Annotated in this window: 50 protein-coding genes and 2 tRNA genes (2 of these 52 only partly in view); 17 read left to right on the forward strand and 35 right to left on the reverse strand. The window is 44.3% G+C overall.

From position 1 onward, the window contains the following. The 5 genes from BN6465_RS19165 to BN6465_RS19190 all read right to left on the reverse strand — a co-directional run. Positions 1–180 carry the 5' end (the start) of a LacI family DNA-binding transcriptional regulator gene (locus BN6465_RS19165; protein ID WP_066738212.1) on the reverse strand. Its footprint begins 825 nt before the window's first position, so 180 of the gene's 1005 nt are visible here — the first part of the coding sequence; its start codon is at positions 178–180; its stop codon lies off the left edge, out of view. Positions 181–358: 178 nt separating this feature from the next. Beyond that, the gene (locus BN6465_RS19170; protein ID WP_066738806.1) at positions 359–1318 is read right to left on the reverse strand and encodes a carbohydrate kinase family protein; all 960 of its coding nucleotides are present in this window, start codon (positions 1316–1318) and stop codon (positions 359–361) included. Positions 1319–1639: 321 nt separating this feature from the next. Continuing rightward, positions 1640–1924 carry a septation regulator SpoVG gene (gene spoVG, locus BN6465_RS19180; protein ID WP_066738807.1) on the reverse strand — a complete coding sequence of 95 codons (285 nt, stop codon included), beginning with the start codon at positions 1922–1924 and terminating at the stop codon, positions 1640–1642. 47 nt (positions 1925–1971) lie between these two features. Then, positions 1972–3090, reverse strand: coding sequence for a glucose-1-phosphate adenylyltransferase subunit GlgD (glgD, locus tag BN6465_RS19185; protein ID WP_066738217.1), 1119 nt, complete (start codon positions 3088–3090; stop codon positions 1972–1974). After that, positions 3090–4361 (reverse strand): glucose-1-phosphate adenylyltransferase, encoded by a 1272-nt coding sequence (locus BN6465_RS19190; protein WP_066738219.1) that lies wholly within the window; start codon positions 4359–4361, stop codon positions 3090–3092. Before BN6465_RS19190 ends, glgD begins: the two co-directional genes overlap by 1 nt. 230 nt (positions 4362–4591) lie before the next feature. Here BN6465_RS19190 and murC point away from each other — a divergent pair, with 230 nt between their 5' ends. The 4 genes from murC (at position 4592) to BN6465_RS19210 (ending at position 9385) form a co-directional block, all read left to right on the forward strand. Then, positions 4592–5968 carry a UDP-N-acetylmuramate--L-alanine ligase gene (gene murC / locus BN6465_RS19195; RefSeq protein WP_066738221.1) on the forward strand — a complete coding sequence of 459 codons (1377 nt, stop codon included), beginning with the start codon at positions 4592–4594 and terminating at the stop codon, positions 5966–5968. A gap of 104 nt (positions 5969–6072) precedes the next feature. Continuing rightward, on the forward strand, positions 6073–7188 hold the full coding sequence (locus BN6465_RS19200) for a DnaD domain protein (RefSeq protein ID WP_066738223.1): 1116 nt from the start codon (positions 6073–6075) through the stop codon (positions 7186–7188). Positions 7189–7202: 14 nt separating this feature from the next. Continuing rightward, entirely contained in the window at positions 7203–8198 is a 996-nt protein-coding gene (locus BN6465_RS19205) for an ATP-binding protein (protein WP_066738227.1), read from the forward strand. Further along, positions 8198–9385 (forward strand): ribose-phosphate pyrophosphokinase, encoded by a 1188-nt coding sequence (locus BN6465_RS19210; RefSeq protein ID WP_066738229.1) that lies wholly within the window; start codon positions 8198–8200, stop codon positions 9383–9385. Before BN6465_RS19205 ends, BN6465_RS19210 begins: the two co-directional genes overlap by 1 nt. A gap of 41 nt (positions 9386–9426) precedes the next feature. Here the strand turns inward: BN6465_RS19210 and BN6465_RS19215 are convergent, their stop codons facing one another. From BN6465_RS19215 to asnS, 5 genes are all read right to left on the reverse strand, one after another. After that, the gene (locus BN6465_RS19215; protein ID WP_066738232.1) at positions 9427–10986 is read right to left on the reverse strand and encodes an ATP-binding protein; all 1560 of its coding nucleotides are present in this window, start codon (positions 10984–10986) and stop codon (positions 9427–9429) included. A gap of 3 nt (positions 10987–10989) precedes the next feature. After that, on the reverse strand, positions 10990–12045 hold the full coding sequence (locus BN6465_RS19220) for a metallophosphoesterase family protein (RefSeq protein ID WP_066738235.1): 1056 nt from the start codon (positions 12043–12045) through the stop codon (positions 10990–10992). Continuing rightward, positions 11963–13180: a sensor histidine kinase gene (locus BN6465_RS19225; RefSeq protein WP_066738245.1), complete on the reverse strand. Its 1218-nt coding sequence runs from the start codon at positions 13178–13180 to the stop codon at positions 11963–11965. Before BN6465_RS19225 ends, BN6465_RS19220 begins: the two co-directional genes overlap by 83 nt. Further along, a complete protein-coding gene (gene vanR / locus BN6465_RS19230; RefSeq protein ID WP_066738248.1) occupies positions 13170–13862 on the reverse strand; it encodes a VanR-ABDEGLN family response regulator transcription factor in 693 nt (230 codons plus the stop codon). Before vanR ends, BN6465_RS19225 begins: the two co-directional genes overlap by 11 nt. A 101-nt stretch (positions 13863–13963) precedes the next feature. Further along, positions 13964–15355 carry an asparagine--tRNA ligase gene (gene asnS, locus BN6465_RS19235; RefSeq protein WP_066738251.1) on the reverse strand — a complete coding sequence of 464 codons (1392 nt, stop codon included), beginning with the start codon at positions 15353–15355 and terminating at the stop codon, positions 13964–13966. Positions 15356–15653: 298 nt separating this feature from the next. Here asnS and BN6465_RS19240 point away from each other — a divergent pair, with 298 nt between their 5' ends. Both BN6465_RS19240 and BN6465_RS19245 read left to right on the forward strand, forming a co-directional pair. Further along, positions 15654–18416: a M64 family metallopeptidase gene (locus BN6465_RS19240; protein WP_066738254.1), complete on the forward strand. Its 2763-nt coding sequence runs from the start codon at positions 15654–15656 to the stop codon at positions 18414–18416. A gap of 406 nt (positions 18417–18822) precedes the next feature. Next, positions 18823–19323, forward strand: a complete 501-nt coding sequence (locus tag BN6465_RS19245; RefSeq protein ID WP_066738257.1) for a QueT transporter family protein — start codon at positions 18823–18825, stop codon at positions 19321–19323. 43 nt (positions 19324–19366) lie between these two features. On the opposite strand, the gene BN6465_RS19250 is transcribed toward BN6465_RS19245, so the two are convergent. From BN6465_RS19250 to BN6465_RS19265, 4 genes are all read right to left on the reverse strand, one after another. Beyond that, the gene (locus BN6465_RS19250; protein WP_066738258.1) at positions 19367–20254 is read right to left on the reverse strand and encodes a hypothetical protein; all 888 of its coding nucleotides are present in this window, start codon (positions 20252–20254) and stop codon (positions 19367–19369) included. A 150-nt stretch (positions 20255–20404) separates the two neighbouring features. After that, positions 20405–20475, reverse strand: a tRNA-Gly gene (locus BN6465_RS19255). A 108-nt stretch (positions 20476–20583) separates the two neighbouring features. Next, complete coding sequence (locus BN6465_RS19260; protein WP_066738263.1) at positions 20584–22119, reverse strand: sensor domain-containing diguanylate cyclase; 1536 nt, start codon at positions 22117–22119, stop codon at positions 20584–20586. A gap of 2 nt (positions 22120–22121) precedes the next feature. Further along, a complete protein-coding gene (locus tag BN6465_RS19265; protein ID WP_066738266.1) occupies positions 22122–23471 on the reverse strand; it encodes an MATE family efflux transporter in 1350 nt (449 codons plus the stop codon). 230 nt (positions 23472–23701) lie between these two features. Here BN6465_RS19265 and pepI point away from each other — a divergent pair, with 230 nt between their 5' ends. Both pepI and BN6465_RS19275 read left to right on the forward strand, forming a co-directional pair. Beyond that, a complete protein-coding gene (gene pepI, locus BN6465_RS19270; protein WP_066738268.1) occupies positions 23702–24583 on the forward strand; it encodes a proline iminopeptidase in 882 nt (293 codons plus the stop codon). Between the two features lie 135 nt (positions 24584–24718). Beyond that, positions 24719–25609: a DMT family transporter gene (locus tag BN6465_RS19275; RefSeq protein ID WP_066738271.1), complete on the forward strand. Its 891-nt coding sequence runs from the start codon at positions 24719–24721 to the stop codon at positions 25607–25609. Here BN6465_RS19275 and BN6465_RS19280 read toward each other — a convergent pair. The 14 genes from BN6465_RS19280 to BN6465_RS19345 all read right to left on the reverse strand — a co-directional run bounded on the left by BN6465_RS19280 (position 25566) and on the right by BN6465_RS19345 (position 41846). Beyond that, positions 25566–27665, reverse strand: coding sequence for a sodium-translocating pyrophosphatase (locus tag BN6465_RS19280; protein WP_066738274.1), 2100 nt, complete (start codon positions 27663–27665; stop codon positions 25566–25568). The genes BN6465_RS19275 and BN6465_RS19280 overlap by 44 nt on opposite strands. Before the next feature lie 71 nt (positions 27666–27736). After that, positions 27737–29104, reverse strand: a complete 1368-nt coding sequence (locus tag BN6465_RS19285) for an MATE family efflux transporter (protein ID WP_199882864.1) — start codon at positions 29102–29104, stop codon at positions 27737–27739. Between the two features lie 51 nt (positions 29105–29155). After that, positions 29156–29734, reverse strand: coding sequence for an ATP-binding cassette domain-containing protein (locus tag BN6465_RS19290; protein WP_066738276.1), 579 nt, complete (start codon positions 29732–29734; stop codon positions 29156–29158). A gap of 2 nt (positions 29735–29736) precedes the next feature. Then, complete coding sequence (locus tag BN6465_RS19295) at positions 29737–30540, reverse strand: ABC transporter permease (RefSeq protein WP_082891798.1); 804 nt, start codon at positions 30538–30540, stop codon at positions 29737–29739. Beyond that, positions 30515–31498, reverse strand: coding sequence for an ABC transporter substrate-binding protein (locus tag BN6465_RS19300; RefSeq protein WP_066738279.1), 984 nt, complete (start codon positions 31496–31498; stop codon positions 30515–30517). Before BN6465_RS19300 ends, BN6465_RS19295 begins: the two co-directional genes overlap by 26 nt. Positions 31499–31688: 190 nt before the next feature. Further along, positions 31689–33530 carry a DNA helicase RecQ gene (gene recQ, locus BN6465_RS19305; protein WP_066738282.1) on the reverse strand — a complete coding sequence of 614 codons (1842 nt, stop codon included), beginning with the start codon at positions 33528–33530 and terminating at the stop codon, positions 31689–31691. A gap of 105 nt (positions 33531–33635) precedes the next feature. Then, positions 33636–34556, reverse strand: a complete 921-nt coding sequence (locus BN6465_RS19310; RefSeq protein ID WP_082891799.1) for a C39 family peptidase — start codon at positions 34554–34556, stop codon at positions 33636–33638. A 146-nt stretch (positions 34557–34702) separates the two neighbouring features. Continuing rightward, a complete protein-coding gene (locus BN6465_RS19315) occupies positions 34703–35734 on the reverse strand; it encodes a DUF4179 domain-containing protein (RefSeq protein WP_066738284.1) in 1032 nt (343 codons plus the stop codon). After that, the gene (locus tag BN6465_RS19320) at positions 35731–36288 is read right to left on the reverse strand and encodes a sigma-70 family RNA polymerase sigma factor (RefSeq protein WP_066738286.1); all 558 of its coding nucleotides are present in this window, start codon (positions 36286–36288) and stop codon (positions 35731–35733) included. The genes BN6465_RS19315 and BN6465_RS19320 overlap by 4 nt, the downstream gene beginning before the upstream one ends. 210 nt (positions 36289–36498) lie before the next feature. Continuing rightward, a complete protein-coding gene (locus BN6465_RS19325) occupies positions 36499–38463 on the reverse strand; it encodes a carbohydrate-binding domain-containing protein (RefSeq protein WP_066738287.1) in 1965 nt (654 codons plus the stop codon). Positions 38464–38475: 12 nt separating this feature from the next. Further along, positions 38476–39150, reverse strand: coding sequence for a DUF4956 domain-containing protein (locus BN6465_RS19330; RefSeq protein WP_066738288.1), 675 nt, complete (start codon positions 39148–39150; stop codon positions 38476–38478). Beyond that, entirely contained in the window at positions 39123–39920 is a 798-nt protein-coding gene (locus BN6465_RS19335; protein WP_066738291.1) for a polyphosphate polymerase domain-containing protein, read from the reverse strand. The genes BN6465_RS19330 and BN6465_RS19335 overlap by 28 nt, the downstream gene beginning before the upstream one ends. Before the next feature lie 121 nt (positions 39921–40041). Then, positions 40042–40668: a 4'-phosphopantetheinyl transferase family protein gene (locus BN6465_RS19340; protein WP_066738294.1), complete on the reverse strand. Its 627-nt coding sequence runs from the start codon at positions 40666–40668 to the stop codon at positions 40042–40044. Then, positions 40665–41846: an iron-containing alcohol dehydrogenase gene (locus tag BN6465_RS19345; RefSeq protein WP_066738297.1), complete on the reverse strand. Its 1182-nt coding sequence runs from the start codon at positions 41844–41846 to the stop codon at positions 40665–40667. Before BN6465_RS19345 ends, BN6465_RS19340 begins: the two co-directional genes overlap by 4 nt. A gap of 204 nt (positions 41847–42050) precedes the next feature. On the opposite strand from BN6465_RS19345, the gene asnB reads away from it, so the two are divergent. Then, the gene (gene asnB / locus BN6465_RS19350) at positions 42051–43886 is read left to right on the forward strand and encodes an asparagine synthase (glutamine-hydrolyzing) (RefSeq protein ID WP_066738300.1); all 1836 of its coding nucleotides are present in this window, start codon (positions 42051–42053) and stop codon (positions 43884–43886) included. A gap of 49 nt (positions 43887–43935) precedes the next feature. Here the strand turns inward: asnB and BN6465_RS19355 are convergent, their stop codons facing one another. Next, complete coding sequence (locus tag BN6465_RS19355; protein WP_066738304.1) at positions 43936–44883, reverse strand: AEC family transporter; 948 nt, start codon at positions 44881–44883, stop codon at positions 43936–43938. Between the two features lie 125 nt (positions 44884–45008). Between BN6465_RS19355 and BN6465_RS19360 the strand changes: the two genes are divergently transcribed. Together BN6465_RS19360 and BN6465_RS19365 are read left to right on the forward strand one after the other, a co-directional pair. Next, positions 45009–45083, forward strand: a tRNA-Pro gene (locus BN6465_RS19360). 419 nt (positions 45084–45502) lie between these two features. Beyond that, positions 45503–46420, forward strand: a complete 918-nt coding sequence (locus BN6465_RS19365; RefSeq protein ID WP_066738314.1) for an RpnC/YadD family protein — start codon at positions 45503–45505, stop codon at positions 46418–46420. Between the two features lie 1553 nt (positions 46421–47973). Here the strand turns inward: BN6465_RS19365 and BN6465_RS19370 are convergent. The 3 genes from BN6465_RS19370 to BN6465_RS19380 all read right to left on the reverse strand — a co-directional run bounded on the left by BN6465_RS19370 (position 47974) and on the right by BN6465_RS19380 (position 50504). After that, entirely contained in the window at positions 47974–49164 is a 1191-nt protein-coding gene (locus BN6465_RS19370) for a site-specific integrase (protein ID WP_066738317.1), read from the reverse strand. Positions 49165–49242: 78 nt separating this feature from the next. Continuing rightward, entirely contained in the window at positions 49243–49446 is a 204-nt protein-coding gene (locus tag BN6465_RS19375; protein WP_066738320.1) for an excisionase, read from the reverse strand. After that, complete coding sequence (locus tag BN6465_RS19380) at positions 49443–50504, reverse strand: replication initiation factor domain-containing protein (protein ID WP_082891800.1); 1062 nt, start codon at positions 50502–50504, stop codon at positions 49443–49445. The genes BN6465_RS19375 and BN6465_RS19380 overlap by 4 nt, the downstream gene beginning before the upstream one ends. A gap of 469 nt (positions 50505–50973) precedes the next feature. Here BN6465_RS19380 and BN6465_RS19385 point away from each other — a divergent pair, with 469 nt between their 5' ends. From BN6465_RS19385 to BN6465_RS19410, 6 genes are all read left to right on the forward strand, one after another. Further along, positions 50974–51612: a helix-turn-helix domain-containing protein gene (locus BN6465_RS19385; protein WP_066738323.1), complete on the forward strand. Its 639-nt coding sequence runs from the start codon at positions 50974–50976 to the stop codon at positions 51610–51612. Between the two features lie 364 nt (positions 51613–51976). Then, complete coding sequence (locus BN6465_RS19390; protein ID WP_066738325.1) at positions 51977–52201, forward strand: helix-turn-helix transcriptional regulator; 225 nt, start codon at positions 51977–51979, stop codon at positions 52199–52201. Continuing rightward, on the forward strand, positions 52201–52518 hold the full coding sequence (locus BN6465_RS19395; RefSeq protein ID WP_066738327.1) for a hypothetical protein: 318 nt from the start codon (positions 52201–52203) through the stop codon (positions 52516–52518). The genes BN6465_RS19390 and BN6465_RS19395 overlap by 1 nt, the downstream gene beginning before the upstream one ends. A gap of 50 nt (positions 52519–52568) precedes the next feature. Continuing rightward, the gene (locus tag BN6465_RS19400; protein WP_066738329.1) at positions 52569–52883 is read left to right on the forward strand and encodes a hypothetical protein; all 315 of its coding nucleotides are present in this window, start codon (positions 52569–52571) and stop codon (positions 52881–52883) included. 137 nt (positions 52884–53020) lie between these two features. Continuing rightward, positions 53021–53500 carry a hypothetical protein gene (locus tag BN6465_RS19405; protein WP_066738332.1) on the forward strand — a complete coding sequence of 160 codons (480 nt, stop codon included), beginning with the start codon at positions 53021–53023 and terminating at the stop codon, positions 53498–53500. Positions 53501–53771: 271 nt separating this feature from the next. After that, on the forward strand, positions 53772–54161 hold the full coding sequence (locus BN6465_RS19410; RefSeq protein WP_082891801.1) for a winged helix-turn-helix domain-containing protein: 390 nt from the start codon (positions 53772–53774) through the stop codon (positions 54159–54161). 258 nt (positions 54162–54419) lie between these two features. Here BN6465_RS19410 and BN6465_RS19415 read toward each other — a convergent pair whose 3' ends face one another. From BN6465_RS19415 to BN6465_RS19435, 3 genes are all read right to left on the reverse strand, one after another. Beyond that, positions 54420–54971, reverse strand: coding sequence for a hypothetical protein (locus BN6465_RS19415; RefSeq protein ID WP_066738335.1), 552 nt, complete (start codon positions 54969–54971; stop codon positions 54420–54422). A gap of 1611 nt (positions 54972–56582) precedes the next feature. Then, the gene (locus BN6465_RS19430; protein WP_066738348.1) at positions 56583–57170 is read right to left on the reverse strand and encodes an MFS transporter; all 588 of its coding nucleotides are present in this window, start codon (positions 57168–57170) and stop codon (positions 56583–56585) included. A 42-nt stretch (positions 57171–57212) separates the two neighbouring features. Continuing rightward, a protein-coding gene (locus tag BN6465_RS19435) for a hypothetical protein (protein WP_066738350.1) crosses the window boundary here: on the reverse strand, positions 57213–57671 show its 3' end. The gene runs 588 nt beyond the window's last position; 459 of the gene's 1047 nt are visible here — the last part of the coding sequence; the start codon falls outside the window, past its right edge; the stop codon is at positions 57213–57215.

Here is a 57671-nt window from a genome sequence, read left to right on the forward strand (position 1 = left end):
TACCTGTTTGGATAGGTTCCTAGCCGTAGCCGACGGCGTATAGCTGAGTTCTTTCATAATCTGCTCAATCTTTAGTCTGGTCCCTTGTTCCACTTTTTCCGGAGAATTCAGCACTCTGGATACGGTTGCCTTAGATACCTCTGCTCTTTTAGCGATATCTGAAATTGTCGCATTCTTCATTTCACTTTTTCTCCCTCGCTATGTAACCGGTTACATCTAAGTCATATTATATGCTTTTCGACACTATTCGTCAATATTATTTACACAATTCAAAGAGAAAAAACTATAAAAAATGTACCCGGACATTACGACAGATTAGTTCTGCACATGATATCTGGGTACATCCTTATTTTCCATATTATTTTATCAACTTTTCAATCTCTTCTTTTTCCGGCATGGAGCGAATCGCACCTTTTTTCGTTGTAATCAAGGATGCCGCTGCATTGGCAAATGTCAGCATCTCCTTTAAATCTTCTTCGCTCAATTCCTCCAGTCCATGCTCCAGCACATAATTGAGCACACTGCCACAGAAAGTATCTCCGGCGCCTGTCGTATCTACCACATTCTCCTGCACAAAGCCCGGTACTTCTACGCGCATATCTTTATAGTATGCCCGGCTTCCTTCCTTTCCAAGGGTGAGACATACAAGCGGAATCTGGAACCGTTCCCTGATGATTCGAATACCCTCGTCGTAGTCTTCCACTCCGGTCACGAACTGAATCTCATTGTCAGAAATCTTCAATATATCACAATACTGCATGGCGTTCAGCATCTGCTCCTTCGCCAGCTCCATAGAACTCCACAGCGGAGGCCGCAGATTCGGGTCGAGGGAAACAATCAGGCCATTATCCTTGGCCGCTTTCACAGCCTTCATTGTAGCGCTTCTCACCTCGTCATGCGTCATGGACAGCGTGCCAAAGTGGAAAATTCTGGCCTGCTTCAATACCTCCTCATCCACTTCTTCCTCCCGAAGCATCATATCCGCTCCCGGATTTCTGTAAAATGAGAATTCCCTGTCCCCATCCGGAAAGGTATGTACAAATGCAAGGGTCGTATGAACCTCCTCATCCATAAGCAGGCAGGAAGAATCGATCCCCGCTTCCTCGATTGTCTCTTTCAGAAGACGGCCGAACTGGTCATTTCCCACTTTTCCGATAAACGCGGTCTTCTTTCCCAGCTTTCTAAGAATGGCAAGCACATTACAAGGCGCCCCTCCGGGATTCGCCTCAAAAAGGTTGTTTCCCTGACCACTCTTTCCGTTCAGTGTAAAATCAATCAACATTTCCCCCAGCGCAATTACATCATAGTTCTTATTCATATGCAGCCGCTCCTTTTCCTCATTTTTTATCTTTTTTCTTGTTGTCATTTTACTTTGAAGAAACATAAATGTCAATCACAAAGAAAGTTCCCTGTGTTGAATAAAGTGGACAAGTCCCATTCAACTCCCTATATCCCTCACCCATGAGGGACTTGTACACTTTGCGCGCCAATGTGCGGCTGCGAAGCAGCTTTCCCCTGCACATTGTGTGCATCCCCCCAGAGGGTTTTTATAACATAAGGAACGAAGTTCCCTATGTTATAAAAAGCGGGCAGAAGATTCTGCCCGCCCATACTTTTCATTTTCCCAATGACTTCCAATCTAAGCTTCAGCCACTGCTGTCTCTTCTTCCTGTAACGCTTCTTCATACTTATCCAGAATAATCTTCTGAATTCGTTCTCTTGTTCCAGAATTGATTGGATGCGCAATATCTCGATATTCGCCGTCTAATGCTTTTTTACTTGGCATAGCGATGAAAAGTCCTTTTTCTCCCTCAATTACTTTGATATCATGTACTACAAACTCCTCATCCATAGTAATTGAAACTACTGCTTTCAGCTTTCCTTCCTTCGCTACTTTACGTACGCGTACATCTGTGATCTGCATTCCTTCTAGCCCCTTTCTCCAGTATTGCATTGCGCTAACCTCTCGTCCTACAATGCGTAACGTTCGTTCTTTTCTACGACTACCTTCACACCATTTTCCCCAACATGACGTGTGTTTGCCCGTATTGTGTCACGGCTCTCTACAATACAATTCTCGATGTATGTGTTATCTCCCAGATATACATCATTAAGTATGATAGAATTTTTAATAACACAATTATTTCCCACAAACGCTTTCTTGAACAAAATAGAATTCTCCACGGTACCGTTGATGATACAGCCACTGGCCACAAGGCTATTCTTTACAACCGCCCCCGGATTGTACTTCGCCGGCGGCAAATCTGTCACCTTAGAATAGATGTCCGGATGCTGCTTAAAGAAGTAATTCCTTACTTCTGGTTTCAGGAAATCCATATTTGTCTGGTAATAAGCATCTACTGTAGAAATATTGCTCCAGTAGTCCTTTATTTTATAACCATATATCTTTTTCAGATTCTTGTACCTAATCAAGATATCTGTTACAAAATCGTGTCTTTCTTCCTCTGCGCAGTGCTCGATCAAGTCAATCAACTGTCTTCTCCGGATTACATAAATACCGGTAGAGACGGTGTTGGAATTCGCGATCATCGGCTTCTCTTCGAATTCTTCTATACGCATAGACTCGTTCATCTTCACCGTGCCGAAGCGGCTGGCATCCTCATTCGGGCCCAAATCCTTGCATACTACTGTAATATCTGCTTTCTTTGCAATATGATATTCCAAGACCTTATTGTAATCAAGCTTATATACCGCGTCGCCGGATGTGATGATAACATACGGCTCATGGCATCTCTTCAGAAAATCTAAGTTCTGGTAAATGGCATCCGCCGTTCCTCTGTACCAATAACCGTTATCCACTGTGATGGTCGGAGTGAACACATATAGACCGCCTTGTTTTCTACCGAAATCCCACCATTTAGAGGAATTCAAATGCTCATTCAGTGAACGTGCATTGTACTGTGTGAGTACCGCCACTTTCTGAACGTGGGAGTTAGACATGTTACTGAGGGCAAAGTCTATACATCTATAGCTGCCTGCGATAGGCATAGCAGCCACCGCACGTCTGTGGGTGAGCTCACGCATCTTATTACTGTTTCCGCCTGCTAAAATAATCCCTACTGCTCTCATTATCTGTCACCCGCCTTTACTAATGCTTCGCCGCTTTCAAGTACGCCGTTTTCATAATCTTCCTTCGTTGTCGTTCCGCTGATAGCAGTGTTCTTACCTATCTGTACACCGGACGGGATTACAGAATTCTCTCCTATTGTCACCAGTCCGGAATTATAGATATCCGGCCTAAGCTGGTTCGGCACTTCACTTCCGATTCCCAGCGTAACATTGTCACCAATCAATACATTCTCTGCAATGATGGCCTTATCTATCACACAATTAGCGCCAATATTAACATCCTTCATAATGATAGAATCACGGACAACGGTGCCTTGTCCTATCGTAACACCGGAACCGATTACACAGTTATGCACTTCACCGCATATCTCCGCTCCGTCTCCTATAATACTTCTCTCAATCACAGACTGCTCTGAGATATATTGAGGTGGAATAATATCACTGTTGGTATAAATCTTCCAGAACTCTTCATATAAATTAAATTCAGGTATAATATCAATTAATTCCATATTGGCTTCCCAATAGGAATTGAGTGTCCCTACGTCCTTCCAATAGCCATTATATTCATAGGCAAACAGACGCTTCGCGTTTTCATGGCAGTAAGGAATGATATGTTTTCCAAAGTCACAGCTTGGCTGATCCTGAAGCGATATCAGCGCATCCCGTAATACCGGCCAGCTGAATATGTATATTCCCATGGAAGCCAGATTACTTCTTGGATTCTCGGGTTTTTCTTCAAATTCAGTGATTTTGTTATCCTCATCCGTGATTACGATACCGAAACGGCTTGCCTCCTCGATTGGTACTGGCATGGCTGCTATTGTGACATCCGCATTATTCTCCTTGTGGAAATCAAGCATTACCTCATAGTCCATCTTATAGATATGGTCGCCAGATAAAATCAATACATAATCCGGATTGAACGTCTCCATATAGTCCAGATTCTGATAAATGGCATTCGCAGTACCGGTGTACCACTCACTGCTTGTACTCTTTTCATACGGCGGGAGAATCGCGACACCTCCAATGTTACGGTCCAAATCCCAAGGAATACCAATGCCGATATGTGTATTAAGCCGAAGCGGCTGATATTGTGTCAGCACACCAACCGTATCAATACCTGAGTTGATACAGTTGCTGAGCGGGAAGTCAATAATTCTGTATTTACCTCCAAAAGCAACGGCCGGCTTTGCGACCTTCGCAGTTAAGACTCCGAGCCTGCTGCCTTGTCCTCCTGCTAATAACATTGCTATCATCTCTTTTTTTATCATGTCTTCACCCCTTCTCAGTAATTCTAGTTCTTACATTATAACATAACACGTTCACTTAGTGAACATTTTTTACAAAAATTTTTACAATATTGTTTACTTTTTATGAAAATATTACAAAAAGAAATGGCTTGGTTTTTTTTGCATATATGTATATAATATAAAAGTAAAGTTTAAATTATGACTGAAATATGATTTATAAAATAAGTTTAACAGAACAGGAAGTGTGATTTATGTATAAAATTAATTTTAAAAAACCATGTCACGTTCATTTCATCGGAATCGGCGGTATCAGTATGAGCGGCCTTGCAGAGATTCTTCTGGAAGAGCATTTTACCGTTTCCGGCTCCGACTCCAAAGAATCCCCGTTGACCGATCATCTTACCGCAAACGGGGCCTCCATTTTTTATGGACAAAAATCTTCAAATATAATAGAAGGAATCGATGTCGTAGTCTATACAGCCGCAATTCACGACGACAATGAAGAACTTGCCGAGGCAAAGCGCCGTAATCTTCCGCTTCTGTCACGGGCAGAACTTCTCGGCCAGCTGATGACAAATTACGAGACACCGATTGCAGTATCCGGAACCCATGGCAAGACGACTACCACTTCCATGCTCTCCCATATATTTCTGGCCGGCGAACTGGATCCTACAATCTCTGTAGGTGGGATATTAAAGGCTATCGGCGGAAATATACGTGTAGGGAACTCCGGGCTTTTTGTGACAGAAGCTTGTGAATACACGAACAGTTTCCTTCATTTTTTCCCGAAAATAGGGATTATTCTTAACATTGACGCCGATCATCTTGATTTTTTCAAAGATCTGGACGACATCCGTGATTCTTTCCATAAATTTGCCCAGCTACTTCCCACAGACGGGACATTGATCGTAAACGGCGATATCGATAAACTTGATATGATTACCTCGGGCCTTACATGCAATATTATCACTTACGGCAAAGAGACCTCTATGGATTACTGCGCAACTGGCATTTCTTACGATGAAAAAGGAAATGCTTCTTTTGATGTCATCAAATCCGGGCATACGCTGGGGCGCATCACGCTCACCGTGGGAGGCGAGCATAATGTGTGGAATGCTTTGTCCGCAGTTGCCACAGCCTGTCTTCTTGACATTCCATTTGCCGTTATCCAAAAGGGGCTTTCCGCATTTCATGGCACGGATAGACGTTTTGAGTACAAGGGCGAACTGAACGGCATCACAATCATTGATGATTACGCCCACCATCCGACAGAGATCGAGGCTACCTTGACATCCGCCAAGCACTACCCCCACCGGGAGATTTGGTGCGTCTTCCAGCCCCACACCTACACACGAACAAAGGCATTGTTCCAAGAGTTCGCAGCGGCCCTCTCTCATGCAGATCATGTGATTCTGGCGGACATTTATGCGGCAAGAGAGACCGATACACTGGGCATCACATCAGAACAGCTTGCCGAGGCCGTAAAATCAGAGGGCGGTGACGCCGTCTATCTTTCAAGCTTTAAAAATATAGAGCAATATCTACTCCAGCACTGCCAAAACGGAGACCTGTTGATAACCATGGGAGCCGGAGATGTCGTGAATATCGGGGAAGAACTTTTAAAATAGTAGTTATCCACATTTTCTACACAAAATTATCCACAAAAAAGTGCTTTTTCCCGCTCACAGTTAGTGTTATACTAATCAAGCAAGTATAAGAAGGGGGCGGGAATATGAGCGCATTAATTTTACGTAACCGTTTTCAGGGGAATACCACCCTCGTGGAAAATGAATTTATCGACAATTATATGGCGGCAGCCAACGGAGAGTACGTGAAAGTATACCTTCTGCTGCTGCGCCATCTGAATAACCCTTGTGTATCCCTGAGTATCGCCCACATGGCCGATTGTCTCGAGAATACAGAAGGTGATATACTCCGTGCGCTAAAGTATTGGGAAAAGGAAGGGCTTCTCACTTTAGAATACGACCGTGCAGGAAGCGTGGTCGGCTTGGAAGTGGGACGTGTCCCGAAGCGCAGTGGTCCTGAGGCTGAAGCAGCGTTTGCTTCTCCCGCGTATCCCGGCGGCCCGGCAGCACAGGCAGCCGCTGATACTCTGCCTTCCCAGACTTCTCAGGTACTCCCGGTGGCCCCTGCTTCTCCGGTATCCGAGCCGGATATTCCCCTTGCCCCGAAGCGGAGCGCTTCCAGAAGCCGCAAGGAATTGAAGCAGATTCTATTTATTGCAGAGCAATATTTAGGTAAGACATTGACAAGAACGGATGTAGATACAATTACATACTTTTATGATTCTCTGGGATTTTCTGCTGATTTAATCGAATACCTAATCGAATACTGTGTGGAGAATGGCCATAAGAGTATGCATTATATACAGAAAGTCGCCCTTTCATGGGCGGACGAGCATATTACCAGTGTAGAGCAAGCAAAGAATACTTCAGCATTGTACAACAAGACTTGTTATTCCATTCTCAACGCGTTCGGCATAAAAGGGCGGGGACCCGCTGTGGCTGAATTGGAGTTCATCCGCAAATGGACGGACACCGACGGGACAGATTTAGAACTCATACTGGAGGCTTGTAACCGTACAATCAGTGCTATCCATCAGCCAAGTTTTGAATATACAGACCGGATACTGCAGAACTGGCGCTCACATAATGTGCGCACACTGGCGGATGTCAGGATACTGGATTCTGCCTACGAGCAGGAAAAGAATGCCCAGAAAAAAAGCAGCGCCAAAAAGCCGGCATCCACTAAGGCTTCACAGAGTGGTTATATCGAGCGTTCCTATGACATGGATGAATTGGAAAAGCAACTGCTTAACAGCCACTGACAAGGAGGTATACCGTGCCTTTAAGTAACGAACAGCATAACGCTCTCATGCGTATGTATGAGCAAAAACAATTAAAAAGCCGTGACCGCCTTAACCGGCGTTATGAAGAAATCTACGAGAAGCTTCCCGCTGTCAAAGAAGTCGACAACATGATTTCCTTTCTGAGCGTGAATCAGGCCAGAAAGCTTTTGGCAGGTGATACAGCGGCTCTTGAAGAATTAAAGAAGGAGATTCACAATCTTGCCGATAAGCGCAGCAGGCTGCTTGCAGCCGCAGGTTATCCCCAAGACTATCTGGAGCCGGTTTATGAGTGCTCTGACTGTCATGATACCGGATATATTGGTAAGAACAAATGCCACTGTTTTCTGAAAGCGGCTATTGACCTCTTCTACACCCAGTCTAACCTGCAGGAGATTCTATCACAGGAGAATTTTGACACCTTCTCTCTTGATTTTTATTCCTGCAACTATATTGACCGTCTGACGGGCGCAAGTTCTCTGGATATTGCCAAGAGAGCTCTTACTGTCTGTCGAGATTTTGTCGCTGATTTTGACAGCTGTTTTCACAATCTGTTGTTATATGGCAGTACCGGAACCGGCAAAACCTTCCTCACCCACTGTATTGCCCGGGAATTGATTGAAACTTCCCACTCCGTCCTGTATCTGACGGCCGCCTCTCTTTTGGACATCTTCCAGAACCGGGCGCTGGACCGGGAGGATTTGAATGAAAGCGCTTATGAGCACATACTCGACTGCGATTTACTGATAATTGATGATCTGGGAACTGAGCGAAGCACCGCGTTTACCGTATCCCAGCTTTTTGTCTGCTTCAATGAGCGGATACTGCGAAAAAAATCTACAATTGTGTCAACCAATTTGTCTTTGGATGATATAAAATCTAGATATACAGAACGTATTTTTTCAAGAATCAGCAGCCATTACACTATGCTGCGGTTAGTTGGAGATGATATTCGAATTCAAAAGAAACTAATGAACAGGGAGGCAGACTAATGTTACACCGAACAGAACGTAATCTGGACAATATTCCGGTAGGGTCCCTTGGCATCATTGCTTTGGACGGCTGTCAGGAGATGGGGAAAATGGTAGATGATTACCTTGTGCAATGGCGCAGGGAAGATACCAACGCCAACAAAGACAATATTGTCTACACCGGATATGAAAAGGACACTTATCTCATCAATGCGAAAGTGCCACGCTTTGGCTCCGGGGAAGCGAAGGGAATCATCGAAGAATCAGTGAGAGGAAAGGATATCTATCTGATGATTGATGTATTGAATTACAGCCTGACCTACTCGCTTACGGGAAATATCAACCACATGTCACCGGACGACCATTTCCAGAATCTCAAACGTATTATTGCCGCAGTAGGCGGCAAGGCAAGACGCTTGAACGTCATTATGCCGTTTCTCTATGAAAGCCGCCAACACAAACGCAGCGGCAGAGAATCATTGGACTGTGCGCTTGCTCTTCAGGAGCTTGTCCGCATGGGGGTAGATAATATACTTACCTTTGACGCCCATGACCCACGGGTTCAGAACGCGATTCCCCTCAGCGGTTTTGAGACGATACGTCCAGCTTACCAGTTTGTAAAAGGACTGCTCCGCAATGTGAAGGATCTTCAGATAGACAGCGACCATATGATGGCTATCAGCCCGGACGAGGGCGCTACAGGACGTGCCATTTATCTTGCCAACGTACTTGGTCTGGACATGGGAATGTTCTACAAACGCCGTGATTACACTCGTATCGTGAACGGGCGCAACCCCATAGTAGCTCATGAATTTTTGGGCTCCTCCGTGGAAGGCAAGGATGTGATTATTTTAGATGACATGATTTCCTCCGGAGACAGTATTCTAGACGTAGCCAAACAGTTGAAAGCCCGCAAGGCAAAACGAATTTTCGCCGCGGCTACATTCGGACTTTTCACCAATGGTTTGGACAAGTTCGACAAAGCTTACGAGGATGGACTTTTGGACGGGATTCTGACCACCAATCTGATTTATCAGACGCCGGAACTCCTGAGCAAACCTTATTATATTGACTGCGACATGAGCAAATATATTGCACTTGTCATCGATACATTGAACCACGATGGCTCAATCAGCGATATCCTTGATCCAAGCGAACGTATCCAGAATATTCTTCAAAAGTATCGCAACGGCGAGGAAATCAATTAATCAAATTCATCACTTAAAAAACGGACTCTTCGGAGTCCGTTTTAAATCTCAATTTTGTTATATGCTGCCCCTATTTCTTTCAAGGCATCCTCTTCTCTTTTTTGGCACGTAAAAATCAATACCTGCCGGTCGTCCTCCGCCAGCCAACACAGTGTCTGCGCAAGTCTCCTATCATCGTAATAGGCAAAGGTATCGTCGAGGATAACGGGATACTTCTCCTCGTGAAGCACATCCGACGACGCCATTCGAAGCGCAAAATAAACCTGTTCGATAGTTCCCCTGCTCACCTGCTCCACAGCTACCTTGCGCCCATCGGAAAGCAGGTGGATATGCAGCTCTTCGTCTACCCACACCTTCTCATACTTGCCTCCGGTAATTTTATTGAGAATGGAAGATACTTTTTCATTTAAAATTTCTCCCAGCCTGTCCTGCATGTCTTTTGACAGCTTCATAATCGTATCCACTGCCATTTCAAGCGCCAGACGCTTCTTTTCCTGTTCCTTATATACTAAGCTCACCTCGTCCAGTTCCTCCAGCTGTTCCTGAAGGTTGCCGTACTGTATCTGCTTCTCTTTGTAATCCTCTCTAAGCTTCTCACTGCGCCACAGGGCTTTTTCCAGATTAGATTCTATCAAGACCTGCTCTTCCTCTTCCTGCTCCTGCTGTAAATCGACGGGTTTCTTATTTCTCCCGTCTTTCATGCAGTTCCACACGTACAACCCTTCTGCCAGCGCTACCACGATAGCCACCAGAAAGTTCCATGGCCGGTGAAATAAAACAAAAGACAAGATAAAAGCGGCAACCATGCCAAACAGCTCCAGCGGATGGATTCTCCACTTGTCAAACGTTCCCGCCTGCTCTTCCTGCTCTTGCATGCGTGCCTGTTCTTCTTCCTTCTCTTTTTTCTTAGAGAGATAGATGTCCGCCTTCTCCTGTGCCTGTGCAAGCTCTTTCTCCAGCTGATGGAGATCTCTCCAGACATAAGAAGCCTCCAGTTCAATCTTATCCCGCTTTTTCTGCTTTTCCCTGCCGGCCTCCTTTACTTCCTTTTCCAGCTCTTTCTTCTTATTCTTCAGCAAAGAAACAGCCCCGTCCAGATTAATCTCTCCATTCCCGGACGCATAATAATTAGCCGCATAGTTCTTTAGTTCAGCGGCCAGAGGCTGCCCTGTGGGGGCTTTGAGCTGTCCAACCGCCACCGTATTCTCATACTCCGCCTCTCCCATACCTTCCAGAAGCATCTCCAAGTCTCCATGCTCCAATGACAATTCTTCCCCGTCATCTTCGCAAAAGAGAATCGCTTTCTTCGAATACTTATCAAAATTCCGCTCCAACCTAAAATTCCGGTTCCCACAGGAGAACCTCAAGATTCCCGCATAATAATTAGGCTGTTCCCAAGGTTCATACATTCGAAAGGTATCATTGACAGACGCTCTTCCGCGCCCTCTCTCCAGTCCAAACAGCATCGCCTTTAGAAAGGTATGTACCGTAGACTTTCCCGACTCATTCTCCCCGTAAACTAAATTAATTCCTTCTGACAGCCGAATATTCTTTTCTGTAAATTTCCCAAAATTTTTGAGAGTCATCTCAGTCAGTTTCATCCATTAACCCCTTTTCGTCTCCAAAAGCGCCTTTACACCTTCAAACAATGCTTGATATTCCACACTACCCTTTTTGCTCTCCCTAAGGCACTCAATATATTTGCCCAGCAGGTTCTCTGAATTCTGTCTCTGCAGCTTATCAAAATCATAAGCCGGTTCGGTCTCGTCAACAATCTCCAGAATATTTCCATATACATCCATGCTGTCTACTTCATAGAGCATGTCAGGCTCCCTAAAACCTGTCAGCACAATTTTAAAAATATTTTCTGTTCCCCTGTCCGCAATCATGCTTGTAAGCTTTTCCTTCACTGCACGGCTCGTCATCTTCGCATCCACTTCCACTTCCATGAAAATGTATTCTCTCCCCGCAAAAGGAACAAACTCAGCTCTTGTCTCCCCACCAATTATCTCGCCACGGATAAATCCATGCTTTCCTGTGTCGTTCTTATCTGTAGGCTCCAGAGACCCTGCGTAATAAATCTGATTCTTTTCTACTGCCGCCGGTTTATGAATATGTCCCAGAGCAATATAATCATAACCCAAGTCAATTAATTTATTTCTATTTATCGGAATATGCTTCTCATCTCCTCCATGGGCCAACAAGATTTCTATAGGCTGTCTGTGCTGCGGAAACGCATAATCGTAAAGTCTTTCCGTTATCTCCCTCTGGTGATAACTCAAACCGTATATGCACACCCCCAGTTCTTCCAGCTCTGCCACATCTATGCTTTCCCCAAATAGGGGATATACGTTCTCGCTCCACTGAAATGTCCGGTAATAGGAAGACGGCTTTATATAATCGTGGTTGCCGGCTATCAGCGCCACCTTCGTCACAGAAAGATTTGAGAAGAGATAATCCACCTCCTTCAACTCCCGCAAAAGCGGCTGACGGTGGAAGAGATCCCCCGCCAGCAGCAGCAAATCTACTCTCTCCTCTTCGCAAACTTTTAGAAGCCTTTCAAAGCTCTCCCACAATTCAGTGCCGCGGTTTTCTGTGTATGAACTTCCTGCGTCCGGACTTGCACCTAAATGTACGTCCGCTGCGTGTATGAACTTCATGTTTCTCCCCTTCTTTCTTCAGTGGCAGTACCACAATAAATCTCGTTTTTTCCTCATCGCTCTCCGCCCGGATAGTCCCGCCGTGCAGTTCCACTATCTCCTTGGCAATGGCCAGCCCCAGACCTGCTCCCCCGGTGCTGCTCGAGCGGGCAAGGTCGGCCCGGTAGAACTTATCAAATATACGCTCCAGCTGCTCCTCAGGAATCTTCTCTCCCTCATTGGCAAAGCTGATTCCCACCGCGTCGCCCAAAAGTACCGCCGATATTTCTAATGAAGTATTTTCTTTACAGTAAACAATAGCATTTCTTAAGATATTATCAAAAACTCTGGCCAGCTTATCCGGATCGCCATAGATAATCAGCTCTTCCTCTGCCTCTACTTGACAGCTCAGCCCCTTTTCTTGAAGAACTCCATATAGCTCATCGGCAATCTGCTCCAGCATCATTGTCAAATTCAGCTCCACAGGTTCCAAGACGATATCCTGTAGATTGAATTTCGTAATTTCAAAAAATTCACTGATCAAATCCCCAAGCCTGATTGCTTTTTCCAGAGAAATGTGTGTATATCTCGCCCGCTCCTCCACCGACATCTCTGGATGAGAATCTAGCATGGACAAATATGCCACCACCGAGGTGAGCGGCGTCTTCAGATCATGTGCCAAAAACAGCACCAAATCATTCTTCTTTTGCTCAATCTGGGCTGCCTCCTGCTCCTGTCTCTTTAACGTATTTTTAATTTCATTCAGCTTCAGTTCCAGTGGCTTCAGTTCTGTGATAAGATGAATGGGCTCGGCGGAATCCGAGAGAATATTCTCAATCCCCTCCCCCACCTGATCCAAATACTTTGTCATCTTTGACAGCGCTATGTAAAAAAACAGTGAGAACAATGCAAGGAAACCAAGTATCATAAAAAACACTTTGTTATCCCCGATAAGCTGCCAGTATAGACTGACCGCCGTCTCTTCGCTGACATTCATATCTCTCATAAACTGTACGAACAGGTTCGCAAAACTGTCATTGTATATCCCGTCGATCACGAATTCTAAAATTACTCCGCCCACAAGAACGGTCAGAGCCGTTACAAAGACAGTCTGCAGCAAAATACTGAGCTTTAGCTTTCGATAATTATTCTTCAACTTTATATCCAACTCCCCATACCGTCTTGATGAAATCCGATTTGCCAGTCGGCCCGCTCATCTTCTCACGCAGGTGCCGGATATGTACCATCACGGTATTGTTGCTGTTTTTATAGTAGTTTTCTTTCCATACTGATTCAAATAGCTGTTCTGAACTTATGACCTTTCCACGATTTTCGCATAAAAGCCACAAAATATCAAACTCAATAGGCGTCAGCATCAACTGGCGCTCATTAAATGTACACTCGTGGGATTGTTTTTTCAGAACAAGGCCGCCAAAGTCGATAACCTCATCGTCCTCATTCTTAGCTCCGTCATTGTACTGGGTATAACGGCGCATTTGGGCTTTCACCCGCGCCACCAGCTCAAGCGGATTAAAGGGCTTCGGTATGTAATCATCCGCCCCCATCGTAAGACCTGTGATTTTATCTAGATACTCCGTCTTCGCCGTCAGCATGATAACCGGGAATGTATACTTCTCCCGAATCTTCTTTAAAATGGTGAAACCGTCAATATCAGGCAGCATCACATCCAGAATTGCAAGATCTATTTTCGTATTCTCTATACAGGCGAGGGCTTCCCCGCCTGTATAAAATTTTAAGACATGATATTCATTCTGCAGATAAAGCTCTACAACATCTGCAATCTCCTTTTCGTCATCTACAACTAAAATATTATTCATACTCTGCCTCCTGTTCCTTTCAGGTGTCGTGCTCCCCCACTTCTCTCACCTTCTTCACAGTCTGCAGACCCGCCTCCGGGTCTTATATACCGGCTCCCAGCCTATAACTCACAGTTATTTACAGTTCTCGGGAACGGCACAACGTCGCGGATATTCTGCATACCAGTCAGATACATCACACAGCGCTCAAAACCAAGTCCGAATCCGGCATGTCTGGTAGAGCCATATTTTCTCAAATCCAGATAAAATTCATAATCCGCCTCATTGAGGTTCATCTCTTTCATCCTAGCGACCAGCTTATCGTAGTCATCTTCCCTCTGGCTTCCCCCGATAATCTCACCGATTCCCGGCACCAGACAATCTACTGCCGCAACCGTCTTGTTGTCCTCATTCATCTTCATATAGAATGCCTTGATATCCTTCGGATAATCCGTTACAAACACCGGGCGCTTATATACTTCTTCCGTAAGGTATCTCTCATGCTCCGTCTGCAGGTCTGCCCCCCATGACACTTTATATTCAAATTTATCGTTGTTCTTATCAAGAATGTCAATAGCCTCCGTGTACGTGACACGCGCAAAATCCGAATTCACCACATGGTTCAAGCGCTCCAGCAACCCTTTATCCACAAATGAATTGAAGAAATTCATCTCCTCCGGCGCCTGCTCTAACACATAGCTGATGATATATTTGAGCATACTCTCAGCCAGCATCATATCGTCATCCAAATCCGCAAAAGCGATCTCCGGCTCAATCATCCAGAACTCTGCAGCATGGCGCGTCGTATTAGAATTCTCCGCGCGGAAGGTCGGGCCAAAAGTATAGATATTGCGGAAAGCCTGCGCATATGTCTCGCCGTTCAGCTGGCCGCTGACAGTCAAGCTTGTTTCTTTATTGAAGAAATCCTGTGTATAGTCCACCGTGCCGTCCGGATTCTTCGGCACATTCTCCAAATCGAGGGTAGTGACACGGAACATCTCGCCTGCCCCCTCACAGTCACTTCCGGTAATCAGCGGAGTATGCACATAGACAAACCCTCTCTCCTGAAAGAACTTGTGAATTGCATAGGCAACCAAAGAGCGCACACGAAATACAGCCTGAAATGTATTCGTGCGTGGTCTTAAATGAGCGATAGTCCTCAAATACTCGAAACTGTGGCGCTTCTTCTGGAGTGGATAGTCCGGAGCGGACGCACCTTCCACTTCCACCTCTTCCGCCTGAATCTCAAACGGCTGCTTCGCCTGCGGAGTAGCTATTAAAGTCCCCCTGACAACAATGGCCGCTCCTACATTTAATTTAGATATCTCCGCAAAATTGTCCATGGTGTCATGATAGACTACCTGCAATGGCTCAAAAAAAGAACCGTCATTTACTACTATGAATCCAAAAGCCTTGGAATCACGAATGCTGCGGACCCAGCCGCCGATACGGACTTCCTTGCCCAGATACTGCTCCTTGTTCTTATATAATTCTTTGACTGTTATTAATTCCATGATAAAATTCCTCCATCGTCTTACTGATTGCAATACTCATACTGTGCCGGCCGGGCACACTAGTCAATGCCGTCATGGGCCTATTATAACACATATTTTAAGATTCTTGGGAAAATTATACCCAGTTTTTCCGTTTTATAACATACATTTTAACTTTTTAAACTTTTACGTTGTATAACATTACCAAAACGCAAGTCCATACGAGCTATTGCGTCATGGTGCTCCCCAGTAGAGTATGTTATTATATTAACAAAATATATGTCGATTCGAGTCGATAACGTTTATAGGAGGAACTTGTATGAAATTCAAGAAAAGAATCAACAAACTGTACCCCTTACTTCTCGCCATCGGACTTATATTTTCTATGGTATTCTCACCGGTCTGCACCGTCACAGGATTTGCAGCAGATGTTCCGCAGATTGAGGAGACCGACAACAATGGGAACAATCCAGAAACTCCCGAGATTGTCCCCGAGGGGGAAGATAGCCAATCTTCAGACTTGATACCACCATCAGAAAATATGGTGCCTGACATCCAAATTCCTATGGTAGAGTCACCAGAAGAATCCGTGGCAGAACAACCTTCTAATTCTGCTGAGCCAGCAAAAGAGAAGGCCGCGCCACAACAAACCTATCCACTAGAGCTTGTATACGGAGATGAAAATCTATCCGACGAAGACGCCTTTGTCCTGCTTATTTTCGGTGATGGTTTCACTGAAAATGAACAAGGCAACTTCTTTACAGAGGCAAAAACAACCGCAGAGTACGTTATGAATACTTCTCCCTACGATGAGTTTAAAGATGTATTCAAAATCTATGCTATGGGCGTCGTATCCAATGAGTCCGGCGCAAGAGCGGATAAAGCCACAAATCAAGAGCAGGCCAACGCCGACACGAGAGATACTTACTTCGGTACCTCCTTCTGGTCCGGAGGCATGCAGCGGCTCTTGACGGTAAGCAGCGCTGGCGCAGCCGAGGCCAACCGGCTCAAGAATCAATTCCTTCCGGCGGCCGACTTTAACGTCATCATTGTCAATTCCGAAACTTACGGCGGAAGCGGCGGGCAAGTCTGTGTTGCCTCCTTAAACAGCGAATCTCTGGAGATGATGCTGCACGAACTGGGCCATACCATCGCTAATCTGGCGGACGAATACTTTGCCGGAAAAGACTATGCCAGAGAATACGCGAACATGACAAAGAACAATGACCCGGAGACTATCAAATGGAAACGTTTTATTGGTAAGAACGGTGTCGGCATCTATGAATACGACGATGGGGGAAACGGCTGGTACCGCCCCCACGAGAGCTGCAAGATGCGTTATCTAGGTGAGCAATATGCGTTCTGTGAAGTCTGTAAAGAAGCCCTGCGGAATGCATTCAGCAGCTATTCTCAGATTACGAAACTATTCTATCAGCAGTATGCAGACATACTTCATGAAGACGGCGAACCAAAGGATATCCGGGAATACTTTATTATCAGAAAAGGAGACTCCGAAGCAACCGGCGACCAGCTCGGGGATGGATTCACGCTTGAGTATAAAGACAGCATCGGAAATGTTCTTCCCGGCGCGCCTACTGAGGCAGGTAATTATACCGTAACAGCAGCTTACAGTGGAGATGCTTCCTATGACAGCGTATCACTGACGACAAATTTCACCATTGAACCGGCCGATTTGATTACTTTGAGTGTAGCAGATAAAGTCTATGACGGGACTCCTGTGACTTTAGACTTCTCCGTCGATTATGACAAAGAGTATTATACCAAAGCTCACTACACCGGAAAAATTGACTATTCATCCAAAATTATCCGGAGTTATGACAGTGATGAGGCTCCAATCGTCCCAGGAAAATATGAGGTCACACTGACCGCATACGACAAAGAAAGTGACAAATTAGTCAGCGTCAAAAAGGCATCCTACGCCATTAAGTTCAAGACATCAACCATTTATAATCATGACACAAACGATTATCCCGGGGCTATGCCCTATTACAATAATAAGACACTCGTATTCGCAGGAGAAGGCTTTACCGCCGACCAGCAGGACGAATTCGAAGCAATCGCTAAAAAATACGTGGAATACTTCCGTAATACCGAGCCCTATAAGGAAGCCGATATTCACTTCAATTACCATACTGTCGAGACGGTGTCCAACGAATCTGGTATTTCCACTCCATCCTCTGCGAAGGACACTTACTTTAGTATGTCTCTGGATGAGAATGGTAAGCTGATTCCTTCAACAGACCCGGATAAAGACAGTGTCGGCGGCGCATCCTATGTAGGTTATTATCAAATCACGTCCTACTATACGGCTACAGTGGTCATTGTAAATGAAGACAACGTATCCGAAAACGCTGCCGTAGCCAACAGTCGTTTAACCGTTTTCTCCGGGACAAGTGAAAGTGATATGGATTTTGCCGCCAAAGAGCTCTTCAATCACTTTACCGGACAGCCCATTGGCTATCGGGCGGATTCAGATGAAGCGGCAGCGGCTCAGCGGGTTGAGTTCTTAAAGTTCCTGTACTACACTTGGTACGGCACCGATTATGCTCCAGTCTTAAGCCGCGCCTATAACGAGACTTTTGTAGAAGACGGAACCGCCTATGATCTGGCCCCCTACTTCTATACCTATGTACTCGGGACTGCGGCAGACGGCGTCTCCTACACCATGACCTACTACGAGGATAACAACGGAGTCCCCGGCACAAAACTTGATTCAGCACCGTCTAAAGCGGGCAATTATTTTGCATTTGCAGAGCTAAATATGGATGAAGGACGCCATTATAAGAAAGTTACTGTAAACGGAGAAACATACAGCATTCCACCGTCAAGGGGGTTAACTCCTTATACTATCCAGCCGGTAAAAGAAGAAGAAAATCCCGGCGATGATAACAAACCGGGCGGTAACAAACCCGATGACAGCAACAAGCCCGTTCCCCCTGACAAGCAGAACAAAAACCCACAGACTGGTGATTCCAGTCCAATCATGGTATACAGCGTTCTGGGATTAGGCGCCCTCACTTTGATTATCACGCTTACTTATCGCAGACGCCGTATAAAGTAGTAACCAACGATTAAGTTATACCTTAATGGGAACGCCTATCCTGCTGGCACAGGGTAGGCGTTTTTCATTTTAGAATTTGGTACTTAAAAGAGCAACTCTCCTTCGTTCCCGATATTGTTTTCCCATGAACCAAATAACTCCTGTGTTGTTTTGGCTATTTATACATATGTTCATCGATTCTGTAAAAGCCGGCATATATGAGGACTTAATTTGAGTGAGGTAATTATATTGCCCTCTATCAATTTATCTTGCTTGTGGGTAACTTGTTGGTACAGCTTGCTTTTATCTCCTTACCGTGCTATACTACAAATCGCTGTACATCCCCATTCACGGGCATCTCAGCAAAAATAAAGCGTGAGTTCGAGACCTTCCTCACGTAAAACAAAACTAAAGGAGCGAATTTCATATGAAGAACAAAAATGTATTATTCATGACGCAGGCGGCGATGATTGCTGCTATCTACGTGGTGCTGACCGTAGTCTTTGCACCCCTTTCTTTCGGGGAAATCCAGATTCGTCTGGCCGAAGCCCTGACCATTTTGCCGGTCTTTACACCGGCCGCTATTCCGGGACTATTTATAGGATGTCTTATTGGCAATATCTTAGGAGGCGCGATTTTGCCGGATATCATTTTCGGAAGTATTGCGACACTGTTGGGCGCCAGCTTCACATATCTCTTGAGAGGGCACGGTAAATTTATGGCACCAATCCCCCCGATACTTTCCAATATCTTAATCGTCCCATTTGTGCTTCGATACGGATATGGTATCGGACTGCCGATTCCTTTTATGATGCTCACCGTCGGTGCAGGCGAGATTCTTTCCTGCGGAGTATTGGGACTTATTCTATATGCCGCACTGCATAAGTACAAAAACACGATTTTTAAAACAACAGCTGTTTCAAACTAAAAGCAGGCAGCTATCGTCCTTTAAAGATGATAGCTGCCTGTAACTATTTATCTGCCGTTTCAGCTTTGGACGCTGCTTCAGCCCCCTTCTCACTTTTTTCGTTCCGCTCTTCTTCCTCCACAATACTGAGAAAATCCGCTTCCTTCTTCTTTAGCTGCGGAATGAATCTCCCCGCAACCTTACCCTTGCCTTTATGCTTGATATAAAAATATCCAATCACAGAAAAGACGACCGCGCCTACAAAATTCACAAGCAAGTCTTTCATCGTATCATGCAGTCCTATATCCAGATAGCCTCCAAGACCAAGGCTTTTTCCGTTTATAATTACGTCATTAATATTGTGAATGGCGGTAGGAATATTCCTTCCCTCCGGATCCAGCATCACAGAGTTCACCATGTGGACAATGGTATCCTTCTGCATATCCATTCCAAAAAAAGTATCCATACCGTATTCAAAAAATTCCCACACAACTCCCACTGTCATGGAAAAACAAAATGCTACAATAGACATAAAAACAGGCGACAATTCAAACTTCAGCCGCTCTTCCCGGTTTAAGATATCGACCAGTGAAAAGCCGATGGCCGCCATCAAAAAGCCGTTCAATGTATGTAAAATGGTATCCCAATTTTGAAACTTAATATAGTATTCCTGAATCTCGCCCAATATCTCCGCCGAGAAAATAAACAAGAGTATGATGATTTCCAGCGTAGTGGGAAGTTCTATTTTCAGATTAAGCTGAATCAAACTTGGCATAATCAGCAATATCAGCGTCAATATGCATAGAAATACATTCTCATAATTCTTATTCAATATCTGAAGTACCATACAGAGTATGACAAGCGCCCTGAGCACTAAATAGACAATAAAAGAACTTTTATGTTCCCTGAGCTCCATCGCCAGCGCTTTATTTATCCTTTGCAGCCATCTCATCTCTTATTCCTCCTGCCGAACACGACCAATACACTTTGCACATTGTGTGCACCCCCCCGGAGGGTTTTTGTTATATAGGAAAGTTCAAAGGGCTTTCCTATATGATAAAAAAAGAATCCGGATATTCCAGACTCTTTTGGGTATGAAAAAAGCGGGTGATGGGAATCGAACCCACGTATCCAGCTTGGAAGGCTGGTGTTCTACCATTGAACTACACCCGCATGACTCTTACGATTATAATATACTGTTTTTTATTTGTCAAGCATCATAATTAATTTTTTTAATCCGCAGACAAAATTAATGTCTGCGGATTCCCATATCTAGCTTCACTATCTAGTCTCGGCACAGGAAAAATCACCATTGTGCGTTTCTTTTGCTTTATATAGCGCCTCATCCGCCGCCTTGAAAAGCGTAGCATAACCATCTCCGTTTCTGGCTACCACCGCTCCTGACGACAAGGTAAGCGCAGGCATGTTCCGTTTCTGCGCTTCCTTGGCTATGGAAAAATTAATGTCCGCCATAATCTTTCTTGCGACCTCGTAATCACAAGTATCCGCAATAAATATGGCAAACTCATCGCCATGCAGGCGGGAAGCCAAGTCCACAGTCCTGATACGTCCTATAATCATCTGCGCCGTAAGTTTTATGACTTCATCCCCCACATTATGCCCATACTCATCATTTATGTGCTTAAAATGGTCTCCGTCCAGCATGACAAGTATGCCGTGCTCCTCTTCCTCCAAAGTTGACAGCACATGTAATAATTCCTTGCGGAACGACTTGGCATTCATCATCCCCGTAAGGTCGTCGACAGCCGCGGCCTTCTGTGCCATCGATAATGCTATTTCCAGCCTTTTCTGCGTCTGTCCAAGCTCTACATAGGCTTCTCTCAATTCTCTATTGTGCTGGCCTCGGCTTATACTGGCAAGCACGTAGATTAACAGCAGCTCAACCACGAGAAGGGGCACAAGCCATATTTCCGCCGTCTTTTTCAGTATAGACCCCTGTGGAGCCAATATCATAAAGCGGAATCCCCCGTCTCCAAGAACACAGCCATAATATTGCCTTCCGCCAATGCTTACACGCTCCGCCTTTCCCTCGGCCGACTCCAGCTCTTTTAAACTATCACCGAGCCGCTCTCTGAACTGTAGGAATTTTTCCGAAGAATCCGTTGATTCGCCGGCGAAAGTCCCATACAAATTATCCCCCAGATACTCAGGAACTGTACTGCCGATTACCGTGCCATTCTCATCGTAAATCAAAATCTGCTGGTTCTCATAAAAGTTCTGTCTGGCCACCAGCGTCTGAATATCTTCCATCCTGATATCGTAGGCGAACACGGTCTCACCGTCCGGCTGCATCTGTGATATTGTAGTCAAAATATAATTGTTGGCATAGCTCTTGTAGGGCGGCGTAAAAACGACCTCACCTCCGCCCGCCGCCGCGTCCTTATACCACGGACGCTGTGTGGCATCATATCCCGTTTGTTCATATTGAGAATAAGGAGTGTCCCAGCTGTAGAGGTAACGACCTTTATAATACATGTACACGCCGTCGAAGGTCTTTCCTTCTATCTGTGCAAGCGCTGTGTCCATATCTTTTAAGTAATTCCATATATCATCCGGATTCGGATTATGTTCGATTTCTTGGCTAAGCATCTCCGTGAATAGATGAAATGAATGCCGATAGCCGTTCAGAATCTCTTCGAACCTGTCCTTTGTCTCCTCCGCACAGGCCGCCAGACTGGCATCCACAGCCCTCGTCTCTCTCCTGCTCACAATTATAATAGCCAAAATGTTCACAATTAAAAAAACTGCCGCAAATATAAACGCTTTTTTCCGATTTCTCTTTTTAATCTTTCCCATATCTATTCCGGCGCCTCCTCATGTTTGGGCATCCACTTAGCCTTCCACGCGTACAATACCATAAGTATAGCACCGATGGCCCAAGATATTGGATACGCCATGAAAATCCACTTCATCTCGCGGAAAATCGGAACCGTAATATTTATCCAGATAACCCGGTAGACACAGAGTGCAAATATGATTATGAACATAGGCGGCAAAGTCTTGCCTGTTCCCCTGACCGTACCCGCAAGAATATGCATAATTGCAAGGATAAAATAAAAAGGACAGAAAAACCGGAGAATATAGACTCCCAGCGAAATGACCTCCGCATCGTTTACAAAAACGCCCATTATCTGGCTGCCAAATCTCAGGAGCAGTACTGTTGTAATAAATGTATATACAACACCCATGCCCATGGCTACCCACATCCCACGTTTCACTCTGTCATATTTCTTAGCTCCCACATTCTGACCGGTAAATGTAGTGGCCGCCATACTGAAGCTCATGACAGGCATGATGTTAAAGCCGTCAATCTTAACATAGGCTGCGAATGCCGCCATCAGCGTGGAGCCAAAACTATTGACGCTGGACTGTATTACCACATTGGAAAAAGAGATTACCATGTTTTGTATACCGGTGGGAAGCCCTACTTTTATAATCTTTCCGGCCATTTTCATATCCATTCGGACTTCTTTGAGATAAACATGGAACATATCTTCACTCTTTACCATAAAGCGGATGATAAAGATGAAAGAAAGGAACTGGCCGATATCGGTAGCAAGGGCAACCCCTTCTACGCCCATATGGAAAACCACTACGAACACCCAGTCCAGTACTACATTGGAGCCTGCGGCTATGACTAGATACTGCAGGGCCTTCTTAGAGTTCCCCACCGCATTTAAGATACCGGCCGCAAAATTGTAGATGACAGAAAATAGAATTCCACCAAAATAAATCCGCATGTAGATTACCGACTGCGAAAATACTTCCTGCGGCGTGCCCATCCATCGAAGCACAATCGGAGTCACTGCGATTCCCACAACAGTCATGACCGCGCCGGACACAACAGATATGGCCAGCGTTGTATGTACAGCTGTTTTCATGCCCTTTGCGTCCCCTGCGCCATAGTACTGGGAGATAATAACACCTGCCCCGGCCGACGCCCCGATACAAAACGCAAGCAGCAAGTTAATCAGCGAGCCGCTGGAGCCCACTGCCGCCAAAGCTTCACTGCCTATATAATTACCCACAATGATTGAATCTACCGTATTATAGAGCTGCTGGAACAAATTCCCCAATATCAAAGGAATCGAAAAACGGATTATCTGCCTCCAGATGCTTCCTTCCGTCATTGTCGTTGACCTTTTCATCTATATATCCTCTCTCTTTCATTCTTTAGTAACACCTACCTTACAGTATACAAGATTTACAGGTTATTTTTAAGAGGAAGTTACATAAATTATAAACTATTTTTTTAACCCCTTTCCCTGTTGTCTATTGTATAAAAAACATAGAAATGTTATAATATTCACGAACTTTGAAGTTACGGGAATAACTTCAAAAATTTTCAAATGCCGCACAGACGGCAAGGAGGTATAATATGAAAGTCATTGAAGGTTACATGCCATACTTGGGGTATCAGACTTACTATCGAATCGTAGGCGAATGTACAGGTAACAAGAAGCCGCTTCTGCTTCTTCATGGGGGGCCGGGCTCCACACACAACTATTTTGAAGTGTTGGACAGACTGGCTGAAGAAGGACGCGCCATCATCTCTTACGATCAGCTTGGCTGTGGGAATTCTTATGTAGACGGACACCCGGAATTGTGGTGCTCTGAGACATGGGATAATGAGCTGATCGCACTTAGAAAGCACCTTGGACTCGACGAAGTTCATCTTCTCGGACAATCCTGGGGCGGAATGCTCGCGATTGAGTATCTCTGCGATTACAAACCAGAAGGTGTAAAATCCGTTATTCTTTCCAGTACATTACCGGCTGCAGAGCTGTGGGCTCATGAGCAGCACCGCATGATTAAGTTCATGTCTCAGGAAGATCAAGACGCTATCGCCAAGGCTGAAGCTACAGGAAACTTTGACGATCCTGCATATCTTGCCGCAAATGAAAGATTTATGCTTCTCCACTGCGCCGGCGAGGTGACAGAAGATTCTCCGGAATGTCTGCGCCGCCCGAAGAAATCCGGTTCAGAAGCTTACGTTGCCGGCTGGGGGCCAAACGAATACAATCCTACAGGAAGCCTCGGAGGCTGGGAATACCGTGATAAGATTGGTGATATCAAAGAACCGGCTCTTATCATTAACGGTACAAACGATCTGTGCACACCGCTTGTGGCAAAGACAATGTACGACCTGATTCCTAATTCTAAATGGGAACTCTTCGATGGCTGCCGCCATATGTGCTTCGTTGAAGAAAATGACAAATACTGTAAACTTGTCAATGAATGGATGGAACAGCACGACTAATAAAAGACGGATGGTACTACAGATATTTCTGCAAGTACCATCCTATTTTTTTATTTGCATTTTCCCAGCTCACGCCATATAATAGCAATTATACTTAAAATGCCTCATTTGCTACAAAAAAGGAGCTGATCGATCATGTCTAAAAAGCAAAAAGGGATTCTTTTTATTATACTTTCTGCACTTTGTTTCTCCCTGATGAACATGTTTGTAAAACTGTCGGGAGACTTGCCTTCTATACAAAAAAGCTTTTTCAGAAATTCTGTCGCTGTAGTTGCGGCCGCCGTTCTCCTCGTAAAAAGCCATACCCCCTTCCGCTGGCAGAAGGGGAACCTAGGTCTTCTTGTCGTGCGCGCCTCATTCGGAACGCTGGGCATCCTCTGCAACTTCTATGCTATCAGCCACATGAACCTTGCAGACGCCTCCATGCTGAATAAGCTGTCTCCCTTCTTTGTCATTCTGTTTTCTTTCTTTTTCCTGAAAGAAAAGGTGACACTATTTCAGACAGGCGCGATGACAGCCGCCTTCGTGGGGAGCATGTTCATCATCCGGCCCGGCTTCCAGTTTCAAGAGGCTCTGCCCGCCGTCATCGGCTTCCTCGGAGGACTTGCCGCAGGCGCCGCTTACACAGCCGTCCGAGGCTTGAGTCTCAGAGGGGAAAAGAATCCTTTTATCGTATTCTTCTTCTCTGCCTTTTCCTGCCTCGTGACGCTGCCCTACCTGCTTTTTGCCTATGTGCCCATGAGCGGCCTGCAATTGCTCTACCTTCTGCTGGCCGGCCTATTTGCCTCCGGGGGACAGTTTGCTATCACGGCAGCTTATGCCAACGCACCGGGAAGCGATATTTCTATCTATGACTATACCATTGTTATATTCGCAGGCATTTGGAGCTTTCTTCTGTGGGACGAGATTCCGGGAATCACCAGTATCATAGGGTACATTATTATATTTGGCGCTTCCCTTGCCATGTATCTTTATAAAAGTATCAGAACAAATGGAAGTTCACAATCAGCCCGGCGAAAACAATAGATACCATGGACAATAATTTGATTAAAATATTGATGGACGGTCCAGACGTATCTTTAAAAGGATCTCCTACCGTGTCGCCAACTACCGCGGCTTTGTGGGCCTCACTTCCTTTGCCGCCGTACGCGCCCCCTTCAATATATTTCTTCGCGTTGTCCCACGCCCCGCCGGAGTTGGACATGAATACCGCCATCAGGAAACCGGTGGATGTGGCGCCTGTCAGCATCCCGATCACTCCGTTGTATCCCAGCAGAAGTCCCACCACCACAGGAGTGACGATTGCCAGAATGGTGGGGAGCACCATCTCATGAAGGCTTGCCTTCGTACAAATGTCTACGCAGGCCTCATAATCAGCCTCAGCCTTTCCTTCCATCAATCCTTTGATTTCTCTGAACTGTCTCCTTACTTCCACGACAATGCTCTGCGCCGCCCGTCCTACGGACGACATCGTAAGCGCCGCAAACACGAATGGCAGACACGCCCCGATAAAGATTCCCACCAGTACCGGAGGATTCATCACGCTCATATTGAGTTCCACGCCTGCTCCTCCTACTTGCTGTACTTTTTCTACATAGGACGCAATCAATGCCAGCGCCGTCAGCGCGGCAGAGCCAATGGCAAATCCTTTTCCGGTGGCCGCCGTCGTATTGCCCAACGAGTCGAGAGCGTCTGTCCTGCCGCGCACCTCCGGTTCCAGCCCGGACATCTCGGCAATCCCGCCCGCATTGTCAGCGATAGGGCCATAAGCGTCAGTCGCAAGAGTGATTCCAAGCGTGGAAAGCATTCCGACCGCCGCCAGCGCTATGCCATATAACCCTCTGGTCGTCTCGGTAAATCCGCCTGAAAATGTATAGGCCGCCATAACACAGACTGCGATGATGAGAATCGGGACAGCCGTGGAGAGCATTCCAAGGCTGATTCCACCGATAACAATTGTGGCCGGTCCCGTCTGAGACTTCTCCGCCAGCCCTTTTGTCGGCTTATAGCTGTCCGAGGTGAAAAATTCTGTAAAAAATCCTATCAGTACACCGGCAATCAATCCGGCAATAATCGCAAAGTAAAATCCAATAAATGCTTTTCCAAAAATAAACCACACCAGCGGAAATGCAACGACCGCAATCAATAAAGCGCTGGTATTAGTTCCTCTGCGCAGCGCTTTGAGCAAAGTACCTTGGTCTGTATTTTCTCCAGTCTTGACAAGCATAGACCCGATAATGGAGGCCAGCACCCCAACTGCAGCCAATACCATCGGTAACGCCACCGCGTTGACCCGGTCCACCGCTTCTATCTTATTAAAGGCGATGACGCCAAGCGCGCATGCAGAGAGCACGGAGCCTACATAGGACTCATAAAGATCTGCTCCCATGCCAGCCACATCACCTACATTGTCTCCTACATTGTCAGCAATGACCGCAGGGTTTCTAGGATCGTCCTCAGGGATTCCCGCCTCTACTTTGCCTACTAGATCCGCCCCCACATCTGCTGCCTTCGTATATATTCCTCCTCCGACACGGGCGAACAGCGCCATGGAGGATGCCCCCATGCCAAAGGTCAGCATGGCGCTCGTAATCTCTTCAATGGGCAGATGAAAGACAAGCCTGAGCAGCAAGTACCAAATAGAAATATCCAGAAGTCCCAGTCCCACAACCGTGAATCCCATAACAGAGCCGGCAGAAAACGCTACTTTAAGTCCCCTGTTCAGCCCCTTTTGGCAGGCCGCCGCAGTGCGCGCATTCGCCCGGGTCGCTATATTCATACCCACGAATCCGGACAGGCCGGAGAAAAATCCTCCGGTGATAAAGGCAAAGGGCACGAACCAGGTCAAGAATCCACACGCTGCCATTACTGTAAGGATAAGAAACATCCCCGCAAAAAAAATGAGTAAAATCCGGTACTGGCGCTTCAGATAAGCCATAGCTCCAGACCGGATAGACGCCGCGATTTTTACCATAGTATCGTTTCCCTCGGGAAAGCGAAGTACCTTCTGCGCCCTTGTCGCGGCAAACAACAGGGCAATAATTGATCCACATAGGGTAAGTAATGCCAGCTTGTTATCCATAGAAAAACCTCCTCTCAATACAGATGCTTCTATGTTATTATACTACTTCTCTATGGATATTGATATATTTTTCAGATTTTTTTCTTCATTTCTTTTAATACACTGACACTTATCGGTATGGCTATCGTAAAAGTACATATATCTGATATTGTTTGACACATCTGCACCCCTAAAAGGCCAAATACCTTTGGCAGGAAAAATATCAGCGGAAGAAAGAAAAGTCCCTGTCTCGCAGCAGCAATAATCGAGGCCTTCAACGATTTACCGATTGTCTGTAGCATCATATTGGACATGACTATCCACGCATTTAACGGAAACACCGCACACTGCAGCTGCAGCGCCAGTTTTCCTATACGCACCACGTCCACATCATTGCGGAATAAGTGAACCAGCGGCCTCGCAAAGATAAAACCGGCAAGCGAAATCACAAGAAGGGCTCCGAACGACACTTTCACACAAAAGAAAAAGGCTTCCCTGACACGCTCATATTTTTTCGCCCCATAATTGGTTCCGCACACAGGCTGAAACCCCTGCCCGAACCCGACCATAGCCGAATTAGCGAACATGGTGATTCTGGAGACGATTCCCATAGCCGCAATGGCCGCGTCCGCATACAGGCCGCCATACACACCGGCCGCCGTATTCAGGCAGACCGTGGCCACGCTCCCCAGACCCTGTCGGCACAGAGAAGGAACCCCTCCTTTAAAAATGTTAAAAAAATAATATCTGGAGAACGTAAAATTCTTCCATGAAATCCGAAAATTTCCACCCTTCATACTTAATCTGAGAAGAATAAAAAAGCTGACGACCTGACTGATTACTGTGGCAAGCGCAGCGCCAGCCACCCCCATATGACATACAAATATCAGTAGCGGGTCAAGGATAATATTCAATACCGCCCCTACGGTGATGCCTATCATGGCCAAAGACGCGCTCCCTTGAAACCGAAGCTGGTTATTGATGACAAGTGAGGACATCATAAACGGCGCCCCCAGAAGAATAATCCGCAGATAACTCATGGTGTAAGGCAGAATCGTGCCGGTAGAACCCAGCAGAATTGAAAGTGGCCTTAAAAAGAGTAGTCCCAGCGCCCCGAATAGTATACCGGTGGCAAACGCCGAAAAGAAACCGGTGGCCGCCATTTTTCTGGCGTCCTCAAATTCCTGCGCCCCCAACTTTCTGGATATATAATTGCCGGAGCCGTGGCCAAAGAAAAATCCAATGGCCTGAATCATTGCCATCACCGAAAATACGACTCCCACCGCAGCAGTGGACTGTGTATTAATTCTGCCGACGAACATGGTATCCGCCATATTATAAAAAGATGTAACAAGCATACTGATTATCGTCGGAACCGCCATTTGGCTTACAAGTCCCAGCACTGGCGCAGTAGTCATATATTCCGCCTTCTGCTCCGCCGTCATCTGCGAGATTCTCATACCCACAACCTTCTTTCTAAAATATCATTTCTCCCTCTTCCTATACTTACCTTATGGCATCTCAAGCAAAGCCGCTGCCCCAAATAAGCGGGGTTCTTCTTTGTCATGGGTCACTACAATCAAAGTCTTTCCTTCCGTATATTCTTTGATTACCCGAAGTACAGCCGCCTTGGTTTCCTCGTCCAGCCCCTTCAGCGGTTCATCCATAACGATGCACTCGGCGTCTGCCAGAAGGGCTCTCACGACAGCCACCCTGCGCCTCATCCCTCCGCTCAGTTCTCTCACCGGCTTATGGAAAGCCTCCGACAAACGCACGGCCTCCATGGTATCCCGAATCTGCGCCTCGCCGATTCTCCCTTTACCTACTAAACGTATGTTGGCTTCAGCGCTTAAATTCTCGCACAGTCTGTCCTCTTGAAAGACCGCGCTCAGCCTTCCATAAGGCACACCTGATACTTTCCCTGCATCCGCTTTCTCAATTCCCAGAATAATATGAAGAAGCGTCGTTTTGCCACAGCCCGACTCCCCCAAGATACAAGTAGTCTTTTTCTCCGGGAAACGAAACGAAAAATCCCTCAGCACCTGAAGATTATTATATGATTTTGACAAATGCTCTACAATTATATCCATTATTACATCCTCTCAATCCTTTCTTCCAGCCTCCCAAGAAGCCAAAGAAAACATTTCTCGAATAAAAAGCTGATAGCAATAATGACAATCGTCCACGCAAACAAATCCGGCGTATTCAAATATACTTTTGCGTGATACAGCTTCTCCCCGATAGAACCCGACGGCACGCCGATTACCTCTGCCGCCACACCGGCTTTCCAGCAGAGCCCTAGTCCCAATGTACAGGCCGTCACCAGATAAGGCAGCACTTGCGACAGATAGATAGTAAAAGCCCGTTTCCGCAGAGGCACTGAAAATACATCCGCCATCTCCAAAAGCTTTCTATCAGTCTGGCCGATTCCTGTAAGTAAATTCGTATATACCACAGGCAGCACCATGAGAAATGAAATAAATACCGACAGATTCTTTGAGGGAATCCATATCAGGCAGAGAATAATGAAAGAAGCGACAGGTGTGGATTTAATCACAGCCATAAGAGGGGTCAGCAAGGCCGCCGCCACCCAGAAACGGTGGGCCAGTATGGCCAGCACAATTCCCAGCGCCAGAGCAAGCACAAATCCAGCTCCTATCCTGCCGCAGCTAAATGCGGCGGAGCGCCAGAAATCACCGGTACAGACAAGTTCCCCCAGCTTTTTTACCACAGAAACAGGAGACGCCAAAAGAATCTCCTGTTCCAGTTTCATACTGGCAGCCTGCCATACCAGAAGCCAAAACAAGATTGCCGGCGCCTTTGCCAGCCAGGCAGGAATATTTACTTTTGATTTGTGATTGTAGTTTGAATTACCGTTCGTAGTAGAAGGCATCATCCGGCATAGTCCCTCCGATAGTTTCCGGGTTTTGTGCATTGAGTGTCTCCAGATATCCGGACAACATTGTCTTCATCTCGGCGCCCTCGATAAATACAATACTACATTCCGGGATAGCCTTGGCAGCGATCTCACTCGCCACGATATCATGGGCGCCGATAATCTCTGCCGCCGCATCTGCCTTATTGTTCACAAAATCCACAGACTTTTTATAAGCATCCATAAAGTGAGCGACCTCATCCTTATGTGCTTCCAGAAATTCATTTCTGACGACTACCGCCCCAGTCACAAGTTTGCTGCCGTCATCCTTTCCAGTTTCCCACAATTCGTTTAGATCCAGCGCCACTCTGAGCTGTTCATTTTTGGCCAGAGCGGTAGTGACAAATGGCTGCGGCAGAAGCCCCACCGCTGTATTGTCCGCCGCCAAAGCAGATACCACCTCAGCATGTTCAGACTTGTACTCTATCGTGACATCAGACACCGGGTCGATTCCATTGGCCTCCAGAACAGAATTTAACGCGTATTCAGGAGTGGCTCCTTTCCCACTGGCATAGATTGTCTTGCCCTTCAAGTCCTCTACGGACTGGATGCCGTCACCATTTTCCACCAGATAAAGTACACCCAGTGTATTGACGGCAAGAACACTGATTTGTTTCTGTGTCTTATTATAAAGCACAGATGCCAGATTAGCCGGAACTGCGGCAATATCCACCTGCCCCTGCACAATCATAGGCACAATCTCGTCGGGAGACGCCACAATAGAAACATTATAGTTTTCATCGTCAAGTATTTGTGCCATTCCCATAGCCGTAGGCCCCTTTAACGCCCCCAGCTTTATGACTACCTGTGGTTCAGAGGACTTATCCTCTTCCTTCTTCTCTTCAGCCCCACATCCCACAAGCACACTGATACTCATAACAAAAGTCAGCAAAACAGTAACTATTTTTTTCTTTCTCATAATCTTCCTTTCCTCCCTATCTCCTATCATATCACAGATTATACCACAAACGCAGAAAAGGAAGCGGCGCTTTGCGCCATTTACTTTTCAAGTGGTGGCTTGCCGGTATAATATGCCGCTTAGGCGGCATAAAGGCAATGCAATTGCCTTAATTGCACTTATGTGCAATTATTATACCACATTGGCCCGTCTAGGAACATATGCAGTCTAGAAAACGCCTGCCGTATTTCTCGTATTTGAATTCTCCCACACCGGACACTTTGAGCATTTCCTCCCTTGAAGCCGGTCTCAGGATACACATATGGGTCAATGTCTTATCCGAAAATACCATATACGGAGGTACCTTTTCCTCTCTTGCAATCTCGCTCCTAAGAGCGCGCAGCCGCTCAAACAGGTTCTCATCCTCCTCGGTAAATTCTGTGCCTGCCTCCATACTCTTCCCCCGTCTTTTTCCTTTCTTTTCCTTTGCCGGGCGCTCCTGCTCTTTCGCCATCTTCATAGTCACCGTAACGTCTTCCCCAAAAAGCTCCTCAGACTTTGACGTCAGCTTGACAATAGCATAGGTATCATTGGTCACCTCCAGATATTCTTGGAGAAGAAGGTAGTTCAGCACCTGCCTAAGCTTATATGCAGGAACTTTCGGAAGGCTCCCGTAATATGGATTCTCATCCATATGATAATTCCGGATTTTAGCCGTGTTCGCCCCATGCAGGGTATCTATAATGACCGCCGCGCCATAACGCTGCCGGCTGGACTGCACACATTTCACGATAGCCCGGGCGGCCTCCGTAACATCCACTGTCTCGAATTGGCTGAGACAATTACTGCAGTTGCCACAATAATTAGGCCCATACTCTCCGAAATAGCGCAGAATATAATCCCGGAGACACTCATTTGTAAAACAGTAGTATGTCATCTTCTTAAGACGCTCCCTGTCACGCTGGGCCACAATTTCGCGGCTGAGTTCATCCAGCTCCTCGTTATCCTGATTATTGTCAATAAAAAACTGATTGGTGATAACGTCCTGACCGCTGTAGAGCAGAAGGCATTCTGCCGCCTCCCCGTCACGTCCGGCCCTCCCGGCCTCCTGATAATAGGATTCCATATTTTTCGGCATGCCATAATGTATGACAAAGCGGACATCCGACTTATCGATTCCCATTCCAAAGGCATTCGTCGCCACCATTATCCTCGCCCTGTCGTAGATAAAATCCTCCTGATTATTCCTTCTCTCTGTGTCAGAAAGCCCTGCGTGATATCTTGTCACGGAGAACCCGTCACGTATGAGATTCATACTGACCTCCTCCACTACCTTTCGAGTCAGGCAATAGATAATGCCGCTGTCCTCCGGATGACGCTCAAGAAAATTCTTTGCGGAAGCATATCGGTCCTTAGGAGACTGCACTGCAAAGTATAAATTAGGACGGTCAAATCCAGTAGTCATAACATTTGGATTCTGCAGCATCAGTATATCCATAATGTCATCCCTTACAGTCTCCGTCGCCGTGGCGGTAAACGCGCTCACAACGGGGCGCTTGGGAAGACGCCGGATAAAATCTACTATCTTTAGGTAACTGGGGCGGAAGTCCTGCCCCCACTGAGAGACGCAGTGGGCTTCATCCACCGCTATCATAGAAATCTTCACCCTCTCATCGAGCGCGAAGTTCAGAAATTCCTCTGTGACCAGACGCTCCGGCGCGACATAGATAATAGGGTATCTGCCTGCCCGCGCATATTCCAGAACTTTATGGTACTGCCCCGGAGTCAATGAACTGTTCAGATAAGCCGCCAGAATTCCCGCCTGATTCAAATTCCCTACCTGATCCTTCATCAAAGATATCAGCGGCGATATGACCAGTGTAATTCCATCCATCATCAACGCCGGAATCTGATATACCATGGATTTCCCCGCCCCCGTGGGCATGATTCCCAGCACATCTCTTCCTTTCAATATGCTCTCTATCAAATCGTTCTGGCCGTCCCGGAACGTGTCATAACCAAAATACTGTTTCAAAATATCATATTGTGTCATAAAGTCTCCTTCTTTGAATAAAGTGATCGCGCTACCGAGACGAAAAGACCGGCATACATTTTTGCATGCCGGTCCACTAAGTCCAACCGTCTGTTTCTTTCTGAACTACGGAGTTGAAAATGCCCACATTGCTTTCATCTGCTCCATAATCTTTGACAATTCCCACCGCTTGCGGGTATTCACTTGGCTGTTGGGGTCATTCACAACGATAGACCCGTCCGAAGTCATCCCTGCCAATACGATAAAATGTCCTTGGTCTGTAAAATCCCCCGGCCCCATACTGCAGATGACGGGATGTCCCGCCGCAAGCTCTGCTCTGACAGCCGCCTCGCTCCATGCAGGTTCATACGAACGCAGGCCAAGCTTTGACGCGCCTTCGGACATCAGCGCCCAAGATGTTCCCACTTCCTCTGTGTAGTACCCTTCCGCCGCACTGAAATCTGCAATCCGCTTCGGTGTCATGGAAGTATCTCCGGTGAGTGCCGTCACTACCATAGACAGTGACGTTGGGCCGCATCCATCGATGGCAACCAATCCATTTCCATAAGTGGCATACCCCCAAGCCTGATCCCACTGGTAATAGATTGGTATGTCCTTCTGGATATAGTACGTAAGCAGATCCACCGGCTCCAAGGCCGTCTTATTGACAGCTTCCGTCCCTTTCTCCATGTACACCGGATAGTCGATCACCCATTGAAGGGCTTCCTCATGGCCAATAAAATATTCTATCAAAAAATCCGGATACTTCTCCCTGTTCAATATAATCTCCGATACCTCCGGATGCTTTTTATATAACGCTCCCAGCTGCCTGCCATAAATATCACTTGCAAGCACCTTGCCTATCTTACTCTCTATATTCGACTTACTGGCTGCCGCCGTGTTAATCTCTGCGCTGCTTTCTACCTGCTTCTGATTCCCCTTTGCGGTATTCCCCCTGCCTGCCGCCAGCAGTGCCAGACAGACACCCCCCGCAGTGATACCGCATATCAATCTCCGCCTCAGCTCTTTCCTTCTATTCCGTGACATAGTGCATCCTTATCCCTTCTGAATCAAGCTCTGAGTCAATGTTTTATGTGTTATTTACTTTACCACATTTTTGGTCAGAATACACTATGTTTCAACCGGTTTATGAAAAATTTAAGATATCAGGTCGAATCCTGTCACGGCTGTTTCTACTTTAAATTCACGGTAAATGGCGCTCCTGTCTCCTTATAATCATCGTTCTCCCGTCCGCTTTCCTTAGCAAATTCTGCCGCGTAAGGTGTCAGGGTCAACGTCTTGGCCTCATTGTCAATGACATTCTTTCCTTCATCCATAGGATAATTAGGGTCTGCAATCACATAGCCTTCATTTCCATGGCTTTGTCTCAGTTCAAACACGATAGGCCTTCCCATATCATCAGTTCCAGTTAATTTGAGATGATAGGTCAATTTGTCGCCGGATAAACGGAAGAATAGTTTATCTCCCATGGCATTTCTTGAAAGTTCCGTGAAAGTAACTTCATTGCCGTCCGGAAGACTGATCGTCTGATCCACGGGAATGTGCACCGTGTCCGCGGCCAGCTTTGCGCCGTCAGCCGTAAATTGGAATGCCCAAGTGCGGGAATGTAAGCCCTGCATATCCTGCATCACTATTTCCATATCCATTTTTTCATTCTCACGAATCATATCCTTCTCCAGACTATAAGTCATAATGCTGAGGAATGTCTGGTCATCCTCCTGACTTACCCCTCCGCCTCCGGCATAGCTGGCGACTCTCCCGTTGATGTAAACGGTACTGTCTATGGAAGGCCAAGCCTCCGCGCCCACCTTCTCACCCGCATCAATCGTAGTGGAAACAGTGAGCTCATTACCGTCGAGCACCACCGAATTAAGCTGGACAGTCACGCCATCCTTCGTGATGGCCTCGCCGATACATTCCTCATAATTCTGAACCTCCGCCCCGAACCAGCTTCCAATATAATAGGAAGCCAATTTAACACCGGCGTTTACCTGTGAACCAAAAGGCCCAGCGGCCAGCAGTCCTACGCCCAGCACCGCACAGGCGGCAACAGCCCAACGCCTGCCCCGTTTTTTGGCGTGAAGTTTATCCATGACTTTCTTTTTTGTCCTCTTTGTCTCAATATCCGAACAAGAAGCACCTGTAAACTCTGTGATATCCGTCTCAATTTCATTCATCATTCTATAAATATTGTCATTACTCATTGTCCGCTCCCTTCCCGCACCGGAAATAATTTTCTAATTTTTTTCTTTCCGCGCGATACCCGATTATAAATTACATCCTTTGTCATGCCAGTTTCTGCACTCACTTCCTCGAAACTTTTATCCTCCACATACAGCTTTGTGAAGAGCTCCCTATCCTTTGGCCTAAGACAGGAAAGCATCTGTTCTACCTCCCTTGAGACCTCTTTTGCCATAATCCGGTCGTAGGAATCATCCGGAGCGGCAATTGTTACGTCCTCAATGGACTCCGTCTGAAGCTCCCGCAAATATTTCCGCAGATAATCTACAGACTTGAATCGGGCGATACCCGCAATCCAGTTCTGGAATGAGTTTTTATATTCATCATAGTATTCGATATTCTTCCACACTCCTAGGAATACATCACTGATACATTCCTCGTGGTATTGCGGCAGCGCATACAGCTTTTTTCTCACAATCGCTGTCACAAGACCATTATATTCCTCAATCACCCAGACAAGCGCTTTCTCATCGTGGAGTCTGAGCTGCCGGAGATAATTGTCCTTATTAATTTTCATATTGTCGTCTCCTTTAAGCCTGCCGGCAGTTATTCAAAGTGGATACCCGAACCCACTTTGTTTTTCGGGTTTTCTGCAGTAATGACGCGTCTACACTTATTACTTCGTATCATAACATAGATTTCTATCATTATTTTAAAAAAAGACAGACATTCGGCTCACTTTCACACTCGAATGTCTGTCTAATATCTAATTTTCCTATAACGCTAATTAATTAACCTGCATAACGGCCTGCTCTATTGCCACCTCGGCGCTATCGCCGCCTACTTGAAACTCATAACTCTCCCCTTGTTTCAGTTCTGCCGTCGATATGGCAAACCACTGTGCTTCCTTTTCCGTCGTGTACTGTGCAAGTACATTTCCGTTTTGATCCGTCAAAGTGACCTCGGTTCCGGCTTCAGCCACATGCGTCAGGCTTCTGACAATCACGGGCTGAGTGGAGGTATCGCTTGGATTCTGAATCATTCCAAGGCTTCCGTCTGCCAAAAATGTTCCTCCGGTAATCTTGCACTCCGACGCAAAGTCCAACGTACCGTCTCCCCCGCTTACGGGACCGTGGACTGTAACATTCCCGCCGTTTATATAGATGTCGCCGTTGGCGTCCAAGCCGTCTCCGCTGGCATTCACATAGATATCTCCGCCATTGATAGTGAGAAGCGCTCCTTGGTCTTCATCCGCCATGCCTCCTCTCATCTGTTCCGGCTCAGCGGCACTATCACTGTCTCCGGCCGCATTTATTCCGTCATCACTGGCGATGACCTTTATATCCCCGCCATTTATCTCTATCTCAAAACCTTCCAGACCCTCATAGCTCTTCTGCACATCGACAGCTCCCCCGTTTACCGTAAGCTTCTGGTCTGCATGTACCCCGTCGTCCCCAGTCTGTATGCGTAAAGTTCCGCCCTCTATAATCACGTCTTGATTACTGTGTACCCCATCGTCACACACATCCAAAGTAAAGGTGCCTCCGGCTATTATTAAGTCTACATAAGATTTCAGCCCCTTTGTACTGGCTGTCTCCGTAGTATCTCCGGTATCCTCCGGCGTCTGCATTTTCTCTCTGTCTTGCGGTGTCTGGGACACGTCCTCTCCTTCCGGCATCTGGGACATGTCTTCTCCTTCCGGTTTCTCAGGTGCCTCCCCTTGATTCACGTCCGGAGGTGTTCCGTTCTCCTCTCCGTCCTGAGGCATGGTACGCTCTCTGCCGTCAGGCTGTCCTATACCGTCCATGCCGCCTGCCGGCATCTTCCCACCGCCTGCCCCGCCGGGTGTTTCTGCGTGCTGTACCGCCTCTTGGCTTCCGCCTCCCGTCACAATGTCGAACTCTCCATTGTTGATTCTAAGAAGGGTCTCAGCCTGAATGCCATCCGCACCAGCCGTGATTGTAAATGCCCCTCCTTCAATAAGAATATATCCCTTATCTGTCTCGTCGATATTGGTAGACTTTATCCCGTCATTCCCGGCCTCAATGGTAAAATTGCCGTTTTTTACCGATACACTGTCCTTTCCCACAATACCATTATTGGCCGCAATGATATGATAGGTACCGGTGACAAATTTCAAATCGTCCTTACATTGAATTCCATTATTGTAGTTTCCATTGACCGTAAGGCTGCCGGTTCCGTTAAACGTCAAGTCGTCCTTGGCAAAAATCGCGGCCTTCGGTTCATCCTCCCCTTCTTCATAGAGGTATTCCTTTCCGTCCGTGACGGTATTCTCTGTATCTGGCGCAAGCGTGATGACCACATTGCCCTCCTTTATGTATACAGGCGCAGTGCTGGTGCTGGTCAAAGATATTCCATTAAATATCAATTTGACATCTCCCTTGTTTTCCACGTCAACTATCAGCTGGCCGTCGTCCAGCGTCCCGGTCAATACATAGGTGCCTTCCTGACTTATGGTGACAATGCCGTTCTCTGTCCGGACTCCTTCTCCCTCGGCCACAGCCGTCTTACCCTCGCACAATATTTCTACCGCTTCTTTTTCATCCCATGTATCGTCCAGCTTCTCTTTGCTGTATTTCCCTTCGGTCAAAGTAACTGTGCTTTTCGAGGCATGAAGGGAGCTTTCTCCGGCGGTAGTTTCCGTCTCGCCGCTGTCTGCAGCGCCGTTCCTGCACCCGGCTGCCAGCACTGCCATGCTGACACAAAGTACTAATATCCTTATTTTTTTCATATTGATAACCCCTTATAATTCTTCCTGAAGCGCCGCTCTCCGGCCGCACACTATGGTAAGGTTCCCGTTGCGGCAGCGGAGCGCGTCAATCATCTCTTTTTCTTTTCCGGCATCCTTCAATGTAATCTGGTAGTCAAGCTCATACATGCTGCCTAGATTCACCGTCTTTACCCTCTGAAGGCTGCATCTGCTCGTATATACTGGAAAAATATCATCAAAAATTTCTGTGTAATCCAAGTTTTCAGCTATGGTAATTTTTAAATGTTTTTCATTTTGTCTGGCCTCTCCAAAATTAGATTTACCTAGAATCAAGAACACTATGCCCACAATTACTGTCATCACCGCCGCAAATGTCAGATAGCCGGTTCCCGTCGCCAGACCCACCGCCATGGCGAAAAATATACTGGCAATATCTTTGGATGTCCCGGGCACAGAACGAAACCGTACCAGCCCAAAGGTACCCAGAACTGCCACGCTCGTTCCAAGATTGCCGTTCACGAGCATAATGACAAGCTGTACAAGCATCGGGAGCAAGACAAGTGTCATGACAAAATTCTTTGTGTAACCGCCCTGACTCATATAGACCACCGCAATCACGAAGCCCAGCACCAGAGAAACAATGGTGCACAGTAGCGCATTTTGGATAGTTAAAGTTCCTTCTACACTGCTGAGTATACTTGTAAACATGATTCTTTCTCCTTTTCCCTCTGTTTTTTTCTGTTCTCTGACATCTGCTGCCCACCCGCTTCCCTGAGCCATGGGTGAAGTTCACCACTGAGGACTGAATTGGCATACACGTTCCCATATTTTGAAAAAGATATGGGATATATCTGCAGCTCAGCCAGAATCCGCGAAAGCCATACCGGATACGCCATAGCTACCTTGATTTCCATCAAATATGTCCCCGGATTCAAGCTGCGGCAGCCACCGGTATACCCCAGCTCCAAACGCTCGTAACGGCTCCGTATGTTCCGGTCAATTGTAATGCGAAGCTGGTCGTCTTCATTTCCCACATAAGCCACCCGATCATACGCAAGATACACCTGCGGCTGCGGTTTGTAAAACTGGAAGAAATAGTCAATCTCCCGCATAATCTGGTCACTGCCCTCCGGCAAGACCCCTTCGCTTACATATCTCTCTGCCTCTTTATAAGAAACACAGGTTCTCCGCTTGTAGACCACGCCTTGATATTTCTTCTTTATCTCCAGAAATATCTCGCTGTCCTGTGTGACCGTGCCGTACCCCCGCATACGGAATTTTTCTTTATACTTCGGCTTTTCCAGCGAACTGCGGATAAGCCCATAATTAGGTGTGTCAAAATAGATATTGTGAATGGTATGCAGGCCAAACTCGTCTTCATGAATTAATTCCTTCGTCTTTTGCAGAAATCTGGCATATTGTTCTTCCGACATTTGGTACTTCTTCTCCACCCTTTGGAATACACTGGCATTTCCCATATATTTCATCTCCTTCCATTTGGTATTGTACTTGTAAAATGTGGGGAAAATATGGGAAAAATGTGAAAAAATAATGAAACACCCTGCAGAGAATAGGCCCTCTGCAGGGTGTAATACATGGTTATATCAATTCTATTTTCTTAGGCTGGACAAACATGCTGCTCGTGGAGCATACTGCTATTCGCGCGTCCTTTCTGGGAACAGTGTACTCCCGGAAAAAGTACCTGCCTTTCACAAAATCCGGCTGTACGCACAGAGCTGGTTCTCCCTCTTCCGGTATTTCCAGCTCAAAGGAGTCCAGCCCCAGCTTCATTCCATAGCGGGTAGCCTTCATAAAGCTTTCTTTCAGCACCCAGAGCCGGTAGAACGCTTCCTTTCTGTCTTTTTCCTCCTGCGCCATCATCCACTCATACTCCTGCTGTCGAAAGAATCTTTTTGCCAGTGAATCCTTGGCGTCCTTCATCACCTCAATATCGCAGCCCACCTGTTCTTTCTCCGGGGCGATACTGACTAGGACATAGTCCCCCGAATGGGAAAGGTTAAACGGCGCCTCCTCCGCAGCTTCCGCCTGCTCCAAGGCCAGCGTATACAGCCTCCACGCACCGACGCTCAGCGCACGGTCTCTGGAAAAACGGATGCGGTCGGCTTTTTCTCTGCGCCACAGAGGAAGCGTATCATATATTTTTTGATAATTCTCCGGATTGAGAAGCGGTTCAATCTCTGCCCAATAGGTTAAGACAGTATTCATGCACGCGCCGCAATCCGATAGATTGCCTCCGCGTCTTTCACTCCAAGCTTCATAAATCCGCCGATCGTATCCTCTTCTCCAAGTCCCAGATGAGCCGCAAGCTTCTCAATATCTTCTTCCTTCGCTCCCAGCTCTTCAAAATTAGCGGGCATACCGATAGACTTCAAGAATGCACGGAAACGGGCGATTCCCTCTTCCGCCGTGCGCATAGGCTCTGCAAAATTCATATCGCAACCCCACACTCTTACCGCAAACTGTACCGCTCTGTCGGCGCTGTAGTTCTCGGCCACATATTCCATCCACGCAGGCATGACTACCGCCAGACCGGCGCCGTGCGCCACATCATAGAGAGCGGACAGCTCATGCTCTAACGTATGGCTCGCCCAGTCCTGCGCCCTGCCTACGCCGCAGATATTATTGTGGGCCACCATGCCCGCCCACATGATATTGGCTCTCGCTTCATAATCTTGAAGATCTGCCATAACCTTAGGGGATTCTTCAATCATTGTCTTTAAAATCCCCTCACAGAGCCTGTCCGTAATTTCTACATTTTCTGTATTTGTAAAATACCGTTCGCATACATGTGCCATGATATCAGTGATTCCGCATGCTGTCTGATATGCAGAAAGCGTACAAGTATTCTGAGGATTCAATATGGAAAATTTGGGACGTATAGCTTCTCCTGTCGCCCCCCACTTAAGCATACCGTCTTCATGGGTGATTACCGAGTCACCGCTCCCCTCACTTCCCGCCGCGGCGATGGTCAGAACCGTTCCCACCGGAAGCGCCTCATCCACAGTTTTGTCCATGGAGTAATAATCCCAAAAGTCACCGTCATAGACCACGCCGGCCGCAATCGCCTTTGCAGAGTCAATGGTGCTTCCGCCGCCCACCGCCAGAACGAAGTCAACGCCCTCCTTCCGGCAGAGCTCAATCCCCTCATACACCAGTCCGCTGCGGGGGTTCGGTTTCACGCCGCCCAGCTCTACATAAGGAATATCATGCTCCTTAAGAGACGCCGTCACTTTATCAAAAATACCATTCTTCTTGACAGAGCCACCGCCATAATGAATCAACACCTTAGAACCTCCGAAACGCTTCACAAGTTCTCCTGTATTCGCCTCTGCCTCTCTTCCGAAACAAAAATAAGTAGGCGAATAAAATCTAAAATCCTCCATAGTTAAATCCTCCTTCTGTCGTGTCATCTACTAATTATAGTTGTATACAAAAACGAGGAAAAAAGCAAGCGCTTTTCTTCGACAACTCCATATTTCAGCGTTTAATGCTTGGCAACCTGCTATAGACTATGGTATAATTCACGTTAGATTAACCCGCCGGAGCATTTAGGACAGGCCGGTATATGTCAGAAAGGACGTGAAATTATGTGTGGTTTTGCAGGCTACTATGGAACAGGAGATTATAATAGAGAAGAAATACTCGATCAGATGGGGGAGCTCATCGCTCACCGAGGCCCGGACAGCAAGGGAAGTTTCGTTGACGATTACGCGGCTCTCGGCTTCCGCCGCTTAAGTATCATCGATTTGGAGGGCGGCTCTCAGCCTATCCACAGTGCCGACGGAAGGCACGTCATTATCTTCAACGGAGAGATATACAATTATCAAGAAATCCGCAAAGACCTGATTGAAAAATACGGCTGTACGTTCCAGACGAACTCCGACACAGAGGTTATTTTACAGGCATATCAAAATTATGGGGAAAAGACCGCATCCATGCTGCGGGGTATGTTTGCATTTGTCATCTACGACAAGGAAAACCATACTATGTACGGGGCAAGAGACTATTTCGGCATCAAACCGTTCTACTATGCGCAGATGAACGGGACTTTATTATTCGGCTCCGAGATAAAATCCTTCTTGGCACATCCGGCGTTCCACAAGGAAGTCAACAAAGATGCCCTCAAGATGTATCTTATTTTCCAGTACACTCCGCTTCTTGAAACCATGTTCAAGGGCGTATTCAAGCTGGAGCCGGGAACCTATTTCACCTATGACGGCAAAGATTTTAAGACAACCAAATATTTCGACCCGACCTACGAGAAAAAAGACAGAAGCTTTGAAGAGACTGTAAAAAAGATTGGAGAGACCATTCAGGAATCCGTGGACTATCATCAGATTGCCGACGTAGAAGTAGGCTCTTTCTTATCCGGCGGCGTAGATTCCAGCTATATCGCTTCTACCGTAAAGCCCATGAAGACTTACTCTGTAGGCTTTGAGGTGGGCGGTTTTGACGAAACGACCTACTCCAAAGATTTGTGTGACATCCTTCATATGTCCAACGCAAAGAAAGAAATTTCATCCGATGAATTTTTCGACGCGCTCCCGGAAGTACAGTATCATTCCGACGAGCCTCACGCCAACCTGTCCGCCGTTCCGCTTTACTACTTATCCGAGCTTGCGGCAAAGGATGTGAAGGTTGTATTGAGCGGCGAGGGCGCCGACGAGATGTTCGGTGGATATGACACTTATAAGCCAAGCAAATCCGGCGATGTATACCGCAAAATTGTACCGGCTTCCCTCCGCAGGAAACTGGGCAGCTGGGCAGCTTCAAAGCCAAACCACAAGGGCCTTGGCTTCTTGAAGCGAAACGCTACGTCCGTTGAAGAATCCTATATCGGACAGGCCTTTATCATGGACAACGAAGACGCGGACGCCGTGCTGGCGCCAAAGTACCGCTCTTCCCTGCGCTATCAGGATGTGACAAAACCTTATTTCGATCAGGTGAAGGATCAAGATGACCTCCACAAGAAGCTGTTCTTAGACATGCATTTGTGGCTGCCCCACGATATCCTTCTCAAAGCAGATAAGATGACCATGTCCCATTCCCTTGAACTTCGTGTTCCGTATCTGGATAAAGAAGTCTGGAATCTGGCACGCACCATCGACAGTAAATACTGTATCGACGGTCAGGAGACGAAAAAAGCCTTCCGTACCTCCGCTCTCTCCAAGATTCCGATGGACTGGGCAAAGAGAAAGAAACTCGGCTTCCTCGTTCCCTTCCGTGTATGGCTTCGGGAAGATAAATATTACAACCGTGTAAAAGAAATGTTCCAGAAGGACTTCGTCTCCGAGTTCTTTAACAGAGAACTTCTGATGAAGTGGCTGGAAGACCATAAGAATAAGGTGGGAAATTTCCACAGACAGATTTATACTGTATATTCCTTCCTTCTCTGGTATGAACAATATTTTGTATTAAGATAAGAACGAAGGGTGCGCCTCACGTCACAGTGATCCGCACCCTTTATTTTTGTTATATAAAACCGAAGCTTTTTATAAGAAACAGCCAGCCGGTCAACGTAAACGCACTGAGCATCGTAGTCAGCATGATAACACTGGACGACATCGTTCCTTCATGCCCCATGTTCTTTGCCATAACAAAGCAGCTGACCGTAGTCGCAGAACCGAGCATGACAAGAATAGCGACCAGCTGCTCCTTCCGAAACCCAAGCGCTACGGCTATCGGCAGAAAGACCGCACAGAATCCCACCAGCTTAATGGCCGCCGCCACTGCTGCCGGCTTTAACTTAGCAAATGCTTTGCGGATGTCAAAAGACGCCCCCATAGCCATAAGTCCCAGCGGTGTAGCCATACCGCCTACACTGGACACCGTCTTTCCCAATATACGCGGCATTGGAATCTTAAGCGCCGACCAGATAAGTCCGGCGGTGATTCCTATAATAATAGGGTTCGACACAATACCCCAAAACGTTTCCTTCATGACCTGTTTGTCCAGTCTCCCCCTCCGTCCGGGTTGAAAGAAGGACAGCACCGCCACTGCCATAATATTGTAGAGCGGCACACTTCCAATAATCATCAGAGGCGCCATGCCCGCATTCCCATATATGTTCTGGATGAATGCAATCCCCAAAAGAGCCGCGCTGCTCCGATAGGAAGACTGGATAAACTCCCCTTGAATGCTCTTGTCCTTCCAGAGAAAGGAAATCCCTGCCGCTATGGCGATACTGATCACCGTCGCCCCAAAGCAGAACAAGACAAACCTCAAATCCCAGACTTCACTGAAATCCACTGTAGCTAAGTCCTCAAACACCAGCACCGGAAGCGGAACTAAAAACACAAACTTGTTAAGCTTCGCCGCAAAAGCATCGTCAATCCAGCCTAGCTTATGGAATAAAAGTCCTAGAAGCATCATAAAAAATACCGGCACCGTCGCATTGAGACTGAAAATCAAATTTTCCATCGCACTCATCCCTTGTCTTTTATATTCAATACACCGATATATTCTGCACGTTTTTTAAATGAATGTCAAGTTTTGCAATTTTAGGATTGAGATTTTTTCAAACTTATATTATAATGGAAAGGTATCGGGGTGTGGCTCAGTTTGGTTAGAGCGCACGGCTGGGGGCCGTGAGGTCGCAAGTTCGAATCTTGTCACCCCGATTTAGTCCCATAGAATGGGACTTTTTTTATTTTGTAGAACTTAAAAGCCGTTCCGAATTATCTTAAATGAGGTGTCCCCTAAAAGTTAGACTTTTTTGTAAACTCCACTTTAAAGAAAGAAATACAGTATTCTCATACCACCAAAAGGCTCTGAAAAGTGGAAATGGCTAAATGGAGATAACTCCGAAGGTAACTCTGTTATTATAGAAAATTAGCGGAGAATGTGGTAAAATATTGGAAAGCATTATTATTCTAAAATTCTAAGGGGCACACCCCAATACTGTTTATCATTTCTATATAAACGATTCAGGAATCTCAATGCTTTATTTCATTTATTAACAGCAGAGAGGTTCCCGTTAGATAAGTGAACGAAAGGATACCTCCTGCGAACAACATTTTTTGAATAAGGAGGACACTTTATGGAAAAACACACTTATCAGAAAAATACGGCAGTTAACCGTGTTTACAAATCGCGGATATTTGAAATGGTATTTAGCGACAAGAAGGAACTGTTAAGCCTGTATAATGCAGCGAACGGAACGAATTATGACAATCCGGAGATGCTGGAAGTGAATACGTTGGAAAATGCAATTTACCTTTCGATGCATAATGATATCTCATTCGTGATTGACTCCAGACTTACGCTCTATGAGCATCAGTCCACCTATAGTCCCAATCTTCCGTTAAGATATCTGATGTATATTTCGGATCTGTATTCAAGCATGACGCGGGATGAGAATCTGTACGGCCCCCGTAAAGTGCTGCTGCCACCCCCGAAGTTTGTTATCTTCTACAATGGCATCGAGGAGCAGCCGGACGTGCAGGAATTAAGGCTTTCTGATTCGTTTCAGATACCGGATGATAATCTGTCGCTGGAGTTAAGGGCCGTTATGCTGAATATTAATCCGGGGCATAATCCACAGCTGCTGGATAACTGCAAGACGTTGAGGGATTACTCTGAATATACTGCCAGAGTCAGGCGGTATGCGGAGGAGGTTTCCCTGTCTGAGGCGGTAGAACAGGCGATTACGGAATGTATTAAAGAGGGGATTCTGTCAGAATTTTTGAGCAAGAACAGAACGGAGGCGAAAAAGGTGAGCATATATGAATATGATGAAGAAAAAGTCATGCGTATGATGCGTGAAGAAGCCCACGAGGATGGCTGGAAGGAAGGCCGTCAAAAGGGGATTGAAGAAGGACGAGCGCATACTTTAAAAGAATTAATTTGCAAAAAGCTTGCTAAGGGTAATACTCTGGAGGAGATTGCCGACATATTGGAGGAACCGTTGGAGCGTATACAGGCGCTTGCTGGAGAGCTTACCGAAGAGACTAAGTAAAAAGAAGAGAGGGGGGCTATGATTCCCGCCCCCTCTCTTCTTTTAAATTTAATAACTTCTGGTATTATTGGACAATATATATTTTCTATTACGACAAAATATTTTTTCCTCAACTTTTATACATGCTTCACTTCACTTTTTTATCTAATAAACAAAAAACTAGATCATCTGTTAAAGCAATACTATGACATACTTTTCTTACCGATGTCGTTTGTTCTGTTCCTTTCATATATGGGTTTATTTTGCTACCATTAATTTCTCTCTGTACTTGTTTACAAAAATGATGCAGTACTACTAGTCAATGTTGGTATTCGCTTTTAGATTTCTAGCTCCCAGCTTTGTGTAATTTGAAAAAGCCGATATAAGATATGTTGATAGCTACATGGCAACAAAATTAGTTTTTCGGCATCTACCCTTATCTGCATTATATCGCTATATTTCTGCTTATCAATAAAACCTATAAAATCAAATGAGAAAATCGTCTTATTCTTGGTCACCTTCCACTACTAAAGCCTAAATCCTTCTATGCATTGGTCGAACAAATTAGACTCTTTATGGGTCTTGGATATTTGAAATAGCTACAGCGATTCGCCCAATTATCTTTTTATGATCTCTGAATTTTGGAGCATTAACTATTTCCTCTTCGCGTGAAAGCATCTGCTCTAATTGTGCGCTCTCCTCTGTTGGTACAGCATAGATACACTTCTTCCCTAGTTTCGCACATGATAGTTGATTTCATTCATAAAGGCTACCTTAAAAACATTTCCGGTAATCATATTAGAAATACCCAAGTTCTTCATTCAAAACACATTTCAGTAAAACGGACATCATATCCTGCATTTCCTGTTTTGTGACGATTCATTTCTTGATCTTTTTGACCAGCATTGAATGTTCTATAATCCCCGTAGCTTATATCGCCTCAAACTAAATTCCTATACGTGGAAAACCATTCAAAAACACGCTATACACCGGACAGATTTTACTTGGCATAGACGACCCCATATTTATTAGTTGGCAGTAATGTAATGCCAGATTTAGGAGCATAGCTAAAATTTTAAATTCCATCTTTCTGACTTTGACACACCAAATTTGAAACTATAGTGTAGCTTATTTCTCAGTAGCACGTTGTTCAATCATATTTTTCATATTCTGTTTAAAGGTTCTTTTATAAATATTTATGTCTAAAGTATAATCAAAAGCACCAAAAATTCCTTGATAATATATTTTAGGATAAAAGAACATATAATCTTTATTTGTAGCAGATAATAATTTACATGATAGATCACCAGATAGTCCATTAAAGTAATACTCAAAAGGGTTATTATGTACAAAAAATTGCTCTTGAAAATAATTGCATAAGGCCCCTAACCATTCATATTTATTAACAAATTATATATAGATTTTTGATTATCTTTTTAAATCTTCTCATATGTCCGAATAGCCTTGTTTTATCAGCTATTCGGGCATTTTCACTTTTGAATGATGTTCACGTTTCTAGGCGTATCTTCTTATATTTTACCTCTCAAACGTGGTAAATATCGTGGTAAATACTTTTATGCTATCAGACGTTTGACCTCTGTTTTGGCACTGTCAATGGACGCATGAGCGTACCAGTTCATTGTGATATTGATACTGGAATGACCCATGATGTACTGTAAGTCTTTGGGGTTCATGTTCCTTTGTGCCAGCTTCGTACAGAATGTATGGCGTAGCGTATGAGGGGTGGTATGTGGCAGTGATGTTTCATGGCACTTGTTATATTTCTCTACAAGACGGCTGAATAACGTACTGTAATCAATCGCAACTTTGGGATAACCCTTTTGATTGAGAAAGAGGAAATCCGTATAACCGTCTATGACTATCGGCTGTGGCGTTGGTCGGTTCTTCATTACCCTTTGAAATGCCTGTATCGCTTCTTGACTTAACGGTACTTGTCGTATTCCGCTTTTCGTTTTTGGCGTTTCAATGTAATAGCCCACTTCCTTATTCTTCAATAGCTGGTGGTCGATAACCACAACCTCATTGATAAAATCAATGTCAGTAACCGTCAATCCACATAATTCAGAAATACGAAGCCCCGTCTTTAACAGTATCAAAACATCATCATAATACTTCTGATATATCTTGTCCGTTTTCACAAACAATAACAGGGCTTTTTCCTGTTCCTCTGTTAATGCGATTTTCGGCTCGGTGTCGTTCTCTATGACCTCATTCAGTTTGAAATCAAAAGGGTTCTTCCGTATGTAATCGTCCTGTATGGCTATATAGAATGACGCTTTCAAGGTACGCTTATGATTGTTGATAGTCTGATAGGCATAGCCCTGTTCTTTCATGCGTAACGCCCATTCCTTAGCGTCAGAGGGCTTGATGGTATCAATCGACCTAGAACCCAGCTTATCCTCTTTTAATATCCGCATAAGCTGTTTGCGCTGGTTCTGTGTGCCTTTCTTGACATTGGCTCTCTGTTCGTTCTGTTTAGTGTATAGCTGGCACAATGTCATTTTCTTGCCTGTGGTGTCGATACCGTCCTCTCTGTCACGGCGTATCTCCTGCTCCATTTCCCGAAGCGAGATACAGTCACGCTTTCCTTTTGGTACGTTGTCCGTTGCTACAAGTTTCCATGAGTAGGCATATTGGGTTTCTCCAAATGCGTCCACATATTTATATAAGTATCTACCGTCTTTTCTCTGGCTCTCTCCATTTTTCAAGACACGACCTTTGTTATCCCGTCTTTTTTCGTTCATGCTGGTTGCTCCTCTCCGTTGTGGAAAGAGCCTTGATATGACTTGTTCCCATAATAACACATATAAGGCTCATTTTCATTAAATAGCGTCCAATTTGTCAATGACCTGTTCAAATTGTCGGCGTTTAATCTGAATGCGGTTGCCATTTAAAATAAGCCAGTTTGCATTTTTATTTTCCTCTGCCAGTCGGCGCAGTTTATTTTCTCCAATGCGGAAATAACTGGACGCTTCTTCAATGCTAAGGGTGTACTTCTCCCATACGGGAATATCATGGCTACTCATAGAACACCCCCTTTGTCACTTTTTGTATCATATTGTACATACGGTATCAGTTCTTCTCTGTCTATCCGCTGTAAATGCCCTGCCAGTTTGCAGGCAAGGGCTGGACTGTATCGGGCTTTGGAAAGCATATCCCCGACACGCTCTAAGTCCCCTAATGCGTTGCACTGTTCTAAGAAGCAGAAGCCCTTGACCGCAGAGATGACCCCACCCTCGGTCAGCCATTGCTGTGTTTCCACAAGGGTATTTTGTGAGGGTGGGATATGCAGTTTCAAAGGCTCTACCTTACCTAAAAACCGTTCCCAAAACCGACAGGTTTTCCATCGGCTTTTATTGCTTTCGTTCTTACCGGGAACAACAAAGCGTAAGTTGCCAGCCAGCACATTAAATGACAGTTGCCCTAGTTCAAGAGGATTGTCTTTGAACAGTAGAGCAAAGGCATGAGCCTTTTCATCACGCAGTTGCATTTCTGTCCGTTTCCAGCTCCCTATTTCCTCAATCGGCTTGTTATATTTGGTGCTTACTTCCATGTCCTTATCATAAAAGCGATAGGAAATACTCGATTTTCCAGCACCGATATAAGTTGTCCTTGCCAAATCCTCTCTGGGGTGCTTGCTGTCATTGAAACGACAGTATTCACTGGTGGAAACATACTCGTCCTTTTCGCATTTCTTCCGTATCTGTTTTGGTGTGAAGAATGGCACTTCGTTTCTATCATCAATGGCAATATCCAATCTGGTAAAGTGGAAGTCTGTACCAAACCAGCGGACACAGCGTTCAAACATATCTCCAAAAGTATGTTCGCTACTGTCAAGAATGCGGAACATATCATCACACCCTCTGCCTGTCATAACGAGATAACAGCCAATCCCTTGTGGGTTATCCTCTGTTTTTTGTGCATTGCCCGATACATAAATATCCCCAATCTGCCAGCGTGTCAGATAAGTCTTAAATTTGACCTTTGCTGGGAAAGTGATAAAAATATCGGGTGGCAGTTCCAGAACACGCCGTATCACGTCCTCCGCCTTTGCATTGTCAAATACAATGCTGATGTAATCAATCTTAACGGTTAAATCTTCATGTGTTGCTATAATTCATTTCTCCTTTCTGTCCGCATTTTTTGTGCGGGATAAAATCAGTGTTTTTCCCTTTATCTATGCGGTTTTTCTGTACTTTGACTTGTATACGCAGGGCGGTGTTACATAGTCGCCCTGCCGACGGAACGCCAAAGGCGTTCCTTTCCAAACAGCACCTGTCTGTCCGGAACACGTCTTGGGGACGTGCCCCGCCCAGCCAGTCACTTTTGGAAACCACCATTTTCAGCTAAAAGACTATGCGTTAACGCTTTTAGAGTGAAAATATATTTTTCAATCGCTTACTCAAGCATGTAATTAGCCTTATTGTGCTTAATTACTATCTACAATCACATAATAACGCCATTACATTTATTTGTCAACAACTTTTTCTTGACTTTATGAAACAAATTAAGTATGATAGGCTTATAAAGTGAATGAAAGGAGAAATTACATTATGAATTATCAGCTTTTAGGAGAAAACATACAGAGAGCAAGAAAGCTACGTGGAATGAATCAGCAGGAACTGGCGGACACCATCGGTATCAATATGCAGAGCCTTTCCAAGATTGAAAGAGGGGTCAACTATCCCACCTTTGACACACTGGAGAAGATAACTGCCACGCTGGGGGTAACACCCAATGAATTGCTGTCTGGGGATTGGAAGAACAAGGCGCACATGGAACAGGACATCTTGAAGTTTTTAGAACATGAGGAAATGTTGAATGTGGAGCTGGCACATGGGGAGTATGATAATTACTTAGACAGCGAGGAAGAATGGAAAGCGTATGAATTGCAGAAGCTACGTGAATATATCGTGGACTACATCAGTTCGGACGAAAGAATAGCTTCTGATTTGTACCCATTGAAAAAGCTGGTACAGCACCAAAAATTCCAGAAGTTAATCGACAGGTATGATGATTTCTACAGTCTTGACCTGTTTGGAGAAACGATTGAGGGGCATAGGAATGTCAATCCATATGATACCCTTGTGGAAGAAAAAGTCATGCTGAATAAACACGTAGACGAAGATAGAGAGATTTTGTCAAAAATGCCAACTGTAAAAGGATTTGAAGATTTAGAGGGGATTGAGTAAAAGACCTTATCCTCTTTGGAGAAGATACCAGAAAGTAAAAAGCCTAGTCAAGAATGCTTCGCACTACTAACGTAGCAGGTTCTTGACAAGGCTTTTTATTTCTTGTGCATGGGTAATCAAGAGGAATAAAGGTGCAAAGTGCTGACGCTATCTTTGACAACAAAAAGGCGACACAAGTTTCACCGTTTGAGTTGACGCTTCATAAGTACGGAAATTGGAAGATTGTAAGATAATTTGTAAACCATAGTCTGTAATAGATTTTACAGACTATGGCTTTTTTACTCCTTCATAAATTTATATATATCAAAATGTCATAAATATGTTATAATCAGAAATGGAATATCACGGTAAAGGCGGTGTATGAGTGGCAAATAAAAATAAATATTCGTTTGATAGCAAAATCCATGTTTATCGAGCTACAAAAAGAATGAGCCAACAAGAACTTGCTGACCTTGTAGGCGTATCACGACAGACTATCATACAGCTAGAAAGAAACCGATACAATCCGTCTATGATGTTGGCATATAGTATTGCGAAAGTATTTGATGTAACAATAGAAGATTTGTTTGATTTTACGGAGGAACAATAATGTTAGAAAAATTTACCATGTTAATGGAAAATAAAATATTTTTGCAAACATCAGCCATATTTGGCTTTCTGCTTTTAGGTCTATTTGTGTACTTTTATTTTTCAAAAGAAGGACGAGATGAGCGTGGCAGAGGATTGATTGCTACAGCTTCGTTTAGCGCTTTTGTTATTCTTTTTATTGTTCTAAATATTTATGCGTATTTTTTGCCTTGGTTTAATGAAAATATAATTCGTTTAGCAAACGGAATACAGTGGGCATATAATTTTGTCCTCTTAACAGCAGTTGTCATGTATTTGATTTTAAAAAAAATTAGATAAGGACTTTGATGTAAACATTGAGGATATATTTGATTTTAAGGAGGAGTACAATGGACTTTATTGAAATACTTTTTATGAGTAAATGGTTTACTCGAATAAATCTTTTAATAGGAACTATTTTAACCATAGCTTTATTGATGTACGCTTTTTCTAAAGAAGGAAAAGATGAAAGAGGACGTGGGATTATTGGAACATCATGTCTTTGGGGGATTGTTGCTTTATTTGTTATTTTGAATATTATTGGGGCTTTATTAAATATATTAGTTAAAAATGTTATGTTAATAGGTAATGCAATACAGTCAACCTTTACATTGATTATTTTGATAATTGATATTTTAATTTTAATATTGAGAAAAATTCGATAAAGACGTATATATACAGGTATTTCATATAAAGATATCTGTATTTTTTTCTTTCTGAATGTAATAAATACTTTACAACAAGAGTGAAATAGTTTATTATATTGGTATGCAGAAAACTGCAATTAGAGGAGGTCATTCGTATGGCAACAGAAAAAACAATACATCAATATCTTAAAGAAGCGGGTTTTGAACCTGTCGAAAACAAAGCAATCATTGTGAAATATGCACCAAGCGATACGTTAAGTGAAAAATTAGCAAGTTTCTTTAGTACAGAGTATTATGTTTTGCAGATGTGTAAAAGTGAGTTAGTTTTAATTCCAGTAAGGGCAATGTCAACCACATTGAAAAAAGACATAGCCTTGCAGCTATCCTATTCTTCTATTCATTCTGTAGAGGTAAAAGCGGAAAAAACGAATTATGCGATTGCAATTATGACTGATACGGATACAATACATCTATTATCGCAGAAAAAAGAGCTGAGCGAGTTTCGTTCTTCTGGAACATTGGCTACGGGACAGAGCTTTTTGAATATAGGGGCAATGGGAACTATGCTCACTAAACCTTTAAATTGGCATAGAGAAAATATAGATGATACTTTGCAAATGTTACAAAGTCTATAAACTATATTATTAAAATTCAAAAAGTGGTAGATTGACTGTCGTGTAACATCGTAAAAAATAATTTGTAGTAGAGGAGGGATATGTAATGGATAACTTATGGCTATATATTTTAATCATTGTACTTATTTTAGGTGGTGGATGTTCATTGGCTGGTACTTGGTGGAGTAAAAAAAGAAACAAGAAAAAGGAAGAAGAAAAATAATTTGATATTGTCTATAAAATCAGGAATTAAGGTAGGTGCGTTTATGGGAAAATATTAGTCGTTTCATTTATGGATGAGGAGGAACAATTATTCCAACAGACAGTCGAATGGTTACCTTCCAAACTTTCCACTACGCCTGTCTTTATGAAACAACAAGTAGCTGAGTTTCAGATAGACCCCTTTACCCGTATCTTTATCAATGACAAAGGAGAAAAAGTATATCTCACTACAAAAGAGTTTGACTTACTCTATTTTCTCTTTTGTCACAGAGGGCAGATTTTTACTAAAGAACACCTATACGAAAGTGTATGGGGTTATGACAATGAAATAGACGGAAGTAATCTAACCTCATTTATACGGAAGTTAAGAAAGAAGATTGAGCCATTTCCAGCCAATCCAAAATATATACTTACCGTCTGGGGTGTCGGCTATAAATCCAACGAAAATATCCCTAATTAAAAGAGAAGTTCAACCCCTTTTTATTGGAAAAAGGATTGGACTTCTTTTTATTTTGGAAATATTTCATCATATCAAGGCTCATTCATTTGTGGTAAATTCGTGGTAAAATGATTGTTTTTTAGTTGCTGAATTACTGATAAATACAGTGTTTATGCAGATAATCTAAATTTATCTATATAATTTATGATTAAATTTTTCATTTTTATACGTCTTTATCTTTTTGTTTAAAAATTCACTTAATACTCCAATATCTTGATTTTAAAAAAATGGATTAATAAACCACATATTATCTTCACTCTGGATAAACATATTGTTTACATCATATAATGATTTGGCAGACTTCAAGACTTCTTCCAATGCTAGTTGGCTTATTACTATTCGAGGATAAACAGAAAAATTACTTTCTATTTCAACCGCTTGAACCAGCCCCTCACTTACAATATAAGTTTTATTTGAATCAAACTCTGAATAATGCTTTCCAAATCCAATTCCACCACGAAAAACAAAACCATAACTCATGAACAATGATGAAATGTTAGATAATCGAAATAAAAAAGCTTTCCAATTAGAAGATATTAATATAATAGAATCTGAAAATACTACACTTTCAACTTTTTCCTCTATACTATCCCCTGTGGAAACTTCTAACGTCTCTCTAACACTTTCCAATAATTTATCATGAGATTTATCGAATGACTCATAAGCGCTAAAATATTGCTTATAATAGTTTAATGCATCGTCGAAATTACTCATTTTATTTTTGAAACCAAGTATATCAACAAAAGCACAGAATTTATAATTTATTTCCACTACTACACCTCCTAATCTCTCAACATTAAATTAAGCACATTATAGCATATAAACCTCAAAGAAAACACCTGATATCCTCCCCAATATTCTCTATTTACACTATTGTGTTATAAATAGATAAGTGCCCCACCCCATTGGGTATTGCTCCTGTTTGAGCAATCTCTTCTATATTATTTTTACCCCCTCCTAAACAATCTTTTCTTCTGTTTACACTAGATATGATATATAGTAAAATATTTATGATCGTATTCTTTTTTCTGTTAGGTATATGGTATTATAACATGAAAGTAATTTAAAATTAAAATTTTATAAATACCATTAATCTAAAGGAATCTGACATGAAAACACTTCTCCCTAAACATCGGCTTACATTTTCTATTCTAACCATATAGAATATTGCAACACTTACTTTTATCACTGGAAGCGGCATTGCCGTTTTGAGTATCTTGCTTCCTTTGTTACTTATACATTACTTTCTTCGGGCACCATTAGCCACTTTATGGCCCTCAATTTAAGAAAATTCATATACAATTTATAAGCGCTGTTTTTCTTACTTTTGTTATTTATTTCTTATTTTTAACAATTCTGTATCTTTAAAACAGTTTATTTTTCACTCTTATTCGCACATTTTTTGCACAGCATGCTTACAGAGCTGAATGTAACCCTATGGGAAAAAATATATAGCACATAGCACTTAAAATCTTCTGGGCGGAAAAACAGCTCACTATTGTCCGAAATGAGTTAATGCAGTATAATGTGATTATTCAATTTAGCTTTGACTAAGAAATAAGTCCAAGTACTCAAGAATGAAGGAGGATTTGTGTGATGAAAAGAGTACGAATTGCGAGTATCGTCATTCTAGTGATTACCTTAATAATTGCGGGGACAAACATGTTCTTTGTAGCACTTCCAGATTGGAGCGTTAGGGTAACCCACATTGTAATGCTCATTGCGCTAATTGCCGTTATTTTTTGTACCGTCAGAATAAGAAATCATGGCGACTGATTACGCTTAACTCTTTTTTATGAAGTATTGGCTGGCCAAGAGGATCATGCCTAATATAAATATTATTACAGCCACAATAATCAAAGAATAATTTAATCCCTTATTATCAATTAAATAACCTATATATGGTAGTAAAACTACTTGAGGTATTTTGGCAAACAAGCTTCTCAGAGAAAAAATAGTTGCTCGGTCTATTTCAATTTCTTTATTTATATATTCTTTAGCAATTGACGGATAAATACCAATTACGATTCTAGGCACTATAATTATTATAATAAACATTTTAGCCGGAATCAGCATTAACAAGGGGGTAAGGAACAGCATAAACAAAAATAGCATAAACATCTTATATCCATTAAACCGTTTAAAGTGATGTGCCACTTTACTACTTATTGAAGATGTCATATATAACAAAAAATATATTATTCCAAAGTATTTAATTGGTATTTTGCGATTTAAGAAAAATAATTGATAGGTTTGCAAAATTGCAACAAGAGCAAAGCCGATTACTGAGGAATATATTATAAGCCACCGAAGCCTTTTTGCTTTAAATATAAGACTAATACCGCCTCTGGCGTTGTTTAAAAATTCTTCAAATAATTCCTTCTAAGATTTATTTTCCAGATGATACTCTTTTATATTTTCCAGCTTTAAAGCCATAACCAATGCTAAGCCACACACCGTGATACTTAATATAAAAGGGTAGTGTTTGTTCATGGTATAAAGATAACCTATGCTTATCGAAATTATCCCCGTTATTAAAAAATTAATAGAATCTAACGCTCCAGATATCTTGGTATAATCATCTTTATTATCCAGAGTCAAATACAAATATGTCTCATCCGCCCCTGAAGAAAGCACCTTACACAATGCAATAAACACTTCACATAACACGAAACTTATGAATGTCGGGAATATCATAATAATTATATTAGAAAATATGTAACATAAAACGGCAAAAACCATACTGATCTTATACCCAAATAAATCTGAAATTATCCCCGTCGGCACTTCAAGAAATATTATCAATATCGTTTCTATACTTGTTAAAATAAAAATTTGATTTACCGACAGCCCTTCTGAATAAGCATACATAACAAATATAGGATCAATCAGCATTGTTAAGAACAATATTTTATACCATTTAAAATAAACTAAATTTCTATTCATAGATTCCATATTGAATAGGCGCATTACTGCTTTCCTCCCCAGTAATCTTTCCTAATTTACCGTCCCCTACTCAACGTTAAATCTCTCTGTCACGAGCTGACCGCCATCCGTATTTCCATCGGAACGCTCATACGCCTCTATAACAGAGCCGTCTGGTTTGGTAATCACAAGATAGAATACTTGCTCCTCTTCAATGAGCATAGGATATACCGTATAGGGTGATTTTACCCCATTCTTTTTGTTATCTTTAAAATCTTCATAGGCATCTTTCAAACGCCAAAATTCGCACCACGTTCCATCTTCAGAAATCTGATATTTTCCAAAGTATGACGCTTCATAGCTCTTCCCGTTCACTTCCAGAGTATCAACCTTCAATGGCTCGATATCTTTGGATATCCAAGTCAAATCTTCCGAGTGGACGATATCTCCATAATGCTGCTTTAACTGATTTCCCATACAGGGAACCGTACCCGTCATATATTCCATATCGTCAAGCCCTGTGTGCGCCTTGCCGAAGATACCCAT

The organism is Bariatricus massiliensis, from assembly GCF_900086725.1.
Classification (GTDB): Bacteria; Bacillota; Clostridia; order Lachnospirales; family Lachnospiraceae; genus Allocoprococcus; species Allocoprococcus massiliensis.

Excerpts from the sequence above, each read along its gene's own strand:
- BN6465_RS19170 (WP_066738806.1), bottom strand. The coding sequence starts at position 1,318 with ATGAATAAGAACTATGATGTAATTGCGCTGGGGGAAATGTTGATTGAT.
- spoVG (WP_066738807.1), bottom strand. The coding sequence starts at position 1,924 with ATGCAGATCACAGATGTACGCGTACGTAAAGTAGCGAAGGAAGGAAAG.
- glgD (WP_066738217.1), bottom strand. The coding sequence starts at position 3,090 with ATGAGAGCAGTAGGGATTATTTTAGCAGGCGGAAACAGTAATAAGATG.
- BN6465_RS19190 (WP_066738219.1), bottom strand. The coding sequence starts at position 4,361 with ATGATAAAAAAAGAGATGATAGCAATGTTATTAGCAGGAGGACAAGGC.
- murC (WP_066738221.1), top strand. The coding sequence starts at position 4,592 with ATGTATAAAATTAATTTTAAAAAACCATGTCACGTTCATTTCATCGGA.
- BN6465_RS19200 (WP_066738223.1), top strand. The coding sequence starts at position 6,073 with ATGAGCGCATTAATTTTACGTAACCGTTTTCAGGGGAATACCACCCTC.
- BN6465_RS19210 (WP_066738229.1), top strand. The coding sequence starts at position 8,198 with ATGTTACACCGAACAGAACGTAATCTGGACAATATTCCGGTAGGGTCC.
- BN6465_RS19215 (WP_066738232.1), bottom strand. The coding sequence starts at position 10,986 with ATGAAACTGACTGAGATGACTCTCAAAAATTTTGGGAAATTTACAGAA.
- BN6465_RS19220 (WP_066738235.1), bottom strand. The coding sequence starts at position 12,045 with ATGAAGTTCATACACGCAGCGGACGTACATTTAGGTGCAAGTCCGGAC.
- vanR (WP_066738248.1), bottom strand. The coding sequence starts at position 13,862 with ATGAATAATATTTTAGTTGTAGATGACGAAAAGGAGATTGCAGATGTT.
- asnS (WP_066738251.1), bottom strand. The coding sequence starts at position 15,355 with ATGGAATTAATAACAGTCAAAGAATTATATAAGAACAAGGAGCAGTAT.
- BN6465_RS19240 (WP_066738254.1), top strand. The coding sequence starts at position 15,654 with ATGAAATTCAAGAAAAGAATCAACAAACTGTACCCCTTACTTCTCGCC.
- BN6465_RS19245 (WP_066738257.1), top strand. The coding sequence starts at position 18,823 with ATGAAGAACAAAAATGTATTATTCATGACGCAGGCGGCGATGATTGCT.
- BN6465_RS19250 (WP_066738258.1), bottom strand. The coding sequence starts at position 20,254 with ATGAGATGGCTGCAAAGGATAAATAAAGCGCTGGCGATGGAGCTCAGG.
- BN6465_RS19260 (WP_066738263.1), bottom strand. The coding sequence starts at position 22,119 with ATGGGAAAGATTAAAAAGAGAAATCGGAAAAAAGCGTTTATATTTGCG.
- BN6465_RS19265 (WP_066738266.1), bottom strand. The coding sequence starts at position 23,471 with ATGAAAAGGTCAACGACAATGACGGAAGGAAGCATCTGGAGGCAGATA.
- pepI (WP_066738268.1), top strand. The coding sequence starts at position 23,702 with ATGAAAGTCATTGAAGGTTACATGCCATACTTGGGGTATCAGACTTAC.
- BN6465_RS19275 (WP_066738271.1), top strand. The coding sequence starts at position 24,719 with ATGTCTAAAAAGCAAAAAGGGATTCTTTTTATTATACTTTCTGCACTT.
- BN6465_RS19280 (WP_066738274.1), bottom strand. The coding sequence starts at position 27,665 with ATGGATAACAAGCTGGCATTACTTACCCTATGTGGATCAATTATTGCC.
- BN6465_RS19285 (WP_199882864.1), bottom strand. The coding sequence starts at position 29,104 with ATGAGAATCTCGCAGATGACGGCGGAGCAGAAGGCGGAATATATGACT.
- BN6465_RS19290 (WP_066738276.1), bottom strand. The coding sequence starts at position 29,734 with ATGGATATAATTGTAGAGCATTTGTCAAAATCATATAATAATCTTCAG.
- BN6465_RS19295 (WP_082891798.1), bottom strand. The coding sequence starts at position 30,540 with ATGATGCCTTCTACTACGAACGGTAATTCAAACTACAATCACAAATCA.
- BN6465_RS19300 (WP_066738279.1), bottom strand. The coding sequence starts at position 31,498 with ATGAGAAAGAAAAAAATAGTTACTGTTTTGCTGACTTTTGTTATGAGT.
- recQ (WP_066738282.1), bottom strand. The coding sequence starts at position 33,530 with ATGACACAATATGATATTTTGAAACAGTATTTTGGTTATGACACGTTC.
- BN6465_RS19310 (WP_082891799.1), bottom strand. The coding sequence starts at position 34,556 with ATGTCACGGAATAGAAGGAAAGAGCTGAGGCGGAGATTGATATGCGGT.
- BN6465_RS19315 (WP_066738284.1), bottom strand. The coding sequence starts at position 35,734 with ATGAGTAATGACAATATTTATAGAATGATGAATGAAATTGAGACGGAT.
- BN6465_RS19320 (WP_066738286.1), bottom strand. The coding sequence starts at position 36,288 with ATGAAAATTAATAAGGACAATTATCTCCGGCAGCTCAGACTCCACGAT.
- BN6465_RS19325 (WP_066738287.1), bottom strand. The coding sequence starts at position 38,463 with ATGAAAAAAATAAGGATATTAGTACTTTGTGTCAGCATGGCAGTGCTG.
- BN6465_RS19330 (WP_066738288.1), bottom strand. The coding sequence starts at position 39,150 with ATGTTTACAAGTATACTCAGCAGTGTAGAAGGAACTTTAACTATCCAA.
- BN6465_RS19335 (WP_066738291.1), bottom strand. The coding sequence starts at position 39,920 with ATGGGAAATGCCAGTGTATTCCAAAGGGTGGAGAAGAAGTACCAAATG.
- BN6465_RS19340 (WP_066738294.1), bottom strand. The coding sequence starts at position 40,668 with ATGAATACTGTCTTAACCTATTGGGCAGAGATTGAACCGCTTCTCAAT.
- BN6465_RS19345 (WP_066738297.1), bottom strand. The coding sequence starts at position 41,846 with ATGGAGGATTTTAGATTTTATTCGCCTACTTATTTTTGTTTCGGAAGA.
- asnB (WP_066738300.1), top strand. The coding sequence starts at position 42,051 with ATGTGTGGTTTTGCAGGCTACTATGGAACAGGAGATTATAATAGAGAA.
- BN6465_RS19355 (WP_066738304.1), bottom strand. The coding sequence starts at position 44,883 with ATGGAAAATTTGATTTTCAGTCTCAATGCGACGGTGCCGGTATTTTTT.
- BN6465_RS19365 (WP_066738314.1), top strand. The coding sequence starts at position 45,503 with ATGGAAAAACACACTTATCAGAAAAATACGGCAGTTAACCGTGTTTAC.
- BN6465_RS19370 (WP_066738317.1), bottom strand. The coding sequence starts at position 49,164 with ATGAACGAAAAAAGACGGGATAACAAAGGTCGTGTCTTGAAAAATGGA.
- BN6465_RS19375 (WP_066738320.1), bottom strand. The coding sequence starts at position 49,446 with ATGAGTAGCCATGATATTCCCGTATGGGAGAAGTACACCCTTAGCATT.
- BN6465_RS19385 (WP_066738323.1), top strand. The coding sequence starts at position 50,974 with ATGAATTATCAGCTTTTAGGAGAAAACATACAGAGAGCAAGAAAGCTA.
- BN6465_RS19395 (WP_066738327.1), top strand. The coding sequence starts at position 52,201 with ATGTTAGAAAAATTTACCATGTTAATGGAAAATAAAATATTTTTGCAA.
- BN6465_RS19400 (WP_066738329.1), top strand. The coding sequence starts at position 52,569 with ATGGACTTTATTGAAATACTTTTTATGAGTAAATGGTTTACTCGAATA.
- BN6465_RS19405 (WP_066738332.1), top strand. The coding sequence starts at position 53,021 with ATGGCAACAGAAAAAACAATACATCAATATCTTAAAGAAGCGGGTTTT.
- BN6465_RS19410 (WP_082891801.1), top strand. The coding sequence starts at position 53,772 with ATGGATGAGGAGGAACAATTATTCCAACAGACAGTCGAATGGTTACCT.
- BN6465_RS19430 (WP_066738348.1), bottom strand. The coding sequence starts at position 57,170 with ATGCGCCTATTCAATATGGAATCTATGAATAGAAATTTAGTTTATTTT.